Raw genomic sequence first — 55939 nt, forward strand, 5'->3', positions numbered from 1 at the left:
GTGGCGTCCTTCGCCGCGAGCAGGAGCTTCAACTCCTCGTTCGACGGCTCACTACCAGGCTCCACGGCCACAGCTTATCGATCTTGGGATGCTCTGGTCGAACGGGCTGTCAGCCCTGCTGAACAGCTACGTCGTGATCACCTTCTTGCCGCGGACGGCGCCGGTGATGCCGAGTTCGCGCATGAGGCGCTCGACGGTGCAGCGGGCTACCGTATGTCCCTGCCGGTTCAGCTCGCGCCAGATCTTCCTCGCCCCGTAGACACGGTAGTTGGACGTGTAGACCTCCTGGATGCGCTCTTTGAGTTCCTCATCGCGCATGGAACGGGCGGAGGGCGTTTCGAGGCGTTTCTTGTGGGCGTAGTACGTGGAAGGGGTGATCTTGCAGTCGTGCTCGGTGAGGGTTCTGCAGATCGGCTCGACGCCGCCGAAGCGGTCCCGGTGCTCGTCGATGAACGCTACGAGCGTGTGTGTGGCCGGTCGAGCTCGGCCGCGAAGAAACTTGCCGCGGCCTTCAGGATCTCGTTGGCCCGCCTGAGTTCGGCGTTCTCCTTCTTCAACGCCTTGAGCTGGGCGGACTCCTCCGTCGTCGTCCCCGGACTCGTCCCCGCGTCGATCTCGTACTGCTTGACCCAGTTCCGCAGCGTCTCGCGGGAGCCGATGTCGAGCTTCTCTGACACCGCCTGCAAAGCGGCCGTCTCGTTCGGGTAGTCGTCGCGCACTTCGGCGACCATGCGCACCGCACGACGGCGGAGCTCAAGCGGGTAACGGGAAGGTCGTGCCATGACTCGATCCTTTCATGAAATCGAGTCTCCATTCGAACCGGGGCGGTTCAGTACGGCTGGGGTGGCGGCGCTTGGGAGATGTTCAAGGATGCGATAGATCCATTTGGCTTCCATTACCTCACGGAACCGCAGCTGCAGCAGCCCCGACTAGGCCGTGATGGTGCTTCGCGATGGAACGGCAGGCACACCCGACTTGCTGAACCGGCTGGCCGCCTGCCCGACCCGCGTCGCCTGAGGGGCCGGCGCCATCGGCGCGCTCCGCGTGGCAGGGCAGAACAACATCGCCGAGGGCCTGCGCCATCACGGGCGGGACATGACCCGGCCGCCGGCGACCTTCGGGCGGCAGCTTGTGACGGAGCTCGAAGCGGGACTGCCGTTCTGGCGGGCAGGCGGCCGAGGTATCCGACGCAGACACCTTCCTCAGGTATCTGCGCTCCGTGGACCAGCACAACGGGGACGAGTACGTCCGTCGGATACGTGTGCTGCCGGGGCTTCAGGCGGGGAACCCGCCGCCCTCGACGGCCGAGACGAACGACGACCACGCTCCGGCCTCGAAGACGAGTGCGGGGCCGTCGGGGGCCTTGCTGTCACGGACGGGGACGACGGTGGGGAGGTTGTCGGCGACCTCGACGCACTGGCCGCCGTCCGGGTTGCTGTAGCTGCTCTTGCGCCACGTCACGTCGGTCAGGTCGATGGCTCGCACGGTACTTCCTCCAACATCCGCAGGATGAACTTCCGCGACTCGGCCGGGTTCAGAGCCTGGTCGCGCATCGCATCGTACGCACGTTGCAACTGCTCAACCGAGGCGTTTTCTTCAATCAGTTCGCCGCGGTGAGCGTTCTCCATGTACGCCACCGTACCGCCGTCAAGCAGCCGCAGGAACATCACGTCGGTGCTCACCAGCCCATGCAGGCCAGAGTTCGGCGGGAGTACTTGAAGCGTGATGTTCGAGCGCTCCGACGCATCCAGCAGGTACTCCAGCTGTTCCCGCCACGCCTCCGCGTCGCGCAGTGGAGTGCGCAGCACCACCTCGGCGAGAAGGGCGCGGAACGGTGGCGCGTCCTCCCCGTCCAGCAGCTTCCGCCGTCCTGTACGTGCTTCGACCTGCTGGTCCAGCTTCTTGCCCTTGTAACCGCCCAGCGCGAGCACTTCGTACGCGTACGCATCTGTCTGGAGCACACCGGGCAGGATGCTCACCCCGAAGTGCCACAGACTCACCGCCTCGCTCTCCAACACCATGTACCGCCGATACCGCTCCTTGAACTGCGTCGGATCCGCGACCGCCAGCTCCCACAACGCCAGCAACAACCCCGGCGTCCCGTAATGCTGGTCCAGCGCCTCGGCGACCTCGGGGCTGCCCAGCGTCGCCCCGCTCTCCAGCTTGCCGAACAGCGACGCGTCCCAGCCCACCACCTTGGCCAGGTCCCGCAGACTCTCGCCCCTGGACACCCGCAGGAGGCGAAGCTCCTCCGCGTACCGTCGCCGGGGCTCCTGGCTCCGTCCTGTGATCACCCTTCTCGGCGGCATCGCGCTCCTCCGTGGTCCGTGGAAGACGGCCGTGGCAGGTGCGGAAGTACGCCGTGGCGCGGCGAAGGACAGCTCGGCCACGGCGTTCCGGCCCTGCTCCCGGGCCATGCTTGTAGTGCCCGGAACACGCAGAGTAATCCAGGCAGTTCACCCGGCACAGGGAAACAAGGAAGCGGCGAAAGGAACGGAACCCATGACGACGGAACGCCAGACCAGGGCCGAGACGATCAGAGGCGCCGAAGAGGTCAGGGACGCCCTCGCGACCGCCCTCGAACGTGCCGGGCTCAGACTCCCGTCGCTGCGGCTGGACCCGAGCACCTACGCGGACGCGAATCCCCGCCCCCTCATCGAGCTGGGACGCTGCTCTCCGCCCCTCGCACGGGAGTTGGCGGCCCTCATCGACAGGGGAGCGGCGCGGTGACGCGGCGCGTGTTCCGCTACGTTCCGTTCACCATCGAGCAGGACCGGACCGCGGAGCCCGAGTACGAGGCCCGTTGCGTGTCCGGCGACGAGACCGAGTGCGGTGCGAAGTCCGGCACGTGCGGTCATCCCGGGCCGGTCGAGGAGTGGCAGCGCAGGCACACACAGGAGACGTGGCACCTGTGCTACCGGCGGAACTTCGGCGATTACGCGGTGATGCGGCCCCCGGAGGAACTGGCCGAGCTGCTGCGGGGGCACAGGGGCACGGCGTGACCGTCGTCCACCACAGCCCTGCCGACCGGGAAGATCGGGACGACGTGACGGCCGGGACCGAGGCGTGCGAGCACCGGCAGACTGAGAAGTGCAACGGCAAGACCCACTGCCGGGACTGCAAGCGACAGCTCTATCTGTGAGGTCTGTGAGGACTGAGATCTGCGACGACCTCGCGGACCGGTCCGTGCGCCTCACCGACTGGCTGGACAAGTAACAAGGAGTCGAGCGGCTGAGCCGTTCCGGGCGGCTCAGCCGACGCCTGAAGGAAGTGCGATGACTCCCGTGAACGCTCCTTGAGTCTGCTCCGTCACCTCCTGGCTGTAGCGCATGCTCCCGCCGCCGTACGGGATGAGGAAGGTGCACCGGAAGCGGTGGGACTTGATGCGGTACGTGGTGGGGTCGAGGACCAGTTCCTCCTCGGCCCGCTCCACGGTGAGCCCGTTCTCCGGAGCGGCGACTCCCGCTGTGTGCAACTGCTCAAGGGTCGGGGTCAGTTCGCGCAGGGCCTTCTCGACGACGCCCCGGCTCCGCACCGCGGGGAGTTTCGCCGAGGAGACGGTCACCTCCAGGGCGACCTGGCCGGTCGACTTCCGTACCGAGATCCCGTCGGCCGGCTCCTCTTGGCCGTAGCTCCGGAACGCGTCGAGTGCGGCGAGCGGGTCCTCCACCACGGTTGCGATGTCCGGGTCCGTCAGAGAGCCGCTCTTCCACTGCGCCCCCGGTCCGCCCTTCCTGACGTATCCCGTCGCGTCGACGACGTATACCTCTTCCGGCTTGGCGACGCCCTTGGCGTGGGTGGTCCCGGTGGAGTGGAGGGCCATGGGATCCTGCGTTCGGTTCACCGTGGCCGTGTACGTGGCGGTGCTCTCCTGGCCCTGCGACGTCAGCCCCTCGCTGCCCTTCACGGTGAACGTCCAGCCCTTCTGTCCGGACATCGCCTCCCTCGCCCGGGTCAGGAACTCCTCGGGTGTCTGTGGCTCGTCGGCGGCCTTGGAGGGCGATGCCACCGGCTTTCCGGAAGCCGTCGGCCCGCTTCCGGCGCCGTTGCCCTCGGCGCATCCGGCCAGGGAGAGGGAGAGGACCGCCAGTGCGGCGGGAACGCTGGAACGAGGTCTCACGCGCGTACTCCTTCAAGATCGGGAGCCCGGTTGTACCGGAGGCGGGACCTTCGACGCCAACGTGCGGACAAGTGAGACAAAGGCGGCCCTTGCTGCGTCGTCAGGACGAGGGCTCCATCACCGGCGTCGACAGGTCCGCACCCACGTCGAACAGGTCGTTCTGGACGCGGGTGAGGACCTTGACGATCTCCTCGTCCAGGCCGCCCAGGCCGCCGAGTGCGATCGCCGTGCCGATCGCCGCGTTGGCCGCGTTGGCCTCGTTGGCGTCGGCGTAGGCGGCGATCCGCAGGTCGGTCTTGGCGACCCGGCTCATGTCGCCGAGGGCGGTGGTGCCCCGGTCGCCGGTCCTGGTGCAGATGCGCGTCAGGTTGACCATGCACCCAGCGCAGTCACGCCCCGGCGGTACGGAACACGCGTGTGCCCACCGTCACGGCCAGCACCGCGAAGCCGGCGGCGACCAGCACGCCGTACAGCATGTGCGCGGTGGCGTAGGAGCCGACGTACGCGTCGCGCACCGCGTCCACCAGATAGCGGAACGGCATGAGGTGGGACAGCACGTCCAGCCACTGCGGCCCCAGGGTCATCGGGTTCATCAGGCCGGACAGCAGCATGGACGGCATGGTCAGCGCGTTGACCGCCGGGCCGAAAGCCTGCGGGGTGCTCAGCCGCATGCCCAGCGCGTACGACAGCGAGGCCAGCGAGAGGGTCAGCAGGGCGACGAACGCGAAGCCGATCAGGACGCCGGGCAGGGGTGCCCTCAGGCCCATGACCAGGGCCGCCAGCACCAGCAGCACCGCCTGGAACAGGAGGACCGTGGCGTCCCGCAGGACCCGGCCCAGCAGCAGGGCCAGCCGGCTCACGGGGGTGACCCGCATCCGCTCGACCACCCCCTGACTCTTCTCCATGGTGATCGTGAATCGCGCGCGGCCGGATCGGTGGCCAGGTCGCACCCGGCGACGGTGGCCGCGCCGCCGGTGGGCGCGAGGAGCGTGGTCAGCATGCGCAGCGTGGTCGTCTTGCCGGCGCCGTTGGGGCCCAGGAAGCCGAGGATCTCCCCCTCGCGGACGGTCAGGTCGATGACGGCGCGCCGCCCCTGCGCTCCCGCCTGTGGAGCATCCAGCAGGAGGTCCAGGAGAACCTGGAGGCGACCCTGCGCGAGGAGACCGGCGCCGCCGCCGACGACCCGCTGCCCACGCTGATCGCCGGTCAGATCAACTGGATCCACCAGACCGTCATGGGCACCATCGGGCGCGCGATGGTCGCCGGCCGTGACCGCAACGAGGTGTCGCGCGAGACGCTGGTGCTCCTGGATGAGATGAGGGCCTGTTGGGCGAGAAGGTGCTCAACTACGCCGTCCGGGGCGCGGAGTGAGCCGTGCCGGTGTGATGTCCGTCATGTGAGACGTGACGCGCATTACTTAGCGGCCACACAGCCCCTCACGAGCGCTAAGGTCCGCCGAAGAGGCAAACGTCAACAGCGTGTAAGCGCTCGTGCTGTTTCAAAGGGGAGTCGCACAGTGGCACGCAAGCTCGCCGTCATCGGGGCCGGCCTCATGGGTTCCGGCATCGCCCAGGTCTCCGCCCAGGCGGGCTGGGACGTCGTCCTGCGCGACGTCACCGGCGAGGCGCTCAGGCGCGGCACGGACGGCATCAAGGCCTCGTACGACAAGTTCGTGAGCAAGGGCAGGCTGGAGGCGCACGACGCCGACGCCGCCCTCGCCCGCATCACGGCGACCACCGACCTGGACGCCGCCGCGGACGCCGACGTCGTCGTCGAGGCCGTCTTCGAGAAGCTCGACATCAAGCACGAGATCTTCCGGACGCTCGACAAGCTCGTCAAGGACGACGCGATCCTCGCCTCCAACACCTCCGCCATCCCGATCACCAAGATCGCGGCCGTGACGGAGCGCCCGGAGCGGGTCGTGGGTACGCACTTCTTCTCGCCGGTGCCGATGATGCAGCTGTGCGAGCTCGTCCGGGGTTACAAGACGAGCGATCAGACGCTCGCCAGGGCCCGGGAGTTCGCGGAGTCGGTCGGCAAGACCTGCATCGTCGTCAACCGGGACGTCGCCGGTTTCGTGACCACCCGTCTCATCTGCGCCCTCGTCGTCGAGGCCGCCAAGCTGTACGAGTCGGGCGTCGCCACCGCCGAGGACATCGACCTGGCCTGCAAGCTGGGCTTCGGCCACGCCATGGGCCCGCTCGCCACGGCCGACCTCACCGGCGTCGACATCCTGCTGCACGCCACCAGCAACATCTACACCGAGTCCCAGGACGAGAAGTTCGCCGCTCCCGAGCTGATGCGCCGGATGGTTGATGCCGGTGACACCGGCCGTAAGAGCGGGCAGGGCTTCTACAAGCACTGACGCCCGGGGCCCAGCAACCGCGCGCACCCCGAAGGCATCACACCTCGGGGTGAATTCGGTATCGGTTCGCTTACAGACGGCAACCTCCGACCGTGTCGGGCAGTCAGAGGTTGCAACACCGGGCATCACACCGCGGAGCACGAGACGCACGCACAGGGGAGCGCATATGCACATCAGGGGCGACCACGTCGAGCTGGTCGTCGGGGGCCGCCTCGACGTCCGCAGCGCGGCGGACGCCCGTACGGTCCTGCACTCGGCCGTCGACGACGGAGTCGGTGACCTGGTGCTCGACCTGTCCGAGCTGGACTCCTGGGACGCCACCGGTCTGGGGGTGATCATGGGAGCCCACCGGCGGGCCGGCCGCTGCGGCCGGCGCCTGGTGCTGCGCGCTGTACCGCCGCAGATGCAGCGCCTGCTGGTGGCCACCCGGCTCCACCGGATCCTCGCGATCGAGGGCGGCATCGGGGTGGAGAGCCTGCCTCGCGTGTGACGCCCCCCAACGGGTGCGAACCCCGGCGACCCGGGACAGCGGACCGCAGTCAAGTGGAAGCCGTAGGTTCTCCGTTGAGGGTGGTGGGAGACGGGCGGGCGAAACGCGCGACACGAACAATCCTCACGAGACTGTGACGTCTCGGGCGGCGCGGTACCCCGGACGGTCGGACATACTGAGCGAAGGTTTAAGGTTCGGCTGCCCGCTGCCCAGCAACCCTCATGCGGGCCCGGACCAGAAGCGACAGCGCGATGTGCGGCAAGGCCGGGAGGGCCGGGACGTGGCACACGACGCTTTTGGGGGCTTGAACCTATGGACCCGAACCACCGGGGACCCGAGGAGCACGGCCAGGACGGCGGCGGCCAGACGCCGCGCCAGCGCCCGCCAAGGGACTCCCTCACACCCGACTTCGCGCAGCACGCGCCCGCACTCGCCCGCACGGTGCAGCTCGTCGCCGGCGACTTCCTGCTGACCGTCAACCCGGTCGACGGCAGCGAGATCGAGGCCTGCCCACCGGCCGAGCGGCCCGGCCGCCCCGCGAAGCTCACCACGGCCGAACGCGCCGGGACCGACCGCGCGGCCCGCCCGCCCGTCCCGCCGGGACCGGCGCAGCCCACGCTGCCGCTGCTGGCCCGCCAGGACGAGCGGGAGCGGCTGGTGCGGCTGCTCGCCCGGGGCCGCTCCGTGCGCCTGACCGGCCCCGCCGGCGCGGGCCGCACGCGCCTGCTCGACATCGTCGCCGAGGACTGCGTGGACCTCGCCCCCGACGGCGTGGTCCGCCTCAGCGGCTTCCACGGCACCGCCGACGACGCGCTGTACGACCTCTTCTACGCCGTCCACAACGCGCCCCTGCACCGGCCCGCACGGGACGAACTGCTCGGCAGCCTGCGGGAGATCGGCGCGGTCGTCGTCCTCGACGACGTCGAGTTCGGCGGCGCCGGCCTCGACGAGTTGCTGGCGGCCACCCCCGAGTGCGCCTTCCTGATCGGCGCGAGCCCAGAGACCCCCGCCCCGTCCGCGGACGCGGCCGTGGAGGAGGTCTTCCTCGGCGGCATCGACCAGGCGGCCGGCCGTGAACTGCTGGAGCAGGCCGTCGGCCGGGTCCTCACCGAGGACGAGGCCAACTGGGCCGGTGACCTGTGGTTCGAGTCCGAGGGCCTGCCGCTCAGGTTCGTGCAGGCCGGCGCCCTGCTGCGGCAGCGCGACCGGCTGCGGGCCGGCGCGGACGCCGTCGACGAGTTCGGCGTCTTCGAGGACGCCCGCCCGGACGACCCGCCCACCGCCCCGTCCCCGGCCGACGCCGACGGTGAAGAGGTACCTCTGCCCTCGCTCGGCGAGGCCGCCGCGCCCGCCGCGCTGCTCGCCGCCCGGCTGAGCGCCTCCGCGCGCGCCACGCTGAGCTTCGCCGTCGCCCTCGGCGGCGAGGTGCCGCACCAGGCACACCTGCCCGCCCTGGTCGGCGACACCCACGCCGACGCCGCGCTCGGCGAGCTGGCCGCGTGCGGCCTGGTCTCCCCGGTCGGCTCCCGCTACCGGCTCACCGCCGGGGTGCTGACCCAGCTGGAGGCCGCCGGATACGCCGACGACCGCACGGAGCGGGCCCTGACCGCCGCCCAGCACTACGCCTGGTGGGCCGGGCACCCCTCGGTCACTCCGGAACGTGTGTGCGCCGAGGCGGACGCCGTACTGGCCGCCCTCGCCGTGCTCGTGCCGGACACCACCCCGCCCGCCGAGGGAGAGTCGGCCACCGCCGTGCAGCTGGCGCGCACGGCGGCGCCCGCGTTCGCCGCCGGACTGCACTGGAGCGCCTGGGAGCGGACGCTGCGCTCCGGCGCCGAGGCCGCCCGGCTCGCCGGGGACATCGCCGAACAGGCCTACTTCCACCACGAGCTCGGCATCCTCGCGCTGTGCCGCGGCCGGCTCGACCAGGCCCGCGCCGAACTGGAGGCCTCCATCGGCCTGCGCGGCTCCCTCGCCGACAAGCGCGGCACCGTCGCGGGGCGCCGTGCCCTGGCCCTCGTGGCCGACCGTGACGGCACCACGCCGGGCACCGGAGTGGCGGCGCTCGGGCCGACGGCGGGGGAGGAGGTGCCCGACGCGCGGTACGACGAGTCCGCCTCGCCGCCCGGTGGCGTCCCGGCGCCCTTCCCGCCGCACCAGCCGTCCCCCGTGACCTCCGCGACCGTCGTCGCCCACCGCACCCCGCCCGCGTCCTCGCGCAAGGCCGGGGGCGGCCTCACGGGCCTGGCCCGGCGCAACCTCGTGGCGGTCGGGGCGGGCGCGCTGCTCGTCGCCGTGCTCGGCACGGTGGTGACGCTGGGCGCCACGTCGGACAAGGACCCCGGGCCGCCGTCCGGCCAGGTCGACGTCAACCCCTCGGCGAGCCAGGGCGTGGACGACGGCAGGCTCGGCGCGGACCAGCCGCCCCAGGACGGCGGCGGGAACGTCGGCGCGGCGACCAGCGAGCCGACCGACCCCGGCCCGGACGGCACGTTCGGCACGTCCGACGACCCGACACCGCCCGCCAGCAAATCGCCGACCCCGTCGGACGACCCGAGCGGAACCCGGGACCCCGGCGACGACCCCACGTCGCCGCCGAAGCCGCCGACGACCTCCAGGCCGCCGACGACGTCGAAGCCGCCCACCACGTCGAAGCCGCCGACGGCGAATCCTCCGACGTCCGAGCCGCCCACGTCACAGCCGCCGACCTCGGAGCCGCCGACGTCCGACCCGCCGCCCTCGCCGCCCGAGTCCAACACGGCGAGCGGCCCGGCGCCCAGCACCCCGGCGCAGACGAGCAGTTCGGGGGAGCAGGTCATCTGAGGGTGCGTCCATGACGGAGGGCCGGATCTCCCGTGCGGACCCGGCCCTCTCGACGGTCGTATGGATGGCCTTGGCGTTCAGAACAGCCGCAGCATGTCGTCCTCGATGCCGCGCAGGGCGTCGTAGTCCAGGACGTGGCAGCCGATGCCGCGGTCGGTGGCGAGGACCCGGGCCTGGGGCTTGATCTCCTGGGCGGCGAAGATGCCGCGGACCGGGGCGAGATGGGGGTCGCGGTTCAGCAGCTCCAGGTAGCGGGTGAGCTGCTCCACGCCGTCGATCTCGCCGCGCCGCTTGATCTCGACCGCGACCGTCTGCCCCTCGGCGTCCCGGCACAGGATGTCGACCGGGCCGATGGCCGTCATGTACTCGCGGCGGATGAGCGTGTAGCCCTCGCCGAGCGTGTCGATGCGGTCGGCGAGCAGTTCCTGCAGGTGTGCTTCCACGCCGTCCTTGATCAGGCCGGGATCCACGCCCAGTTCGTGCGAGGAGTCGTGCAGCACCTCCTCCATCGTGATGATGAGCTTCTCGCCCGCCTTGTTGACGACGGTCCAGACGCCGTCTTCCGCACCGGTGCCCTCCTTCAGCGTGCAGGGCGGCGACATCCAGTTCAGGGGCTTGTAGGCCCGGTCGTCGGCGTGTATCGAGACGCTGCCGTCCGCCTTCACCAGGATCAGGCGCGGGGCCGAGGGGAGATGGGCGGTGAGCCGCCCGGCGTAGTCGACGGAGCAGCGGGCAATGACGAGACGCATGGTCGGCAACGCTACTCGACGCCCGCCGCTTCTCGCGATTCGCCCTCCCGTCTCCCACCACCGCCCTCAACGCACAACCTGCGGTCCGCCCCTTCGACTGTGGACCGCCCTTTTCTCCCAGTACTCACCTGTTCGGTATTGGCCGATTGTGTTCCCAAGGGGAGCGCCCTAAACCGGCAATTTCCTGGTGCGGTCACCGTCCGTTGCCTACGGTATGGAACGGGAGGTCGCGAGTTGTGTACGCAGCGTGTTCTGTATCGCGAACTCCCTTACCTGTCCGGCAACCCCTGCTCTTCGGGGGTGCGAGAGGAGAACCCATGTCGCTCGACGTCTCACCGGCCCTACTCGAACAGGCCGAGCGAGGCGAGGTCGACGAAGCTGAATTCGTCGACTGCGTCCGGACCTCCCTGCCCTATGCGTGGGAGATGATCAGCTCCCTGGTGGCCCAGCTGAAGGTGGACGGCGGCCAGTTCGCCGACAACCAGACGCCCCCGCCGGACGAGCAGGCGCGCGGTCAGCTGCTGCGTGCGCTCGCGAGTGACGCGATACGCGGCGCGCTGCAACGGCACTTCGGTGTGCGGCTGGCCTTCCAGAACTGCCACCGGGTGGCGGTGTTCCCGTTGGACTCCTCGGTCGACGAGACGCTGACCCGTTTCACCTCGGTCCGCAGCCAGTTGCTGAACCAGTCGCCGGAGTTTCGGGACTGCTGACGCACAGCGCCGTTTGCTTGCCGTCCCGTACGCGGGAGGTGCGTCACGTACCGGGGCGGCAAGCTCCCTGCGCAATCCCGGCGGCCACCGCCGTCATCGCCCCTAGGGCCCTTCTGACGGATCTGGCTTCACCGCAGTTGGGACAGCACCTCGGCCCCGAGCCGCCGTACGTTCTCCTCGGTGGCCGCCAGGTCGCCGGATCCCTCGACCAGCAGGGCGAAGCGGGAGATGCCGGTCCGCTCGCTGGTCGCCGCGAGCCGGTCGGCGCACAGCCGGGGCGTGCCCACCGGGTGCAGCCCGCAGAGCAGTTCGGTGTAGGCCAGCGGGTCGCGCATCTGACGCGTCCGGCCGTCCACCGTGACATGCGCCTCCAGGCCTTGCTTCAGCCAGCCCGGCATCGCCTTCAGCACCGTCTCCACCGCGTCCGTGCGCCGGTCGGCGATCTGGCAGACGCCCGCCGAGACATGGGACGCGGCACGGATCTCGTCCGCCGGCCGCCCCGCCGCGCGCGCGTACTGCCCCCACAGGGCGACCATCTCGGCCTTCTCCTCGTCCCCGACGTGCATCCCGAGCAGCATCGGCAGCCCGCGCTCGGCGGCCAGCCGCACGCTCGCCGGGGAGGTGCACGCGAGGACGACCTCGGGCCCCGCGGTGTCCGTGAGGGACTCCGACGGCCGGGGTACGACGGGGACTTCGCGGAACCGGAAGCGGTCGCCGGAGGCGGCGACGGCCGGTTCGCGCAGCCAGCGCACCAGCAGATCGAGTGATTCCGGGAAGTGTTTCTCGTAGGCGTCGAGGCCCGTGCCGAACACCTCGAGGTCGACCCACGGGCCGCCGCGGCCCACGCCCAGCGTGAGGCGCCCGCCACTCGTCAGATGCAGCAGCGCGGCCTGCTCGCCGAGCGTCACGGGGTGGGTGGTGGGCAGCACGCTGACCGCCGTGCCGACGCGGATCCGGCGGGTGCGGCCGAGCAGTAAGGCGGCCAGGGTGACCGCGGACGGGCAGGTGCCGTACGGCACGAAATGGTGCTCGGCCAGCCAGACCGTGTCGAGCCCCGCCTCCTCCGCGACCTCGGCGGAGCGGACCGCGCGGTGCAGCGCCTCCCCCTCGCCCTGCCCGGGGAACTGGGCCCCCAACACGAAACTTCCAACGCGCATTGCTTTCCTGCTTCCTTGGCCCCGACACGGAGCTCCCCCACAGGGCATAACCGCCTGACACGTGCCGAGGACACGGTCGGCGGGGAGATTTGCCGATTGTCTGCAGAATGCGGGTCTCCGGAGAGAGATCCGTGCTGCCCTGGAGAGGGACTTGCGGTGATTGGTGCCGTACGCATACCCCTGTCCGCGCCGCGTACGCTGGACGTGGCCTGTGCTTCCTGTATACCCCTGTGAGGTGTCCTGTGTCCCCGCGTCGCAATCGACCCAAGGGCCTCAAAGGAGCCCTCTCGTCCGGCCGGAGCGCCGAGGACGACCGTCCCGGCCGTTACGGCGGCTGGCAGTCCACGGAGAGCTGGCAGGGCGAGGAGTGGAGCGTGCGGCACGTGGCGGGCGCGAGCGCGCAGGGCAAGTCGTACCGCTGCCCCGGCTGCGAGCAGCTGATCCCGGACGGGGTCCCGCACGTGGTGGCCTGGCCCGAGTACGCGGGCGTCGACGACCGGCGCCACTGGCACAAGGCATGCTGGAACGCGCGGGACCGCCGCACCACGCCGGTGCAGCGGTCCCGTAACGCCCCGAGGTTCTGACGGCCCCCTACACGTCCCGCTTCTCCAGCAGCGCGAAGGCGCCGGCGAAGGCAACGGCCGTCACGCCGAGGATGATCCACAGCGGGTCCCAGCCGGACGGGCCGGACCGGGTGAGGGAGTTGGCGTAGAAGACGCTGAGCTGGTTCGGGATGGAGTACTCGAACAGGGCCTGGCGCACGTCCTCCAGCGACGCCGAGAACATGAACAGCGCCAACACCAGCGGGGCGAGCAGGGCGCCGATCATGATGGTGATGGCGCCCGCCGAGTGCCGGATCATCGAGCCGACGGCGAGCGAGAGCAGGCCGAGCAGCGCGACGTAGAGGGCGATGCCGACGGTGCCCTTCAGCCATTCGCCGCCGCTGGGCTGCGCGACGCCGTTGCCCTCCAGCATGACCACGTGCAGGATGCCGACGACGGACGCGGAGACCAGCGTCACCACGAACGCCACCAGGAAGAACACCACGGCCTTCGCCGCGAGGACCCGAGCGCGGGAGGGGCACGCGACCATCGTGGTGCGGATCATGCCGGTGCCGTACTCCGAGGCCGTGGTCAGCACGCCCAGCGTGATGATGCACATGCTGCCCAGCAGCAGCCCGAAGAAGCCCATCGACAGCGCGTTCTCGCCGGACAGGTCCGCGTCGGAGGCTGCCACCACCGCGCCGGTGAGCAGGCCGACGCCGATGACCAGCAGGAGGAACACGCCCAGCGTCCATATCGTCGAGCGCACCGACTTGATCTTCGTCCACTCGGAGGCCAGGGCGTGCCCGAGGTGCGTGCGCACCACCGGGATCGGCGAGGTGTAGGTGGGATACGGCGATCCGGAGGCGGGGTGCGGCGAGCCGGAGGCGGGATACGCAGCTGTGGCCGCCTGCTGCCGGTCGGGCGCGGCCTGCGGCATCGGGGGCTGGGGCGTGCTCATCGGGCGTCCTCGGGCTTGGTCGGGGCGGCGGAGGCGGTCGGGGCCGGGGCGGCGGGCTGCGCGGGAGCAGCCTGCGGGGGCTGCGGCGGCGCGGACGGCTGGGCCGGGGGCCCGCTCTGCGGTGCCGGATGCGCCCGCGGCGCGGGCTGCGCGTACGGGTTGGGCGCACCGGCGCCCGGCATCCCCGGCACACCGGCGCCCGGCGCACCCTGCGTACCCGCACCCGGCATGCCAGGCGCGCCCGCACCCGGCACCCCCTGCGCGCCCGGAGCCCCGTACGGCCCTGCGGCCGGCTGAGCGCCCGGCAGGCCCTGGTGCGGGGCGAGGGGCGCGTCACCCTGCTGGGGCGGCGGCGGGGCGTACCAGTCGGGCTGGCCCTGGCCGGGGACCGGCATCGGCGGCTGGGCGCCCGGCGGCAGCGGCTGCTGGAGGCCGGACTTCTGGTCGTCGGTCGAGCGGTAGTCGACGACGCCCTGTGTCATCCGCATGTACGCCTCCTCCAGCGAGGCCTGATGCGGCGACAGCTCCCACAGCCGTACGCCGGTGTCGTGCGCGATGTCGCTGATGCGGGGCAGCGGCAGCCCCGTCACCCGCAGCGCGCCGTCCTGCTCGGGCAGCACGTGCCCGCCCGCCTCGGTGAGCGAGACGGTCAGCTTCTCGCGCAGCTGCGGCTCGGTGTCCGGCGTACGGACGCGCGCGAAGTCGGCGGAGTTCGCGGAGATGAAGTCCTTGATGCTCATGTCGGCGAGCAACTGCCCGCGCCCGATGACGATCAGGTGGTCGGCGGTCAGGGCCATCTCGCTCATGAGGTGGCTCGACACGAACACGGTCCGTCCCTCGGCCGCGAGGGATTTCATGAAGTTGCGCACCCAGTGGATGCCCTCGGGGTCGAGGCCGTTGACCGGCTCGTCGAACAGCAGCACCTGCGGGTCGCCGAGCAGCGCGGCGGCGATGCCGAGCCGCTGTCCCATGCCGAGCGAGAAGCCCTTGGAGCGCCGCCTGGCCACGTCCTGGAGGCCGACCACGCCGAGCACCTCGTCGACGCGCCGGGCCGGGATGCCGGACAACTGGGCCAGGCTCAGCAGGTGGTTGCGCGCGCTGCGGCCGCCGTGCACGGCCTTGGCGTCGAGCAGCGCGCCGACCTGGCGGGGCGCGTTGGGCAGCTTGCGGTAGGGATAGCCGCCGATCGTGACGTGCCCGGCGGTCGGGTTGTCCAGGCCGAGGATCATCCGCATCGTCGTCGACTTGCCCGAGCCGTTGGGCCCGAGGAAGCCGGTGACGGCGCCGGGCCGCACCTGGAAGGACAGGTTGTGCACAGCGGTCTTGTCGCCGTAGTGCTTGGTCAGGCCAACAGCCTCGATCATGCTCCGCACCCATCGAAGGTTTCTGGACAGCAGGGCGCACGCCCCCCGTAAGAGTTAGGAGGATATCCAGGCGCTGACGGTTCCGCCCAAGGGCGGGGCGGGACTTTCGTCCCGCGGCCGGGCTACGCGTCCCGTTTCTCCAGCAGGACGAAGCCGCCCACCAGCGCCGCGAGCACCCACAGCGCCATGATCCCGAGTCCGCCCCAGGGACCGTACGGCGTGTCGTCGCCGACCGGGGTGACCACCTGCATGATCTTGCTGCCGGCCTGGTCGGGCAGGAACCGGCCGATCTTCTCCGTCGCGCCGACGTTGCCGAGGATGCTGGAGATCAGGAAGAAGAACGGCATCAGGATGCCGAGCGAGAGCATCGGGGAGCGCAGCATCGCGGCGACGCCCATCGAGAACATCGCGATGAGCGCCATGTAGAGCCCGCCGCCGACGACCGCGCGCAGCACGCCGGTGTCGCCGAGGGACGCCCGGTGCTCGCCGAGCATCGCCTGCCCCAGGAAGAAGGAGGCGAAGCTGGTGACGAGGCCTACGGCCAGGGCGAGCCCGGAGGCGACCGCGATCTTGCTGAGCAGGAAGGTGCCGCGCTGCGGTACGGCGGCCAGCGAGGTGCGGATCATGCCGGTGCTGTACTCGTTCGACACGACGAGCACCCCGAACACGATCATCGCGAGCTGTCCGAGGCTCGTGCCGGCGAAGCTGATGAACGTCGGATCGAAGTCGGCCCGCTGGCGCGCGTTCATGGTGTCGAACTCGTTCTTCGACAGCGCCGAGATCAGCATGCCGAGGGCGATGGTGACCACCACGGCCAGGGAGAGCGTCCACACCGTGGACGCCACCGACCGGATCTTGGTCCATTCGGAGCGGATGACCTGGGTCGCCGCCATGCTCAGGCTCCCTTGTTCGGGGTGTTCCAGCCGTTGCCCCACTGCTGCGGGGGCGGTGCCTCGCTCACCGGGTCGGCGTGCGCGTGGTACTCCACCGACTCGGCGGTCAGCTGCATGAACGCCTCCTCCAGGGAGGCCTGTTGCGGACTCAGCTCGTGCAGCACGATCTGGTGCCGCGCCGCCAGCTCGCCGACCTGCTCCGGCTTGCCGCCGTCGACCTCCAGCACGCCGCCGCCAGCCTCGACGACCGTGAGCCCGGCCTGGTTCAGCGCGTCGAGCAGCTGCTCGCGCTGCGGGGTGCGGATCCGGACGTACGAGCGGGAGTTGCGGGCGATGAAGTCGGCCATGGACGTGTCGGCGAGCAGCCGGCCCTGCCCGATGACGACGAGGTGGTCGGCGGTCAGCGCCATCTCGCTCATCAGGTGGCTGGAGACGAACACCGTGCGCCCCTGCGCGGCCAGGGACTTCATGAGGTTGCGGATCCAGTGGATGCCCTCGGGGTCGAGGCCGTTGACCGGTTCGTCGAACATCAGGATCCGCGGGTCGCCGAGCAGCGCGGCGGCGATGCCGAGCCGCTGGCCCATGCCGAGCGAGAACCCCTTGGCCTTCTTGCGGGCGACCGCCGTGAGGCCGACGGTGTCGAGCACCTCGGCCACCCGCTTCTTCGGGATGCCGTTGCTCTGCGCGAGGCACAGCAGGTGGTTGTAGGCGCTGCGGCCGCCGTGCACGCCCTTGGCCTCCAGCAGGGCGCCGATGTACGTCAGCGGGTCCTTGAGCTCGTCGTAGTGCCTGCCGTCGATCCGGACGTCGCCGGAGGTGGGGTGGTCGAGCCCGAGGATCATCCGCATGGTGGTCGACTTGCCCGCGCCGTTGGGCCCGAGGAAGCCCGTGACGATGCCCGGCCTGACGGCGAAGGACAGGTTGTTGACCGCTGTTTTCTCGCCGTACCGCTTCGTCAGTCCCTCCAGCTCAATCATGCGGCCACGCTATGCCGTGCGTTGGGCCGTTGCCACCCCGGCTGGCAGACAAAGTCCGACGCCCGCGGCGACGACGGTGCAGACCGTGGTCCACAGGAAGGCGTGGGCCGGTTCGGCACCTCGGCCAGGCCCGGCTGCACGATCACGGCGAGGACGGCGGTGCGAAGGAGCTGGACGAGATCTTCCTGCCGCTCGTGCGCCGCGCAGACGGGCGGCGCTGGACCCCTAAGGGGCGGCGGGGCTGTGACATTGTGCGGCTCCGCCGCGTGGGCGCGCCCGGCCGCAACGAAGCCGCAGACAACGACAAAGGCCCGCACCCCCAAAGGAAGTGCGGGCCTCAGCCGTACTAACCCAAACCCTTACCGGGACTGCTGAGCCGGAACCCCCCGGGAGATCGGCTCCTCCTCGGCCGGCGTACCCGCGGCAGCGACCGCGGCACCGGTGAGCGTGGCAAGCATCTCGCGCACGTTGGTCAGCTGGGCGTTGATCGAGTCGCGGCGGTTGGTCAGCGCAGCGAGCTCGCGCTCGGATTCCGAACGGATCCGGTCGGCCTTGGCGTTGGCATCGGCCACGATGTCCTCGGCCTGACGCTGAGCCGTCTCCACCGTCTGGCGGGCACGGCGCTCGGCATCCGTACGCAGCTTCTCCGCCTCCAGGCGCAGCTGCTCCGCCCGGTGCTCGATCTCGGCGAGCCGCTTCTCGGCCTTGGCCTGACGGGAGGCCAGATCGCGCTCGGACTGCTCGCGGCGCTTGGCGAGGTTCGTCTCGAAGTCCGCCGCGGCCTGGGCGGCCTTGGCACGCGTCTCCTCGAAGAGGGCGTCGGCCTCCTCGCGCTTGGACTGCGCGTCCTTCTGCGCCTCGGCCCGCAGCTGCGAGGCGTCGCTCTTGGCCTTCTCGACGATCCGGACGCCCTCGTCCTCCGCCTTGGCCTTGCGTTCCGTGGAGTAGGCCTCGGCGTCGTTGCGCACCTGCTGGGCGGCCGACTCGGCGAGTTCGCGGTGCTGCTCGGCCGCGCGCCGCGCCTCCTCGCGCAGATCCTTCGCCTCTTCCTCGGCGAGACGGAGGATCTTCTCCACGCGCGCGCCGAGGCCCGCGTACGACGGCTCGGCGTCGTTGATCTGGGCCTGGGCGTTCTGCGTTTCGAGGTGGAGCTCCTCGATGCGCTTTTCCAGAGCGGTGATGCGGGCGAGAGCGCTGTCACGGTCGGAGACGAGCTTGGAGATACGTTCGTCCACCTGAGCGCGGTCGTACCCACGCCGCACAAGCTCGAAGCCGTAGGGGGAAGTGTCGCTCATGGGGTTCCTGTCGAATGAGACCGGTGAGGTGATAGGTGGAATCCTAGGGGCCGAAGCGGTGTGTCATCGAGCGGATGCGTGTTTGATCTGGAGAATGACACCCCTTTTGGGTGGCTGACCGCCGGACGGCTTGCCAAAGATTTGGTCAAAGGCCCCAGAAAACACCGGAACCGGTCCTCCCCGCTAGCTCTCTGACGACTTGCCACCCGAACGTGGGGCGCCGACCGTGGCGCCCGCCTTGACTCCGCCGTCCTTGTTCGGCGACGGGGCCTCAAAGGACTCCAACGCCTCCAGGACGTCCTGGACACGGGAGATCTCGGCGTTGATGTCCTCGCGGCGGCGGACCAGGACCTCCAGCTCGCGCCGGCCCTCCTCGACCGTGCGCTTGGCCTCGCGGACCGCCTCGGCCTTGAGCTCCTCGGCCTCCTTGACGAGCGCCGACTTCTTCTGCTCGGCCTCCTTCAGCAGGCCCTCCGCCTTCTTGACGGCGGCGATGCGCACCTTGCCGGCCTCGGAATTGGCCTCCGAGACGATCTCCTTGGCCTTCGCCTGGGCCTTGGCGAGCTGCTCCTCGGCGGCCTTGACGAGCGAGTCGCAGCGGTCGCCCGCCGACTTCATCGTCTCGGCGGCCTCGCGGCGGGCCCGCTCGTGCAGGTCCTCGATCTCGGTGGTGATGCGGTCGCGCAGCTCCTCGGCGCGCTCCCTGATCTGCGTGGCGTCCCGGCGGGCCCCGACCAGCAGCTCGTCCGCGTCCGTACGGGCCTTCTCCACCAGAGCGTTGCCCTCGACCGTCGCCTCGGAAACCAGCCGGTCGGCCTCCTTACGGGCCGCGCCCACCATCGTGTCGGCCTGCGACTCGGCCTCCGCGGTGGTCTTGTGCGCCTGCTGCTGCGCCTCGGTGAGCAGCTTGTCGGCCTCGGCCGTGGTCTCCGAGATGAGCTTGTCGACCTGCTCGGCCGCCTCCGAACGCCGCTTGTTGGCGTCCTTGCGGGCCTCGTCCAGCGTCCGGTCGGCCTCCTCGCGCGCGGAGGTCACCAGCCGCTCGGCCTCCTCGTCCGCCTCCGCCTTGACCCGCTCCGCATCGGAGCGCAGCCGCTCGGCGTGCTGCTGCGCGGAGCCGACCGTCTCGGCGGCCTCGGTCCGCATCCGCTCCGCGTCGCTGGTGGCGTCCCCGACGAGCTGCTCGGCCCGGGCGACCGAATCGGCCCGCACCCGCTCCGCCTCGTCGGCGGCCTCGGTCCTGACCCGCTCGGCCTCGGTGAGCGCCTCCGTACGGACCCGTTCGGCCTCCGCGGCCGTCTCCGACGTGAGCCGCTCCGCCTCGGCGGTCACCTCGGTGATGAGGGTGTCCGCCTGCGTCGCCGCGTCCGACCGGATGCGGTTGGCGTCCTCGCGAGCGTCCGCCCGGGTGCGTGAGGCGGCCTGGTCGGCCTCGGCGAGCTTGTCCGAGGCCTCCGTACGCACCCGCTGGGCGTGCTCGGAGACGTCCGCCCGGATCCGCTCGGCCTCCGCGACCGCCTCGGACACCGTGCGCTCCGCGAGCACCTCGGCGGCCTCGGCCTCCTCCCGCGCCTCACGCCGCAGGCGGCCCGCGTCCTCGCCGGCCCGCTCCCGCTCGGCGTAGGCGTCGGCGCGGACCCGGTCCGCCTCCTCCTGGGCCTCCTGCCGCATACGCTCCGCCGCGTGCTCGGCGGCCGAGCGCAGCCCGGTGATCTCCTCCTGGGCCTGCTCGTGCAGCCCGGCCACCGAGTCCCGCACCTGCTGGGCGTGCTGCTCGGCGGCGGACACCATCTCCGTGGCGCGCCGGTCGGCCTCCTCGACCAGCCGCACCGCCTCGGCCTGCGCCTCCTCCACGCGCGTGCGTGCGGCGGCCAGCAGCTCCTCGCTCTGCTCGCGGGCCCGGTCGCGCTCCTGGTCGGCCTCCTGCCGGGCGGCGCCGAGGACTTCCTCGGCCTCGCGGCGGCGCCGGGCGGCCTCCTCCTGGGCGGCGGCCAGCGTCTCCGAGGCCTCCGTGCCGAGCCGCTCGGCGGCAGCCTGCGCCTCCGCGCGCACCCGGTCCGCGCTGTCCTGCGCCTCCGCCTTCAGCCGCTCCGCCTCGGACGCGGCCTCCGAGCGCAGCCGTACGGCGTAGGCCTCGCCCTCCGCGCGGGAGGCGGACGCGTCCGACGCCGCCTCGTTGCGCAGCCGCTCGGCCTCCTCCTCGGCCTGCTGCTGGAGCGTACGGATCCGCTCGGCCGCCTCGTTGCGCAGCCGCTCGGCCTCCTCGGCGGCCTCGCGGCGGATCCGCGAGGCCTCCTCACGGGCGTCGGCGAGCGCCTGCTCGGCGGACGCGAGCCGCTCCTCGGCCTCCGTGTGCAGCCGGGTCAGCTCCTCGGCGGCCTTCGCCTGCCTGGCCTCGACCGCGCGCTCGGTCTCCTCGCGCAGCTCGCGCGCGGCCCGCTCGGCGTCGGCCACGAGGGCCTCGGCCTCCTCGGCGGCCTCCTCGCGGTGCCGCTCGGCCTCCGCGCGGGTGCGCTGGAGGGTCTCCTCGGCCTGCCGGCGCAGCGTCGTCGCGCGCTCGATGGCCTCGGTACGGACCTTCTCGCTGTCCGTCTGGGCGGTCGTGCGCAGCTCGTCCGCGTCCGCCTTCGCCTTGGCGAGCAGCTCCTCGGCGGACCCGGCCGCCTCCTCGATCTGCGCCACGGCCTCCTTGCGGGCCTCGGCGCGGATCTTCTCGCCCTCGGCGACCGCGTCGGCGCGCAGCTGCTCGGCCTCGCCGCGCAGCCGGCGGGCCTCCTCCTGCAGCTCGACCGTCTTGGCGCGGTACTCCTTGGTGTCATCCTTCGCCGCGCCCTTGAGCTGCTCGGCGATGTCGTGCGCCTCGGCGCGCAGCCGGTCCGCCTCGGCCTCGGCCTCCGTGCGGATCCGCTCCGCCTCCTCGGCCGCGGCCTTGGTGGTCTGCTTGGCTTTCTCCTGCGCCTTGTTGAGGACGTCCTCGGCGGTCTTGGCCGCCTTGGACAGGGCGGTCGCGCTCTCCTCGGCGGTGATCGTACGGGCCTTCTCCTCGGCCTCCGCGACGATCTTCTCGGCCTCGGCGCGGGCGTCCGCGACCAGCTGCTCGGCCTCGGACTTGGTGGACTCGGCGTCCTTGGTGGCCTCCTCGACCAGCCGGGCGACCTGCTCCTTCGCCGTACGCGTGCGCTGTTCGTTGGCCGACTCGGCGCTCGACAGGGCCTTGGCGGCGGACTCCTTGGCCTCGGCGACCAGCTTCTCGGCCTCCGACTGCGCCTTGCGCAGCGCCTCCTCGGCCTCCGTCATGCGCCGCTCGGCGGCCTTGCTCAGCTCCTGAGCCTCGCGGCGCGCGGACTCCGACTCGGTGGCCGTGGAGGTGCGCAGCTGCTCGGCGTGGTCGGTGGCCTCCTGCGCCTGCGTGGAGGCGGCGTTCAGCAGCCGCTCGGCGTCCGTGCGGGCCCGGCGCAGGATCTGCTCGGCCTCCGTACGTGCCGACTCGGCCTCGCTCTGCAGCCGCTGCCGGGCCTCCGCGGTCAGCCGCTCCGCCTCGGCGCGGGCGGTGGCCATCGCCTGCTCGGCCTCGGCGCGGGACTCCTCCAGCAGGCGGCGGGCCTGCTGCTCGGAGCGGGAGCGCAGCTGCTCCGCCCAGGCCACGTTCTCGTTGACGTGCGACTCGACGGTCTGCCGGCGCTCGGCCAGCTCCTGGTCGAGCTGCTGGCGGCGCGTCACCGCCTCCTGGTGCAGTTCCGACTGGAGCCGGGCCGCCTGCTCTGCGTGCTCCTGGAGGATGCGCTGGGTCTGGGCGCGGGCGTTGCTCAGTTCGCGCTCGGCGTCGGCGCGGATCTGGTCCGCCTGCATCTGCGCGTTGCGCAGCAACTGCTCGGTCTGGTAGCCGAGGTCGCCGCCGTCGAAGGCGGGCCGGGACATGATGGTGCGGCGCGCCTCGTGCAGCTTGGCGCGCAGCACCTCGACCTGGTAGCCGAGGTCCTCGGCATGCTGGATCGCCTTTTCCCGCTCGGTCTTCAGCCGCTTCATCTCGGCCTCGAACCGAGAGAGGTGGTCGACGTCAGCCGCCGGCTCTCGCTCCTGGCTCTCGTAGCCCCGCACTGCGCGGTCCCATCCGTCCCCTGGTCGCAAGTCTCTCCACACGAGCTCCGTCCATCCGCCGAACGGGGCCCCCGGGGAATGGTGTCAGATCAACGGCGGAGCATGGGCTGCTGCCCCGGCGCACGTCCCCCTAAACCGGACCCCGGACAGGTCCCGCCTTATCCGGGCAGGACCTCGGTCACCCTGGCTGAGCGGCGACCGAACCCAACCCTACCGGCCCTTATGTACGGCGGTCAGTGCTCAGGTGACTCAACAGGCGCAGAAGTGACCAGTTCTGTCAGTACGCCATGGCAGTCCTTCGGATGCAGGAATGTGATCCGTGACCCCATGGAACCGCGTCGCGGCTCCTCGTACAGCACGCGTACGCCCTTGTCCCTGATGCCGGCCGATTCGGCGTCGACGTCCGCCGTACCGAACGCGATGTGGTGCACGCCCTCGCCGTTCTTCGCGAGCCACTTGGCGACCGTGGAGTCCTCGCGGACCGGTTCCAGCAGCTGGAGGTACGACGAGCCGCCGTCCGACGTATCGTTGATCTTGAGCATGGCCTCGCGCACGCCCTGCTCCTCGTTGACCTCGGTGTGGAACACCTCGAAGCCGTAGGTGGCCCGGTAGAACTCGACGGTCGCGTCGAGGTCATGACAGGCGATTCCGATGTGGTCGATTCGCGTCAGCATGGAATCAGTGCAGCGCTGATGAGGTGGTTACGCAACGTGCGCGCGATCACACCGACAGCCCGGTGACGGCACGGAGTGCCACTCAGTACATTCGAAGTAAACCCTCGTTCACTCCTCGGCTGTGCAGGCCGGTAAGGGGATTGCAGCTCATGTCTTCAGGAACCTCTGGAACTTCCGGGACGAACGGCACGACGTCCGTGATCGTCGCGGGTGCCCGTACCCCGATGGGGCGGTTGCTCGGCTCGCTGAAGTCCTTCTCCGGAGCCGACCTCGGCGGCTTCGCGATCAAGGCCGCCCTCGACCGTGCGGGGGTCGGTGGCGACCAGGTGCAGTACGTGATCATGGGTCAGGTGCTGCAGGCCGGGGCAGGGCAGATCCCGGCGCGGCAGGCCGCGGTCAAGGCCGGGATCCCGATGAGCATCCCGGCGCTCACCGTCAACAAGGTGTGCCTGTCCGGTCTGGACGCGATCGCGCTGGCGGACCAGCTGATCCGGGCCGGCGAGTTCGACGTGATCGTCGCCGGTGGGCAGGAGTCGATGACGAACGCCCCGCATCTGCTTCCGAAGTCCCGCTCGGGATTCAAGTACGGCGCGGTCGAGATGCTCGACGCCATGGCGTACGACGGGCTGACCGACCCCTTCGAGAACATCGCCATGGGCGCGTCCACGGAGAAGCACAACACGCGGCTGGGGATCCGGCGCGAGGAGCAGGATGCCGTGGCCGCGCTGTCGCACCAGCGGGCGGCGGCGGCCCAGAAGAACGGGATCTTCGAGGCCGAGATCACGCCGGTGGAGATTCCGCAGCGAAAGGGTGACCCGGTACTGGTGAGCCAGGACGAGGGGATCCGCGGCGACACGACCGCGGAGTCCCTGGGCAGGCTGCGGCCGGCGTTCGCCGAGGACGGCACGATCACGGCCGGGTCCTCCTCGCAGATCTCGGACGGTGCGGCGGCCGTGGTCGTGATGAGCAAGGCCAAGGCGCAGGAGCTGGGCCTGGAGTGGATCGCGGAGATCGGCGCGCACGGGAACGTTGCGGGGCCGGACAACTCGCTGCACTCCCAGCCCTCGAACGCGATCCTGCACGCGCTGAAGAAGGAGGGGCTCGACGTCTCCGACCTCGACCTCGTCGAGATCAACGAGGCGTTCGCCGCGGTGGCCGTGCAGTCAATGAAGGACCTCGGCGTGTCCACAGAAAAGGTGAACGTCAACGGCGGTGCCATTGCTCTCGGTCACCCGATCGGGATGTCCGGGGCGCGGCTCGTACTGCATCTCGCGCTGGAGCTGAAGCGGCGCGGTGGCGGTGTCGGGGCGGCGGCGCTGTGCGGTGGCGGTGGCCAGGGTGACGCGCTGGTCGTGCGGGTACCCAAGGCGTAGCGGTTCGCCTGTCCGCGCTGGTCTCTTCTCGTGAACGGAGCTGTGATGCAGGACGTCTCCACGCTGGTGGCCCAGGCCAGGAAGGGGCGGCCGCGGGCCGTGGCCCGGCTGATCTCGCTGGTGGAGGGGGCGTCCCCGCAGCTGAGGGAGGTCATGGCGGCGCTGGCGCCGCTGACCGGCGGGGCGTACGTGGTGGGGCTGACCGGGTCGCCCGGGGTCGGCAAGTCGACGTCGACCTCGGCGCTGGTGACGGCGTACCGCAAGCAGGGCAGGCGGGTCGGGGTGCTGGCGGTGGATCCGTCGTCGCCGTTCTCCGGGGGCGCGCTGCTCGGTGACCGGGTCCGGATGTCGGAGCACGCGTCGGATCCCGGTGTCTACATCCGCTCCATGGCGACGCGAGGCCACCTCGGGGGTCTGGCCTGGGCCGCCCCGCAGGCCATCCGCGTGCTGGACGCGGCGGGCTGTGACGTGATCCTGGTCGAGACGGTGGGCGTGGGCCAGTCGGAGGTGGAGATCGCGTCGCAGGCGGACACGTCGGTGGTGCTGCTGGCGCCGGGGATGGGTGACGGGATCCAGGCGGCGAAGGCCGGGATCCTGGAGATCGGGGACGTCTACGTCGTCAACAAGGCCGACCGGGACGGCGCCGACGCGACGGCCCGCGAGCTGAACCACATGCTGGGCCTGGGCGAGTCCCGGGCGCCGGGTGACTGGCGTCCGCCGATCGTGAAGACGGTCGCTTCCCGGGGTGAGGGTGTCGACGAGGTGGTGGAGGCCCTGGAGAAGCACCGGGCCTGGATGGAGGAGCGGGGCGTCCTCACGGAACGCCGCCTGACCCGGGCCGCCCACGAGGTCGAAACCATCGCGGTCACCGCCCTTCGCGAACGCATCGGCGACCTCCACGGCGACCGCCGCCTCAGCGCCCTCGCGGAACGCATCGTCACCGGTGACCTGGACCCGTACCGTGCGGCGGACGAACTGGTTACCGGGTTGACGCGCGGCTGAGCTGCTCGGGGGTCGCCGGGTGCGGGTTGTGGGGTACGCCTGCGGCGGCCTGCGCCGGCTCCGGTGGGGGTGCGCGTGGCAGGCGCTTCTCGGCGCCGGTCGGCATCTCTCAGCCCGTCCGGCGTTCGAGGACGAGGCCGTTCAGGCCGAAGCGGGGTCTTGGGGGTGCAGCCCCCAGCACCACGCCCGCCCCCACCGAGCCGCGCCCGACAACGTCGCCCGGCGCCTGGCGATCCGCCGTTTCGTCAGTCGTCGTCGTCCGGGCGGTCCGCCGTGACCTTGCCGGAGTCCAGGTCGACGTTCCGGTCCTGGCCGGCCTTGCCGGGCGTGTGCGTCTCCACGTCCCACGCCATCGCGCCGCCGTCCTCGTCGAGGTCCACCGACGTCACCGTGCCCTTGCCGACCGCCGCCCGCGCGGCCTCCTCGGCCGTCACCGACGTACCCTTCAGCGCGGCCCGCACCTCGGCGGTGTCGTCCTCGCGCTCGCTGTGGGAGCCGAGGACCTTCCCGCCGGCGGGGTCGACACGAACGCTGTGCCAGGTGTCGTCACCGCCGAGGACGTCGACGTTCCACATGACCGGACCGTCGTCCTCGTCGTCCAGGTCTGCGGAGACGGCGGTCCCCGCGGTGTGCTTCAGCGCGGCGGCGATGGCCTCCGGCGCGGTCACGTCCACGGAGCCCGCACGCGCGGCCTCGGCATCGTCGCCCCGTATGCCGTCGTCGTCCCGGTCGTCCCGGTCGTCCTGGCCGTGCCGGTCGTGCCGGTCATCCGCGTCGTCCCGCGCCCCGTCGTCGTCCCGTACGCCGTCCGACAGCCGCACGTCCGTCTGATGCGCCGGACTGCCACCGTCGTCGCCCGTGACCGCGAGGGCCGTGGCCGTACCGCCTCCGATGAGGGCGGACGCCGTGACGGCGGCGATCACGATGTTGCGCTTCATGCGGGTTCCTCCCGAGTCGCTTCGTTTTCGGCGCCTTCAATCTGGCCGACCGACGCTGAGCGGAATGGGGAACTGAAGGTCGACACCGCTGCTCGGCGGGTTTTTCTCGGTGAGGAGGAAGTGACCCTCACCGCCAAGGAGTTCGCCGTTCTGGCGCACCTGGTGCTGCGGGCCGGTGAGGTGGTGTCCAAGTCCGACATCCTGGAGCATGTCTGGGACTTCGCCTATGAAGGCGATCCGAACATCGTCGAGGTGTACGTCAGTACCCTGCGGCGCAAGTTGCGCGCCGAGCTCATCCGGACCGTGCGCGGCGCCGGCTACCGGCTGGAGACGGGGAGATGAGGCGCCTGTTCGGCTCCGTCCGGGCCCGCGCGACGCTCGCCGCCACCCTCGTGGTCGCCGTGGCCCTCGTCGCGGCCGGGACGGCCGTGCTGTTGTCCCTGCGCTCCAACCTGATCGGGGAGGCCGGCACGCAGGCGGAACGCTCCGCGCGGGCCGTCGCCTCCGAGCTGTCCGCCGGGACGGCGTACGGCAAGCTCACGCTGGACGTCGAGGACCGGCCGGTCCAGGTCGTCACCGAGGACGGGCGGCTGCTCGCGGTCAGCGAGAACCTGGAGCGGATCAGCGGCACGCACACCACCGAGGTCCGGCCGGAGGCGTCGGCGCAACCCACCCCCCGGGAGACCGACGGCGACGATGACGACCGCGACGACTCGCACTCCGGGGACGGGGACGACTCGGATCAGTCCCTCCATCCCGGTCAGATCGCCGAGCGGGCCGTCCTGTCCACCGGTTCCGCGACGCTCGACGGGACACGGAGGACTACCGGTTCGCCGCCGTCGACGTGGAGGCCCCGGACAAGGGCCGCCTGACCGTGTACGCGGGCGCTCCGCTGTCCGCCGAGCACAGCGCCGTGAACACCGCGCTGAGCGTCATGCTGATCGGGTTCCCGCTGCTGCTGGGCGTGGTCGCGGCGGTGACCTGGCTGATCACCCGGCGTGCCCTGCGCCCGGTGGTCGATCCGGCGCGAGATGGCCGCGATCACCGCCTCCGAGGACCTCGCGCGCCGCGTCCCGCAGCCCGACACGCACGACGAGGTGGCCCGGCTCGCCCGCACCACGAACGAGACGCTCGCCGCCCTCGAGACCTCCGTGGAGCGTCAGCGGCGGTTCGTCGCCGACGCCTCGCACGAACTGCGCAGCCCGATCGCGTCCCTGCGCACCCAGCTCGAAGTGGCCGCCGCCCACCCCGAACTGCTGGACGTGCCGGGCGCCGTCGAGGACGCCGTGCGGCTTCAGGACCTCGCCGCCGACCTGCTGCTGCTCGCCCGTCTCGACGCGGGGGAGCGGCCCGCCGACGCGCGCGTGGACCTCGCCGCCCTGGCGCGGGAGGAGGCCGCCGGGCGGACGGGGTCAGCGTGTCCGGGGAGGCCGTGGAAGTGGCCGGATCGAAGGGGCAGTTGGGGCGAGTGCTCGCCAATCTGCTCGACAACGCGCAGCGGCATACCCGGTCGGTGGTCGAGGTGACCGTGCGACGGGAGGGCGACCGTGCCGTGGTCGGGGTCGCCGACGACGGGGACGGGGTGCCCGAGGCGGACCGGGAGCGGATGTTCGAGCGGTTCGTACGGCTGGACGCCGCTCGAAGCCGGGACGACGGCGGCGCCGGCCTGGGCCTCGCCATCGCCCGCGACGTCGCCGTACGCCACGGCGGCACACTCACCGTCCATGAGGGCCCGGCAGGCGGAGCCCTGTTCGTACTCCGCCTGCCGCTTGCGTAAGGCCTGGTCCGGGTCAGGGGCGGCCGCGCTGGCCCCGCAGGTGATCCGCGATGGGCTTGAGCGCCCTGTCGAGCTCCGCCAGGGCATCGGGGGGCAGCAGATCGATGAAGTGCCTCCGCACAGACGCCACATGGTGCGGCGCGACCTTCTTCATCGTCTCCATGCCGTGCTCGGTGAGCACCGCGTAGAGCCCGCGGCGGTCGGACTCGCAGTTCTCGCGCCGGACCAGATCTGTGTTCTCCATGCGGGTGATCTGGTGCGAGAGGCGGCTCTTGGACTGGAGGGTGGCGGACGCGAGGTCGCTCATCCGCATCCGTACGCCCTCCGACTCGGAGAGATTCACCAGGATCTCGTAGTCGTTCATTGTCAGGCCGAACGGCTGCAGGTCCTTCTCCAGCTGGTATGTCAACAGTCTGTTGACCTCCAGGTGGGTGCGCCAGGCGCACTGCTCCGCATCGGTCAGCCAGGGCGTGGCCGTCTCGGTCTCCATGAATGAAGTCTACCTAAGAAGTTGAAAGGCGAACTAGTGAGCGTTTTTTCTTCGTGCCGGCGTGCGCGCGTTCGACGTCACACTCCGCAGATTACCGCTCACAGCCCGAAGCGACGCTGGAGGCCGCCGAGCTGTCCGGGAAGACGCGGTATCCCGGCCTGCTGTCCCTGGGGACCGGACGCCCCGCCGCCACCGGGCACACCCGCCTGCTGCGGCACCGCTCCCGTGGCCTGCTCGGCCATCAGGGTCTCGGTCGACTGGAGCAGCACTGTGCCGACTCCCGCGAACTCGAACTGGTGCTCCTCCCCGGAGGCTCCGCCCAGTCCCGTCATCGCACGTAGGCCGCCCAGCAAGCCCTTCATGTAACCGTGGTCGTAGTGGTGGCACGGGGAGGGGCAGTCGGCCCAGCCGACGAGGGCCTGCGGGTCCACCCGGATCGGGGGCTCCATGAACACCACCGGGCCGTTGGAGGCGGCCACGAACTTTCCGGTTCCGATGAGCGTCAGAAAGCCCGGCACGATCGACTGCTTGAGGGCGAGACTTGGCTGAAATGCGAGCAGGTTGCCCGAGCGAATGGTCAGGTTGCCGTCCTCCAGGTCGAAGGAATTCACATCGAAGGCCCGGTCGGCGAGGAGCATCTTGCCCGAGCCCTGCGCCACCACCCAGTCGCTGGCGTGCAGAGGCGAATGAAAGGACGTCCGGACAAGCTGGTCCAGTCGGCCGTGCCCGACGCCGTTGAACTCCATCGAGCCGTAGTAGGCGATCATCTTCCCCTTCTGCAGGAACCACTGGCTCCCCTTGAGCTCCACGCAGAAGGTGTACGCGTCGACGTTGTCGTCGGACGGCAGCGTCAGCGGGTCGTACACCGTCGGGCCGCCTGCCACCCCGTGCATGCTCACAGCTTCTCCTCCGACGCCTGGACGTACACCGCACCGTTGCCGCTCAGCTCCAGCTGGAACGCCTCGCCGGAGCCGCGGCCCACCATGTCGCGCCAGCCCAGCGCGGTGGACAGCTTGTTGCGCACGTCGCCGTGGTGGGCGACGTAGGCCTGCGGGTCGACGTGCACCGGGCGCTGCGGGGTGATCGGCAGCTCGAAGACGCCGCCGTGGGCCATCACCGCGACGGCCCCGTGCCCCTTCAGGGTGGTCGTGAACAGCCCCTGCCCCGAGACCTGGCCGCGGACCATGCCCATGACGCCGCCCTGCGAGCCCAGGAACATCGTGCCCTGCTGGAGCGTGCCCTCGAACGCGAGCAGGCGGTCCGCCTCGACGCACAGCGTGTCCCCGGCGAGGTGGATCACCTGCACATGGTGGCCGCCGTGCCCGAAGAGGACCGTGCCGTTGCCCTCCACGCTCATCAGGGGCGTGTCCTCGTCCGCGACCCGGCGGCCGATCATCGACATGATCCCGCCCTGGCCGCCGGCCACGTTGGGCGTGAAGGACACCTCGCCCTTGTAGGCGAGCATGGCGCCGCGCTGGCTGAACAGCCGCTGGCCGGGCGCAACGGTCGCCTCGACCATCTTGTCGTTGATCTCCCTGAAGGTCATCTCACACGTCCCCCGCGATCGTGTTCCGCTCGCTCGGCTGGACGTAGACCAGGCCGTCGCCCTCGAAGCGGATCTGGAAGGCCTCGCCGCCGCCCTCTCCGAGGAGCGTGCGGAACGTCACACCGGACTGGAACGACTGCCGGACGTTCCCCTGGTGGGCGACATAGGCCCCCGGGTCGACGACCAGCGGGTACTGCGGGCTCACCCGCAGCACCACCGCGGGCCCGTCCGAGGTGATCGCCGCCTGCCCGTGCCCCTCGACGGTGGTCGTGAACAGCCCGGTGCCCTGCGAGGCGCCGCGCAGCCCCGTGAAGCTGGTGCCGGTTCGCAGGGCGCCGTCGGTCGCGAGCAGATTGCTCGACTCCACGTACAGCTTGTCCCCCTGGAGGCCGACCAGGTTGATCTCGGTGGCCCGGTCCGCGAACCAGCACGTCCCGTGCCCCTTCACCTCCATCACGGTCATCTGCTCACCGGTCAGCCGCCGGGTCACCATCCCCCGTACACCCTCGCCGCCCCCGCTCATCTTCTTGAAGGCCATCTGCCCGTCGTACGCCACCATCGAGCCGTTCTTCGCCTTCACGGCGTCCCCGCTCATGTCGACGGCGAGCACCTTGCTGCTCTGAAGTCGGAACATCGCCACGACTGTGAAGGTAGCCGCGGGTGGCCCGTACGGACAGGGCCCACGGGTGGAGACAGACCCTGAGCGCACCCCTAGGGGACGGGGCGTACGCGCCGTTTGCCACAATGGGGCGAACGCTTGTGGGTTCGTTCACAAACCGTGACGGCGTCAGGCCGCCGACGTAACTCCCATCAGACCGCCGACGTCTCTCCCACCGAAGGTGACCCGTGGACATCAAGACCGCCACCGCCCTCCGCCGCCTCCGCCTGGTCTCGGCCCCCGAGGCGATCTCCTTCCTGCTGCTGCTCGTCTGCTCGGTGCTGAAGCGGACCACGGACTTCAACGCCGTGCCGGTGATGGGCATGGTCCACGGCATCCTGTTCATCCTGTACGTGATCTTCTGGGCCGACGCCTGGAACCGCACCAAGTGGCCGCTGAAGACCGCCGCCCTCTACTTCGTCCTCTCCGTGCTGCCCACCGGCGGCTTCTTCGCCGAGCGCAAGGTGCGCCGCGAAGCCGAGAGCGCCGTGATCGCCGCCCGCGCCCGCAAGGAGAAGGAAGGGGTCGTCGGCGCATGATCGTCGCGTTCTCCGTGACGCCGCTCGGGGTCGGCGAGGACGTGGGGGAGTACGTCGCCGACGCCGTCCGCGTCGTCCGCGAGTCCGGGCTGCCGAACCGCACCGACGCCATGTTCACCTCCGTCGAGGGCGAGTGGGACGAGGTGATGGACGTCGTCAGGCGGGCGGTGGCCGCGGTCGAGCAGCGCGCCCCGCGCGTGTCCCTGGTCCTGAAGGCGGACATCCGCCCCGGGGTGACGGACGGCCTCACCTCGAAGGTGGAGACGGTCGAGCGGCACCTGGCCGAGTAGGCCGCGACGAAGAAAGCCCCGGCTCTCATGGGCCGGGGTTCTGGTCGTCCCCCTCCGCGCGTGTACCGGCGAACACTGCTTCCTGGGAGGAGGTGGTGGACGTGCGCGTACCCGAACTGATCGGCGCCACGGCCGAGGTGGCTCCGGGCGATCACACCGCTGTCCGAATGCCCGTGGTAGGCCGGGAGAGCCGCCTTGGGCGCCCTCGAACACCTCGCAGTCATGGACACCCGCGCCCGCCGCACGCCGCGCCGCTGACCGAAGGCACCCGCACACCCGCAACACCCGTTGCGCGAGCGGAACCGCGGCGCCCCGGCCGACGTCCCCGGCGGCACGATGCCCGGCGGGCAGCGCGCCTGCCAGGACTCCCGCTCGGCCCGCCGCGAGCACACACCGCACGCCGCAAGCTCCCGTCGGTTGAGCCTTCGAGGAGCTCCCGCAGCACCTCGACCTCGCCCGAACAGCGCGTCGGCACCCGCCCCTTCGGGCTGACCAGGGGCACGACGCGCACCGGACAGTTCCCTCAATTGGCCCCTGCGGCTCGCGGAGCCTGCTGCACCGACCCACGATGAAGGCTCAGGGCCGACCGTCGTTCGCGCAGCGGACACGGATGGCTGCCGCTTGTCCCGCGAAGGAAGGGCCTGCCGGATGACCTCATCGACCTACACATCCCAGTCGGCGTTCGACGGCTCGAGACTGCGAGTCATCCTGTTCGTCGATCTCCACGAAGGCGCACAGCAGGAGTTCCTCGACGCGTACGAGCACATGCGCAGCCGCGTCGCGTCGGTTCCCGGTCACCTCGGTGACCAGCTGTGCCAGTCCGCGGAGGACCCGTCCCAGTGGCTCATCACCAGTGAATGGGAAACGGCCCCGCCCTACCTCGCCTGGGTGCACAGTGAAGAGCACTTCGAGACGGTCAGGCCCCTGCAGGACTGCGTCCGCGAGCTCCGGTCGATGCGTTACCGGATCCTCCGGGAGACCGGCCGCGCTCTCCCGCTCCCCGACGGACTCCAGGTGCCCGTACGGGTGGGCGACGGGGTGACGCGCCACGCGCTGACGTTCACCGTCAAGCCCGGCTCCGAGTCGAAGGTCGAGGAGATCCTCGCCGGATACGCGCCGCCGGAGGCCCGCGTCGACGACTCCACGCGGCTGCTCCGCACCACGCTCTTCATACACGGCAACCGGGTCGTACGCACCGTCGAGGTGCAGGGCGACCTGACGGCGGCGCTGCGCCATGTGGCGCGGCAGCCGGAGGTACGGGCCGTGGAGGAAGCCCTCAACCCGTATCTGGAACAGAGCAGGGACCTGACCGACCCCGAGTCCGCACGGGCCTTCTTCCTCCGCGCGGCCATGCCGCCCGTCCACCATGTGGCACGTGGCGGCCCGGAACCGGCCGGTCTGCGGCGGCACGCGCTGTACTACCCGGCCCGGAAGGGCCGCGGGACGGCGCTGGCCCAGCTGCTCTCCCAGCAGGACGAGACCACCATGGACGACCCCGCGGGCCTGGTGCACCGCAGCACCGTCTTCCACCGGGGCGACATCGTCGTCCGGCTCATCGACGTGACCCGCGATCCCGAGACCGCTCCGGCCCTGGCGCTCGGCGTCAACGGCACCCGCAGGGCCGCCGTGCTGGAACGCCTGCTCGACGGTGCCGCACTCGGCATGGCAGGACCGCTCACGGGCGAACGGGACGCGACCCGCCTCCTGGCGCACGCCGGCATGACGCTGGTCACCGATCGCAGGGCTCCGCAGTCCTGACAACGGGACAACACCTCCCAACCGACCGACCTGGAGACGGACCATGGACAACACGCGCCCGCGCATCGTGGACCTGAGCGAGACCGAGCCCAACCGCAAGCGAGGCGGCGACCTGCGCACCATGCTCACCCCCATCACGGTGGGGTCCACGAGCGGGTTCATGGGCCTGGCCATCATGCAGCCGGGCGAGCGCATCAGCGAGCACTACCACCCGTACTCGGAGGAGTTCGTGTACGTCATCCAGGGCAGGCTGGAGGCCGACCTGAATGGTGAAACGTTTCCTCTCTCTGCCGAACAAGCCCTCATGATCCCCATCGACATGCGGCACCGGTTCCGCAATGTCGGTGACGAGGAAGTCCGGATGGTCTTCCACCTGGGCCCGCTGGCGCCGAAGCCGAGCCTCGGCCACGTCGACACGGAGGCCGTGGAGGAGAGCGAGGACCTCAAGGCCTACCCCCTCGTTCAGGAACCCGAACGTCATGGGGCCCCATCGTGAACCGGCGGGTGGCGGTCACCGGCATCGGCGTGGTCGCCCCCGGCGGGATCGGGGTGCGGGCCTTCTGGGACCTGCTCTCGGAAGGCCGTACGGCGACACGCGGCATCACCCTGTTCGACCCCGCGGGGCTGCGCTCCCGGATCGCCGCCGAGTGCGACTTCGACCCGCTCGCGCACGGACTCGAACCCGAGCTGGCCCAACACGCCGACCGGTACATCCAGTTCGCCGTGGTCGCGGCGGCGGAGGCGGTGGCCGACTGCGGCATCGAACTCGGCGGGGAAGACCCCTGGCGCGTGGCCGTCTCCCTCGGCAGCGCGGTGGGCGGCACAACCCGCCTGGAGCACGACTACGTCCTGGTCAGCGAGCGAGGACAGCGCTGGGACGTCGACCATCGCGCCGCCGGCCCGCAACTGCACCTGGCGTTCTCGCCGAGCACGCTGGCCTCCGTCGTGGCGGAGCGGTTCGGCGCCCAGGGGCCGGTGCAGACGGTCTCGACCGGCTGCACCTCCGGACTCGACGCGGTGGGCTACGCCTTCCACACCATCGAGGAAGGCCGCGCCGACATCTGCATAGCCGGGGCGTCGGACTCCCCGATCTCCCCGATCACCATGGCCTGCTTCGACGCCATCAAGGCGACGTCGCCGAACAACGACGACCCGGCGCACGCCTCGCGGCCCTTCGACGCCCATCGCGACGGGTTCGTCATGGGCGAGGGCGCCGCAGTGCTCGTACTGGAGGAGCTGGAGCACGCCCGGGCCCGCGGCGCGCACGTGTACTGCGAGGTCGGCGGCTACGCCACGTTCGGCAACGCCTACCACATGACCGGGCTGACCAGTGAGGGCCTGGAGATGGCCAAGGCCATCGACAGCGCGCTCGACCACGCCCGCGTGGACCCCTCGCACATCGACTACGTCAACGCGCACGGCTCGGGCACCCGCCAGAACGACCGCCATGAGACCGCCGCGGTCAAGAAGTCCCTGGGCGCCCACGCCTACGACACGCCGATGAGCTCGATCAAGTCCATGGTGGGCCACTCTCTGGGTGCGATCGGCGCGATCGAGGTCGTCGCCTGCGTGCTGGCCCTGACCCACCAGGTGGTACCGCCCACGGCCAACTATCAGACCCCGGACCCCGAGTGCGATCTGGACTACGTACCCCGCACCGCACGCCCCCGCAGGCTCGGCAACGTGCTCTCCGTGGGCAGCGGTTTCGGCGGGTTCCAGTCCGCAGTGCTCTTGACGAGGCCGGGCGGGAGGACAGCATGACTGGTCAGCGAACCCGGCACACCGCGATCACGGGGATCGGTGTGGTCGCGCCCAACGGACTCGGTACGGACACCTACTGGAAGTCCCTCAGGGAGGGCGTGAGCGTACTGGACCGGATCACCCGGGAGGGATGCGGACACCTGCCGCTGCGCGTCGCCGGCGAGGTCCGGGGATTCGACGCCTCGGCACTGATCGAGGAGACCTTCCTCGTCCAGACCGACCGGTTCACCCACTTCGCGCTGGCCGCCGCCGACGCCGCCCTGCAGGACGCGGGACTGAGCAGCGTCGCCGCCGAATCGCCCTACTCCGTCGGCGTGGTCACCGCCGCCGGCTCCGGCGGCGGCGAGTTCGGCCAGCGGGAACTGCAGAAGCTGTGGGGACAAGGGCCCCGTTTCGTCGGCCCCTACCAGTCCATCGCCTGGTTCTACGCGGCCAGCACCGGCCAGATATCCATCCGCAGCGGCTTCAAGGGCCCCTGCGGGGTCGTCGCCAGCGACGAGGCGGGCGGGCTGGACGCCGTCGCGCACGCCGCCCGCGTCGTGCGGCGGGGAACCGACGTCGTCGTGGCCGGCGCGGCCGAGGCGCCGCTCGCCCCGTACTCGATGGTCTGCCAGCTCGGATACCCCGAACTCAGCACCGTCGAGGACCCGGCGCGCGCCTACCGCCCCTTCACCTCGGCGGCCTGCGGGTTCGTGCCCGCGGAGGGCGGTGCCGTCCTGGTCGTCGAAGACGCGGACCGGGCGCACCGCCGCGACACGGCCGTCCGTGCCACCGTGGCGGGACATGCCGCCACGTTCACCGGCGCCTCGCGCTGGGACCGGTCCCGGGAGGGACTCGCCCACGCCATCCGCGGTGCCCTCGACGAGGCCGGCTGCGCACCGGAGGAGATCGACGTGGTCTTCGCCGACGCGATGGGCACACCGGAAGCGGACCGCGCCGAGGCTCTCGCCCTCGCCGACGCCCTCGGCCCGCACGCCACCCGCGTGCCGGTCACGGCCCCCAAGACCGGCATCGGGCGCTCCTACTGCGGGGCACCCCTGCTGGACATCGCGGCCGCGGTGATGGCCATGGAGCACGGGCAGATCCCGCCCACACCGGGCGTCTTCGACATCTGCCACGACATCGACCTGGTGATCTCCACGGCGCGCCCGGCCGAGCTCCGCACGGCCCTGGTCCTCAGCCGTGGACTCATGGGCTCCAACGCGGCGCTGATACTGCGCCGCGGCCCGGGGTCCGCCGACCGGCACACGCACCTGTACGACAAGGAGAACGCGCATGACCACTGAAGTGTCCGAAGTGACCGTCGAGGAACTGGCCGCGCTCATGAAGAAGGCCGCCGGAGTCACCGTCGACCCGCACGAACTCGCGAGCCGGATGGACGCCCGCTTCGCCGAGTTCGGCCTGGATTCCCTCGGCCTCCTCGGCATCGTGGGCGAACTGGAGAACCGGTACGGCCGGCCGCTCCCCACGGACGCCGAGCGGTGCAAGACCCCCGGCGACTTCCTCGCTCTCGTGAACACCACCCTGAGGACCGGAGTCTGACATGGCAGGACACACCGAGAACGAGATCACCATCGCCGCACCGGTCGCCCTCGTCTGGGACATGACCAACGACCTCGAAAGCTGGCCGCAGCTGTTCAGCGAGTACGCGGCCGTCGAGGTGCTGTCCCGGCAGGGCGACACGGTGACCTTCCGCCTGACCATGCACCCCGACGAGAACGGCAAGGTGTGGAGCTGGGTCTCGGAACGGATCACCGACCGCGACAGCCTCACCGTCCGGGCACGCCGGGTCGAACCCGGGCCGTTCGAGTACATGAACATTCGGTGGGAGTACGAGGAGACCCCCGACGGCACCCGGATGCGCTGGACCCAGGACTTCGCCATGAAGCCGGACGCCCCGGTCGACGACGCCGGGATGACGGACATCATCAACACCAACTCGCCCATCCAGATGGCCCTCATCCGCGACCGCATCGAGCAGGCCGCCGACGAGCGGCGGACCACACCCGTCACGTCCGCCTGAGCGGCGCCGTCGCGCAAGGAGACCTCATGCACCACGCCCTGATCGTCGCCCGGATGGCCCCGCAGTCGGCCCCGGAGATCGCCGAGGTCTTCGCGGCCTCCGACCGCGGCGAACTCCCGCACCTCGTCGGTGTGACCCAGCGATCCCTCTTCCATTTCGGCGACGTGTACATGCACTTCATCGAGGCCGAGCAGGAGCCGGGGCCCGCCATCGCGCGCGTGGCCGGACACCCGGAGTTCCGTTACATCAGCAGCCGACTCGCGGCGTACGTCAGCCCTTACGACCCGCAGACCTGGCGTGGTCCGAAGGACGCGATGGCCCAGTGCTTCTACCACTGGGAGCGGGACGCCGCCGCCCGGTGACGGAACGCGAAGGCCGCTGTCCGCGCCTCGTCTGCGCGGACAGCGGCCCTCTCGTGTGCTCAGCGGTCCAGTGCGGGCATCAGACGCACGGCGTTCTCGCGGTTGATCGCCTGGAGTTGCGCGTCGGAGATGGCCGGATCGTTGTCCAGAGCAGGTGCCACGATGTCGGTGACGACCTGCGCGGGGGTGGGCGGCCAGTCCGTGCCGAAGAGGATACGGCCCGGGTCCACGGTCGCCAGCAGCGTGGGCGTGGCCGAGGGAGACATGGGGCCCGCCGTGTCGAAGCAGAACCGGTGCAGGTAGTCCTGGACCCGGCCCGGCTCGATATCCGGCGTGAGGTGCCGGCCGAAGAGTTCGAGCCGGGTGGCGATGTACGGCAGAAACCCTCCTCCGTGCGGGAGGATGAAGGTGAGGTTCGGATAGCGGTCCAGGACGCCGTTCCTGATGAGGTTGACGGCGGCACGCGTGGTGTCCATGAGGAAGTCGCACACGAACGGCGGCATTCCGGGCAGCCCCGCACCCCCGCCGTTTCCCACCGGTACGTCCATGGGGTGGGTGCTGATGACCGCGGACCGGTCGTTCAGCTCCGCCAGGAGCCGGTCGTGCGCGTCGTCACCGAGATGGACACCGTCCATGCTCGTTCGCGTGCTCACCCCGACGGCACCGAGCTCGTCGAGGCCGTACCGGAGGCTCCACAGGGAGAGCTCCAGGTCGTCGAGGAACACGGGCGTGAAGAACCCGAAGCGCGCGGGATGGCTCTCGACGACGTCCGCCGCTGCCCGCAGGGCGACACGTGCGCTCTCCTGGCGCTCCGCCCGCTCACGCAGCCGCCCCAGCATCGCGACCGTCATGACGGAGGTGCTGATACCCGCCTTGTCCATGACCTCCAGGGCCGCGTTCCGGTCCCAGCGCGTCCACCAGGGCAGCTTCTCGCGGTTGATCGCGCCTCGTTCCTCCGCCCAGTCCAGCCAGTCCGGCGCGGTGAAGTGATGGTGGACGTCCACTCGGCCACTTGTCATAGCCAGGTCCTCTCCGGTGCTCAAGCACGGCACAGTACGGTCTGCAGCACATGCGTCAGGACGCGATCGGGCTCCGGCACGCCGGCGTCCGCCCGCCACGCGACGAAACCGTCCGGGCGTACCAGGACGGCACCGTCCTCGGCCGTGCCGTGCAGCTCCGCCCAGTCGGCGTCCGGTTCGGGAACGAGGTCGTGATCAGGTCCCCGGCCCACGAGATACACCTCGACCGGCACGCCCAGATGCGCGGAGGCCTTCTCGGCCGCATTCCGCCACGCCTGCCCTTCGGGCCCGGCGAGCAGAACAAAGGAGCGCTCGTACACATCCAGCGTGGAGATCCTGACGCCTTCCCTCGTGACCCACATATGGGGCGCTCGGCTCCCCGGCTCGCCGCCCAGCTGGAAGTCCTCGGGGACCACCGGCCGCGCCGCAGGGGCATCCACCACGGCGTGAGACGCATACCGGTAGCAGAGGGCCACGGTCATCAGGTCCGCCGGGTCGTCGTTGCGCCCCGCGGCAGGGCTGAATCCCGGGTGCTGTTCGTCGGCCGCCTGGACGCACGCCCGGGTGCCGGTCGCGAGGGCGACAGGCCGCCGTTCACGCTCGTAGGTGTCGAGCAAGGGCATGCCGGCCAATCCGCGGAGCACCGCGGCCAGTTTCCAGGCGAGATTATGGGCGTCCTGAATCCCGGTGTTGGAGCCGAACGCCCCGGTCGGCGGCATTTCGTGTGCGGAGTCGCCGGCCAGGAAGACCCGGCTCTCTCCGTAGCTGTCCGCGACCCGCTTCGAAGCGTGCCAGGGCGCCCTGCCCGTGATCTCGACATCGAGATCCGGAACGCCGACGGAAGCGCGGATGTGCGCCGCGCACCGCTCGTCGCTGAAGTCCTCCAGGACTTCGCCCCGGTCGGGATACCAGGGCACGTGGATCACCCATCGCTCCTCGTTGTCCACCGGCAGCAGGGCCCCTTCGCCCAGGGGGTCGGTGACATAACAGACAACGAATCGTTTCTCTCCGACGTATTCCTTGAGCGCCTTGCTGCGGAACGTGACGCTGACGTTGTGGAACAGCTCACCGGGCCCTGACTGGCCGATCCCCAGACACCTGCGAACGGGACTTCTGGGTCCGTCGGCGGCCACCAGGAAATCAGCGTTCACGCTGTACGTCTCACCGGTGTCCCGGCGCCTGACCTGGGCCTGTACGCCCTCTGCGTCCTGTGTGAAGGACAGCATCTCCGTGCCGAAGCGGATGTCGCCGCCCTGGGCGCGCGCGTAGTCCAGCAGTACCGGTTCGAGATCGTTCTGACTGCACAGGCACCAGTCCGAGGAGCTGACCCGGGAAACGTCCATGCCGCCGGAGATGTCCCCGACGATCCAGCGGCGCCGGCCCCCGGTGAGGGTGTCCACCTGAAGAACCCCGTCGTTTCCGGCGAGAACGCGGGCAGCCTCCCGGATGCGCGACTCCAGTCCGGCGGTCCGGTAGATCTCCATGGTGCGCACATTGTTCCCGCGGCCACGTGGGTGCGTCGATGTCGCGGCATGCCGCTCCACGACCATGTGCTCAATTCCATGGCGGCCCAGAAAAACGGAAGTGGAAAGACCCACCAGGGATCCGCCGACGACAAGAACTGGTACAGATTCCGCGCGTCCGCTCACGTCGACGATGTTTACCAAGCCGGGCTCCCACACACGCGTCGCAGGGCGAGCCGACCCATATGGCGCAGCGCCGTTTGCGGCACCGCACCGCCCGGGAAACGGTGGCTCTGATCGACGGAACCCACCTCAACCCTCCGGGACCAGTCATGACGCAAGCGTTCGCATCCGAGGAATCCGAGGAACTGTCAGCCCAGGAGGCCGCGGCCGCGGCCTCGGCATGCAGCCGGGAATTCCGGGCCAACCCGCACCCCGTCTACGCCACGCTCCGGGAGACCGCACCCGTATGTCCGCTGTCGCCGCCCCACGGGGTCGAGACGTACCTCATCACCCGGTACGACGACGCTCGCGCCGCCCTGGCCGACCCGCGGCTGAGCAAGGACATGTACGGCGCCATCGACGCCTACCACCGCATCTTCGGTGACTCGTCGATCGCACTGGACGACAACATGCTCTTCTCGGACCCGCCGAAGCACACCAGGCTCCGGCGGATCGTCGGCAATGTCTTCACCCCGAAAAGGGTGGAATCGCTGCGTCCGCGCGTTCAGCAGATCACCGACGACCTGCTGGACCGGTGCTCGGCGTCGGGGTCCGTGGACCTGCTTCCGGAGTTCTGTTTCCCGCTGCCGCTCCATGTGATCTGTGAGCTTCTGGGCGTCCCGGAAAACGAACGCAGGCAGGCTCAGGAGTGGTCCGCCACCGTCGCCAGGACCGGCTTCGGTCCGGAGGCGAGGAAGAAACTGGAGCTGGCCGAGGGAAACCTGCGCGACTATCTGGTGGACCTGATCGCACGGAAGCGCCAGGAGCCGGACGGGGCCCTGCTCAGCGCACTCGTCACGGCACAGGACGAGGACGGCGCGCTCACCGACCACGAACTCGTCTCGACGGCGTGGGTGCTGCTGTTCGCGGGCCACAAGTCGACGGCGTACCAGATCGGAAATGCCGTCTACCATCTGCTCGTCCACGAAGACCAGCGCCGACTGGCATTCCGGGACGCGGGCGCGACAGCCGCGGCCATCGAAGAGATCTTCCGGTTCGAGAGCTCCGTGGAGAATTCGACGTTCCGCCACGCGAAAGAGGACGTCGTGATCCGCGACACGATCATCCCGAAGGGTGCGCTCGTCCAGATCTCGATCACCGGAGCCAACCGGGACCCCGAGGCATTCGAGGATCCGGACCGGCTGGACGTCGAGCGCCCCAACGTCCAGGCGGCTCACCTCGCGTTCGGCCTCGGCCCGCACTACTGCATCGGCGCGCCGCTGGCCCGGCTGGAGATGCAGATCGCGCTCACTTCGCTCTTCGGACGGTACCCCCGCATGACTCTTGCCGGAGGGCCGGAAGACGCACGCTGGCTGACCGTACCGTTCCCCGCCTTCCGCGGGCTGGCAGAACTTCCGGTCACCCTCGACCCGTCATGACCGGCGCACGTGTGCGAGTCATCCGCATGCTCCGCGTGCGGGAAGGAAGGGAAGCGGATTTCGTGGCGGCCTATCAGGGCGTGCTCGAACGCGCCGTGCGATTCCCCGGCCACGTCGGTGAACAACTGTGCCGTTCCCTTGATGATCCCGGCCAGTGGTTGCTCACCAGCGAGTGGGAAAGTCTCGAAGCCGTCAGGCAGTGGCGCACCGATCCCGATCACGCCACCCTGGTCGAGCCGATGAACGCCTGCCTGCACGACGACCGGTGGACAGCCGCCTTCGAAGTCATGGCCATGGCTGCCGGCCAGGAAAACCGAACGGCGAGACGGGGGCTGACCAGCATGTGACCGGCCGGTAAGGTCTGGTTCGTGTCCAAGCCCCTCGGTCTCTCCTTCGACCCCATCGCCCGCGCCGACGAACTGTGGAAGCAGCGCTGGGGAAGCGTGCCGTCCATGGCCGCCATCACCTCGATCATGCGCGCGCACCAGATCCTGCTCGCGGAGGTCGACGCGGTGGTCAAGCCGTACGGACTGACGTTCGCGCGGTACGAGGCGCTGGTGCTGCTCACCTTCTCCAAGTCCGGCGAGTTGCCGATGTCCAAGATCGGCGAGCGGCTGATGGTGCACCCGACGTCGGTGACGAACACCGTGGACCGCCTGGTGAAGTCCGGCCTGGTGGCCAAGCGCCCCAACCCCAACGACGGCCGCGGCACGCTCGCCACCATCACCGACAAGGGCCGCGAGGTGGTCGAGGCCGCCACCCGCGACCTGATGGCGATGGACTTCGGGCTCGGCGTGTACGACGCCGACGAGTGCCTGGAGATCTTCGCGATGCTGCGCCCGCTGCGGATCGCGGCGCAGGACTTCGAGGCGGAGTGACCCCGGCCGAGATCGCCCGGAACGGGCGGTTACGCTCGACGGCATGAAGAAGAGCGTGCTGACCCGCTACCGCGTCATGGCCTACGTCACCGGCGTCCTGCTGGTCCTGCTGACCCTCGGCGTGATCGCCAAGTACGTGCTTGACCTCAACGGCGCGGACGGCTTCACACGTGTCGTCGGCATCGCGCACGGCTGGCTGTACGTCGTGTACCTGATCTTCGCCTTCGACCTGGGCTCCAAGGCGAAGTGGCCGGTCGCCAAGCAGCTGTGGGTGCTGCTGGCCGGGACGATCCCGACGGCCGCCTTCTTCGTGGAGCGCAAGGTCAGCCACGAGCTGGAGGCGAAGCTCGCGGAGCAGGCGCCCGCGACCGCCAAGGCGTAGCCCTTACCGCCGTACGGACGAACGTGCGGCGGTCAGCCATCGACATTTACTAGGACGTCCAAGTAAATTCGAGGGTATGGACGCTGACGCCATCGAGGAGGGCCGCCGTCGCTGGCAGGCCCGGTACGACGCCGCTCGCACGCGGGAGGCGGACTTCACGACGCTCTCCGGGGATCCCGTGGAGCCGGTGTACGGGCCCAGGCCCGGCGACAGGTACGAGGGCTTCGAGCGGATCGGCTGGCCGGGGGAGTATCCGTTCACCCGCGGCCTGTATCCGACCGGCTACCGGGGGCGTACGTGGACCATCCGGCAGTTCGCCGGGTTCGGGAACGCCGAGCAGACCAACGAGCGCTACAGGATGATCCTCCGCAACGGCGGGGGCGGGCTGTCCGTGGCCTTCGACATGCCGACGCTGATGGGGCGCGACTCCGACGATGCGCGGTCGCTGGGCGAGGTCGGGCACTGTGGTGTGGCGATCGACTCGGCGGCGGACATGGACGTGCTGTTCCGGGACATCCCGCTCGGGGACGTCACCACCTCCATGACCATCAGCGGGCCGGCCGTTCCGCTGTTCTGCATGTACCTCGTCGCCGCCGAGCGGCAGGGCGTGGATCCGTCCGTGCTGAACGGCACGCTGCAGACGGACATCTTCAAGGAGTACATCGCCCAGAAGGAGTGGCTCTTCCAGCCCGAGCCGCATCTGCGGTTGATCGGCGATCTGATGGAGTACTGCGCGTCGCGCATCCCCGCGTACAAGCCGCTGTCGGTCTCCGGCTACCACATCCGCGAGGCGGGCTCGACGGCCGCGCAGGAGCTGGCGTACACGCTGGCGGACGGGTTCGGGTACGTGGAGCTGGGCCTGTCGCGCGGGCTGGACGTCGACATGTTCGCGCCCGGGCTGTCCTTCTTCTTCGACGCGCATGTCGATTTCTTCGAGGAGATCGCCAAGTTCCGGGCGGCGCGGCGGATCTGGGCGCGGTGGATGCGGGACGTGTACGGGGCGAAGACCGAGAAGGCGCAGTGGCTGCGGTTCCACACGCAGACCGCGGGGGTCTCGCTGACGGCGCAGCAGCCGTACAACAACGTGGTGCGGACGGCTGTGGAGGCGCTGGCGGCGGTGCTGGGCGGGACGAACTCGCTGCACACGAACGCGCTCGACGAGACGCTGGCGTTGCCGAGTGAGCAGGCGGCGGAGATCGCGTTGCGGACGCAGCAGGTGCTCATGGAGGAGACCGGGGTCGCCAATGTGGCCGATCCGCTGGGGGGTTCGTGGTTCGTGGAGCAGTTGACGGACCGGATCGAGGCGGAGGCGGAGAAGATCTTCGAGCGGATCAAGGAGCGGGGACTGCGGGCGCATCCGGACGGGCGGCATCCGATCGGGCCGGTGACGTCGGGGATTCTGCGCGGGATCGAGGACGGGTGGTTCACCGGGGAGATCGCGGAGTCGGCGTTCCGGTATCAGCAGGCGCTGGAGAAGGGCGACAAGAAGGTCGTCGGGGTGAACGCGCACACCGGGTCCGTGTCCGGGGATCTGGAGATTCTGCGGGTCAGTCATGAGGTGGAGCGGGAGCAGGTGCGGGTGCTGGGGGCGCGGAGGAGTGGGCGCAATGACTCGGCCGTGCGCTCCGCGCTGGATGCGATGGTTGAGGCGGCGCGGTCCGATGCCAATCTGATCGAGCCGATGCTGGAGGCGGTGCGGGTGGAGGCGACGCTGGGGGAGATCTGCGGGGTGCTGCGGGACGAGTGGGGGGAGTACACGGAGCCGGCCGGTTTCTGAACAACCCCGGCTCCGGTGCCGGATCCGCGTGCCAGGATGGGCCGCGGAGGAGGGCACCGTGGGCTGGGATCCGTACGAACTGCTGGAGCCGTGGCTGGACGCGACCGTGTATCCCCCGCGTACGCGCGAGAACTACCGGGAACACGTCGGGCTCCGGCACTGCCGTGAGGCCGAGCTGCCCTGGGACCGGGTCGCCGCTCAGCACATCGCCCTGTGGGCCCATCGGCCCGGGGCGCCCCACAGCGCGACGGCCCGGCGCGTCTCCGCCGTCCGTTCCTTCTACGCGTAAGCCCTCCGGGGGGACGCCGTCGTGTACAACCCGGCGGCCCGCCGTTCCCGTCTCACGAATCCGGCCCAGTTGACGCCGGCGGGCCTCGATCCCTGGCAGATCGCCGTGCTCCTCGCCGCGTTCGACGAGCGGGGTCCGGCCGAGTCGCGCCACCCTCGCCAGGACCGCGCCTGCGGCTACCTGCAACTCGGCCTCGGGCTGCGCTCCGGCGCGGTGCTGGCCATCTGCCTCGACGACCTCAGCACCGAGCGGGAGGTCGGTCGTGGCGCCGACACACTGCGGCTGTCCGACCCGGGGGGAGGGCACCGCATGGTCCCCCTGCCGGCGCTGCTCGGTGAGGCCGTCAGCGCCTACCTTCCGCGCAGGCGTCCGCCCCGTGACAGCACGCGTGGCGGGCCGCTCTTCACCGCCCGTACGGGCATCAAGATGCCGAGCCGCTACCCGCATGACCTGCTGCGGGCGGTGGCTGGGGGGAGCGGTCTGCTTTCGCGGCTCGTATCAGATGGCCCAGGCGGGCGGGCGTGGTCACGATGACCTTGTGCGGGGCGTCGCTCTCGCTGGCGGAGGGTTCCGTCGGGGGCGGCGGCGAGGTAGAGGGAGCCTGGTACTGCCTGCGCTTCGGGTGTGGTCGACGCGGCTGACGCCCGAGTATGTCCGTGTACTGGCGGTCCAGTCGGAAGGCTACGGCACCCTCGGTTGTGGCGTGTCGTGGCTGCTCATCGTCGAAGAGGTTGCGGATCTTCATGAGTGAGGGAGGAGACCACCGCCGTCACCCCGCCGACCAGCAGCGTGGTGAGGCGGCCGATCCACTCGGCGTCGGCGGGTTCCGCGCTCACCAGCGTACGGTGCACCACTGCGCCCGCCACCACGTCGAAGATGAGGTCCGCGGTGCGGGCGGCCGCCGCGGGGTCGTCCTCCGGCGGCAGCTCGCCGCGTTTCTGCGCACGTGCCCGGCCCTCGAACACCAGACGTTTCTGGCGGTCGACGATCGACGTGCGGATGTGTTCCCGCAACGCGTCGTCCCGTGTCGACTCCGCGACCACCGCCATCAGCCCGCTCTTCGCCTCGGGGCGGGTGAGGATCGATGCGAACTGGAGCACCACGCCCTCGATGTCCGCGGCCAGGCTGCCGCGGTCGGGGAGTTCGAGTTCGTCGAAGAGTTCCGCGACCGCGTCGACGACCAGTTCGTTCTTGCCCGCCCAGCGGCGGTAGAGGGTCGTCTTCGCCACCCCCGCCCGCGTCGCCACGTCTCCCAGGGTGAGCTTCGACCAGCCCAGTTCGACCAGCGCCGCCCGCGTCGCGGACAGGATCGCGGCGTCCGCGGCGGTGCTGCGCGGCCGGCCGGTGCGGCTGGCGGGCGCGCGGCTCGCTGGGGTGCGGCTCTGCATGCCATGACCATAGACCGGTGGGTGTTGTGTGGCCGTGAGGGAGATCACCGGGGGGTGGTGTTCCGCGAGTGCTGCCGGGTATTACGCTACGGGGCGTAGCGAAAGTTGGTGCGACGACCACCTGGCGCCGGTGGGGACCCGGCGCCGAACAACACACCGGCGGACCGGCCTTCACGCCGCTTTTCACATGTGCGCGCAGAACGGGGGAGGATAGACGCATGCAGCCACGGAACATGTCCATGAGCGGAGTCGTCGACCTCTCCGCGGTGAAGGCGGCCCAGGAGGCCAAGGAGAAGGCGGAGCAGGCGCGGGCCCAGGCCGCCCGGCAGGGCGGGGGAGGGGCCGTATCGCCCGCCGATCTCGTCATCGACGTCGACGAGGCGGGGTTCGAGAGCGACGTCCTGCAGCGGTCCACCGAGGTGCCCGTCGTCATCGACTTCTGGGCCGAGTGGTGCGAGCCCTGCAAACAGCTGAGCCCGGTCCTCGAACGTCTCGCCGTCGAGTACAACGGGCGGTTCGTGCTCGCCAAGATCGACGTCGACGCCAACCAGATGCTGATGCAGCAGTTCGGGATCCAGGGGATCCCGGCGGTGTTCGCCGTCGTCGCGGGCCAGGCGCTGCCGCTGTTCCAGGGTGCCGCCGGTGAGGCGCAGATCCGGCAGACCCTCGACCAGTTGGTGACCGTCGCCGAGCAGCGCTTCGGGCTGACCGGCCTGACCGTCGCCCCGGACGCCGAGCCGGGCGACGCGTCCGAGGAGGCGCCCAGCCGGCCGGCGGGGCCGTACGACGCCGTGCTGGAGGCTGCCGTACAGGCGCTGGACTCGGGAGATCTGGCCGGGGCCGTCCAGGCGTACAAGAACGTGCTGAACGAGGACCCGGGCAACTCGGAGGCCAAACTCGGGCTCGCCCAGGCCGAGTTGCTCCAGCGGGTGCAGGGCGTCGACCCGCAGCAGGTGCGCAAGGACGCGGCCGACCGGCCCGGTGACCCGCAGGCGCAGATCGCCGCGGCGGATCTGGATCTCGTCGGCGGCCATGTCGAGGACGCGTTCGGCCGGCTCATCGAGACCGTGGGGCGCACGGCCGGTGACGACCGGGACACCGTGCGGATGCGCCTGCTGGAGCTGTTCGAGGTGGTCGGCGCCGAGGATCCGCGGGTGATCGCGGCCCGCCGGGCCCTGGCGCGCGCCCTGTTCTGAGTGGGGCGCACACCCGGGTGCTGACCAGTTGCTAAACACTGGGGCATGTGATGCCCGAGTGAAAAAATTGCCGACAGAGTGTCACTGCGGCCGCGCTTTACCAAAACTTGGTAATCGCGGCCGCTGTTACTGCGAGTAAGTCGCTGACGTTGATCTGTCGGGTTCTGTCCAGCGATCAACGGGTTTGCCCACAGGATGGACGACACCCTCTGTGGCCGAGTGGGACCGCGGGGTCGTTGTTCGGTCATCCGGCCGTTACTAGTGAGTAACGAACCCCCTTGTGCCGACGGCGAGAATGGACCACGATCGGCCACGCTCGGTCCATTCCCGTACCCCGGCAGCCGGTTGGGGCGACGGGACTTCCTGGGTCCCCACCGGGCAGAGCCGGCGGCAGTGGCGCCGGCTCTTGGACAGGGGGGTCTTCGCCTCTCGGCGAAGCCTGTCCAGCAAGGTTGTGCGTGATGCGTGTCAGGCGCGACCAGTGGTTGTCGCTCGGGGGTGATCGCCAGTGATTCGGGCGCGTTCCAGCGCCACCGAGCGCGGGCGCTCTCCTTTCCGAGGACGTAGCACTTCTCCCATCCCTGCCCGGCCGAGCCGCCGACTGGGGGCCCGACACAGGGCAGGCGATGTACGTCCGAGAAGGAGGAAAAATGGAGTCCCAGGTGCGTGGCGGGACCAGATGGAAGCGGTTCGCTGTGGTGATGGTGCCCAGCGTCGCCGCCGCGGCATGTGTGGGTGTCGGACTCGCGCAGGGTGCGCTGGCCGCGTCGTTCAGCGTGTCCGGCCAGCAGTTCAAGGTGACGGCCAGTCACCTGCACGGTGACGGGTTCGCCCAGTACGGCGGTCTCGACAACGTCTACACCTCGCCCGAGGGCAAGGACAAGAAGCGGGTCCCGGTCGCGATCTCGTCGTTCACCGACGCGACGATCAAGAACATGTGTCAGTCCGTGGCCACGCCGATCCCCCTCATAGGCAAGACGGTCTACCTCCGTCTTGAGGCGGGCAACAGCAAGCCGGTCGAGGCTCACAACCTCTACATCGACGTCGCTCAGCTCGACGCCGATGCCGAGTTCAAGAACATCGACATCGGCGTTGCGGTCCAGGACAAGACGCGTGGTCCCGAGGTCAAGGACAAGTCCGTGCTGCCGGGTGGCTTCGCCCAGCAGGCGGAGTCGGCCGACCTCTACGGCGTCAAGCAGACGGCGTGGGCGACCACGGCCGGTACGTTCAAGCTCAGCGGCCTGTCGATGCGTCTCGGCATGGACAAGAACATGGAGTGCTACTGACGGCCTCCGTCACACGGGCACCCCGGGGCGGCTGAGCTCCCCCAGGGGCGGGGAAGCTGTCGCTTCTCCGCCCCGAGGGCCCGGCCCGGCCGTGTACCGGGCACCTACACAGACTCAGATCTTCCGGCTTCTCCACGCCTACGGCCGAGCCGGTACGTACTTTCACCGGACCGAGGGAGCTGTTTTCCATGAGTGCCGAGACTCCGGTCCAGAGCGCCGGGACCTTCACCCGGTTGCGTCGGCGATTCCGCGCCTGGCGGGGCAACCGGCCGTTCTGGGCAGGACTGTTCACCATCCTCGGCGGGGTGCCGATCGCCTACTTCCCCTACGCCACGTTCAAGCTGGGCACCATGTCGCTCACCATGGCGACCACCGCGGGGGCCGGCTCCCTCATCATCGGGGTTCTCCTGATCACGCTGGGCCTGACCATGTGGTATCAGCAGGCGACGCGCATCTTCGCCGGTATCGCGGCGATCATCCTCGCCCTGGTGTCCCTGGTGGTCTCCAACATCGGCGGCTTCATCATCGGATTCCTGCTGGCGATGGTCGGCGGCGCGCTCGCCGTCTCCTGGGCGCCGGGCGACGCGGCGTCCTCGGACGCCGGGCAGAAGGAGGCCGACCGGGGGCCGACGGGAGAGGGCGCCCCCGGATCCGCTCCGGAGGGCACCGCGGGTGAACCGGGTGAGCCGCACTATCCGTACGGGCCTGGCGACGGCGGACCGGCGGGCGGCATCCGGGCAGAGGAGCGCAACGGGGGGTACCGTGTCGGCTGACGAGGCCCGCGACCAGAACCCTGCGGCCCCGGCACGGGTGAGAACGGGGCCGCGTCACGCGGCCCCCAGGAAGCCGCTGTTCACCCGGTTCCAGATGCCGGCCGGCAAGGCGATAGCCATGGCGGCGATGCCCACGGCGGTCCTCATGGGCATGGGGTTCACGCCGACGCTCGCCCTCGCCGACAGCAACACGTCGACGACGCCGCCGTCGAACAGCCTGACGGCCGACGAGTACAAGGACTGTGTGGCGGCCCTGGACGCCGAGAAGGGCAAGGACGCCACGCCCGCGCCTTCTCCCTCGGCGAGCGACGACGCGGCCGCCGGCAAGGACAAGGGCACGTCGGCTTCGGGTGCCGACGACAAGGGCGACAAGGCCGAGCCCGCGCCGGAGCCGTCGGCGCCCCAGTCCGGCTCGGACGCCGGGCACGCCGGGGACAAGTCCACGCCGTCCCCGTCCCCGTCCGAGAGCGGGGGCAACCTGCTGGAGGACATCGGCGACGCGCTCGGCGGGATCTTCACCGGCGGCAAGTCGGCGCAGACCCCGACGCCGACGCCGACGCCGACGCCGTCGACGTCTTCCTCGCCCGAGAAGCCCGAGGACGCCGCCAAGGACGCCTCCGGCACCGTCAAGGACACCGCCGAGAAGGCCACCGGCACGGTGAAGGACACGGCCGAGAAGGCCACCGGCGCCGCGAAGGACACCGCCGAGAAGGCGGCGGAGGGCGCGGCCGGCAAGGACGGCGACGCCGCCGCCTCGCCGAGCCCGTCGGGCTCGCCCGCCGACCCGGAGGACTGCCCGGCCGCCACGGACGACAAGGGCGGGATCGACAACAAGATCCTCGTGCCCGACGACCCGTGGTACCTGCAGGCCAGCTCGCTGACCCTGAAGGGCGCCGACTACCAGGGCGTCGTCGAGGTGAAGACGGCCAACGGCTCCACCAAGAAGGTGCTCAAGTACGTCATCTCCGACGGCACCGACATCGGCGACCTGCACCAGCTCGTCAAGGACAAGAGGTCCGGCAAGACCTACCACGTGCAGGCGGCCAAGGGCTCGACATCCACGATCCGGGACGGCAAGACGGTGATGTACACGGAGAGCATCTCGGGCAACCTGCTCGGGCTCATCCCGGTCACCTTCGACCCGGAGCACCCGCCGCCGCTGAACATCCCGTTCATCTACTTCACCAACGTGAAGGTCACCCAGGCCGGCCAGTTCGGCGGCACGCTGACCGTTCCCGGGATGCAGCAGTACGTGACCTGACCGGCCGGCCGTACAGGCCCGCCGCAAGCCTCTCCGGGAGCCGCGAAGGACTGTGCCCCCGCCGGGTTCCGACCCGGCGGGGGCACAGTCCGCTGTGAGGGACGGCTGGTGTCGCCGTCGGGCCTCCACGGCCGCCGTCGCCTTGGGGCCTCGCCGAGGAAGAGACCGAAAAGCGAGGGCGACCCCTACTTACCGGCGGGAGGGCGCCCTCGCTGTCGTAGAGCTGTTTCTGCGGCGTCAGCCGCGGCCCTCGCCCAGGTGGTGGATGCGGACCATGTTGGTGGTGCCGGGGACGCCGGGCGGGGAGCCGGCGGTGATGATCACGATGTCGCCCTCGTGGAACTGGTCCATCTTGATCATCTCCTGCTCGACCAGGTCGACCATCTCGTCGGTGCTGTTGACGAACGGCACGACGTACGGGTCCACGCCCCAACTGAGCGTCATCTGGTTGCGGGTGGACTCGTCCGTGGTGAACGCGACGATCGGCTGGGCGGCGCGGTAGCGGCACAGGCGGCGGGCGGTGTCGCCGGACTGCGTGAAGGCCACCAGGCCCTTGCCGCCGAGGAAGTCGGCGATCTCGCAGGCCGCGCGGGCGACCGAACCGCCCTGCGTGCGCGGCTTCTTGCCGGGCACGAGCGGCTGGAGCCCCTTCGACAGCAGTTCCTGCTCGGCCGCCTGGACGATCTTCGACATCGTCTTGACGGTCTCGATCGGGAACGCGCCGACGCTCGACTCGGCGGACAGCATGACCGCGTCCGCGCCGTCCAGGATCGCGTTGGCCACGTCGGAGGCCTCGGCGCGGGTCGGGCGCGAGTTGGTGATCATGGACTCCATCATCTGGGTCGCCACGATCACCGGCTTGGCGTTGCGCCGGCACAGCTCGATCAGGCGCTTCTGCACCATGGGGACCTTCTCGAGCGGGTACTCGACGGCCAGGTCGCCGCGCGCGACCATCACGCCGTCGAACGCCATCACGACGTCCTCCATGTTCTCCACCGCCTGCGGCTTCTCCACCTTGGCGATGACCGGGACGCGGCGGCCCTCCTCGTCCATGACGCGGTGCACGTCCTCGACGTCCTTGGCGCCCCGGACGAAGGACAGCGCGACCAGGTCGCAGCCCATGCGGAGGGCGAAGCGCAGGTCCTCGACGTCCTTCTCGGACAGCGCCGGGACGTTGACGGCCGCGCCGGGCAGGTTGATGCCCTTGTGGTCGGAGATGACGCCGCCCTCGATGACGATCGTCCTCACGCGCGGGCCGTCGACCTCGGTGACCTTCAGCTCGACGTTGCCGTCGTTGATGAGTACCTGGTCGCCCTTGGCGACGTCGCCCGGCAGGCCCTTGTAGGTCGTCCCGCAGATCGTCTTGTCGCCCGGGACGTCCTCGGTGGTGACGGTGAACTCGTCACCGCGCACCAGCTCCACCGGGCCCTCGGCGAAGGTCTCCAGACGGATCTTCGGGCCCTGCAGGTCGGCGAGGACCCCGATGGGCCGGCCGGTCTCCTTGGCGGCGGCCCGGACCCGGTCGTACCGGCCCTGGTGCTCGGCGTGCGTGCCGTGGCTGAAGTTGAAGCGGGCCACGTTCATGCCGGCTTCGATCAGCGCGACAAGCTGCTCGTGGGAGTCGACCGCGGGGCCGAGAGTACAGACAATTTTCGAACGGCGCATGGAGCGATCCTATCGGTTTGTTTCGCTACCGAATATTCCGGCTGGCGGAAATGACAAATGAGGAAGTCGGCGCTCAGCTGTTCTTTCCGACCAGTGCGTACGTCTGGGTGGCGATCTCCAATTCCTCGTCCGTCGGCACCACGGCGACCGCGACCCGCGCGGAGGCGGGGGAGACCAGCCGCGGCTCGTCGCTCCGTACGGCGTTCAGCTCGCCGTCGACGGCCAGGCCCAGTCCCTCCAGGCCCGCCACGGCGGCCTCCCGCACCGGTGCCGCGTTCTCGCCGACCCCGGCGGTGAAGGCGACCGCGTCCACCCGGCCGAGGACGGCGTAATAGGCGCCGATGTACTTCTTCAGGCGGTGAATGTAGATGTCGAAGGCCAGCTGCGCCTGCTCGTCGCCCGCGTCGACGCGGCGGCGGATCTCCCTCATGTCGTTGTCGCCGCACAGACCGATCAGGCCGCTCTTCTTGTTGAGAAGAGTGTCGATCTCGTCGGCGGACATTCCACCAACGCGCATCAAATGGAAGATGACGGCCGGATCCATGTCTCCGGAGCGCGTACCCATCACGAGTCCCTCCAAAGGCGTCAGCCCCATGGAGGTGTCCACGCACCGGCCGCCCTCGACGGCCGACGCCGAGGCGCCGTTGCCGAGGTGCAGCACGATCACGTTCACCTCTTCCGGCGCCTTGCCGAGCAGCCGCGCGGTCTCCCTGGAGACGTACGCGTGCGAGGTGCCGTGGAAGCCGTAGCGCCGGATCCGGTGCTCGTCGGCGGTCCGCACGTCGATCGCGTAGCGGGCGGCCGGCTCCGGCATCGTGGTGTGGAAGGCGGTGTCGAAGACGGCGACCTGGGGCAGGTCGGGGCGCAGCGCCTGGGCCGTGCGGATGCCGGTGAGGTTGGCCGGGTTGTGCAGCGGGGCCACCGGTATCAGCCGCTCGATCTCGGCGAGCACGTCGACGTCGACGACGGTCGGCTCGGTGAAGTGCTTCCCGCCGTGCACCACGCGGTGGCCGATCGCGGCCAGCTCGGGCGAGTCCAGCCCCAGTCCGTCCTTGGCCAGTTCGGCGGACACGGCCTTCAGCGCGGCCTCGTGGTCGGGTATCGCCCCGGTCCACTCCCGGGTGTCCGCACCGGCGGGGGTGTGCTTGAGCCGGGAGCTCTCCTCGCCGATCCGCTCGACGAGGCCCACGGCCAGGCGGCTGCTGTCGCGCATGTCGAGCAGCTGGTACTTCACGGACGAGGAGCCGGAGTTGATGACGAGGACGCGCGAAGCGAAGGGGGCCGAGCGAAGCTCGTCGGACAGGGCGGTGGTGGGTGACGGGTGGGCGGTCACTGCTGGGAAGCCTTCTCGATCGGGGACTGTGCCTGGATCGCCGTGATGGCGACGGTGTTGACGATGTCCTGGACGAGGGCGCCCCGGGACAGGTCGTTGACCGGCTTGCGCAGACCCTGCAGCACCGGTCCGACGGCGATCGCGCCGGCCGAGCGCTGCACGGCCTTGTAGGTGTTGTTACCTGTGTTGAGGTCCGGGAAGATCAGCACCGTCGCCTGCCCGGCGACCTCGGACTCCGGCAGCTTGGTCGCCGCGACCGACGGCTCCACGGCGGCGTCGTACTGGATGGGCCCCTCGATCCTCAGGTCGGGCCGCCGCGCGCGCACCAGCTCGGTCGCCTCGCGCACCTTGTCGACGTCGGCGCCGAAGCCGGACGTGCCGGTCGAGTACGACAGCATTGCGATCCGCGGCTCCACCCCGAACTGGGCGGCGGTGGCCGCCGACTGGACCGCGATGTCGGCGAGCTGCTCGGCGTTCGGGTCGGGGTTGACCGCGCAGTCGCCGTAGACCAGGACCTTGTCGGCCAGGCACATGAAGAACACCGAGGAGACGATCGAGGCGCCCGGCTTCGTCTTGATGATCTCGAAGCCGGGGCGGATCGTGGCCGCCGTGGAGTGCACCGTGCCCGACACCATGCCGTCGGCCAGGCCCTCCTGCACCATCAGCGTGCCGAAGTAGTTCACGTCGGAGACGACGTCGTACGCCAGCTCCACCGTGACGCCCTTGTGGGCGCGCAACCCCGCGTACAGCTCGGCGAAGGAGTCCCGCAGCTCGGCGGCGGACGGGTCGATCAGCTGGGAGTCGCCGAGGTCGATGCCGAGGTCGGCGGCCTTCTTGCGGATCTGGTCGACCGGGCCGAGCAGGGTGAGGTCGCAGACGCCGCGGCGCAGCAGCACCTCGGCGGCGTGCAGGACGCGCTCCTCGGTGCCCTCGGGCAGAACGACCCTGCGCCGGTCCGAGCGGGCCTGCTCCAGGAGCTTGTGCTCGAACATCATGGGCGTCACGCGGTCGCTGCTGGGCGCCGAGACGCGGCCGGCGAGCGCGCCGGTGTCGGCGTACCGCTCGAACAGGCCGAGCGCGGTCTCCGCCTTGCGCGGGGTGGCCGCGTTCAGCTTGCCCTCCAGGGAGAACAGCTGCTCCGCGGTCGGGAAGCTGGTGCCGGACACCGAGAGCACGGGGGTGCCGGGTGCGAGGCGGGCGGCGAGGGTGAGGACGTCGTCGCCGGGCACCTCGCCGAGGGTGAGCAGCACGCCGGCGATCGGCGGGGTGCCGGCGCTGTGCGCGGCGAGGGTGCCGACGACCAGGTCGGCGCGGTCGCCCGGGGTGACGACCAGGCAGCCGGGGGTCAGGGCGGGCAGGAAGTTCGGCAGCATGGCGCCGCCGAAGACGAAGCCGAGCACGTCCCGGGCCATGCCGGAGTCGTCGCCGATGACCACCTCGGCGCCCAGGGTGTGGGCGATCTGGAAGACCGTCGGGGCGGACAGGGCCGGCTCGTCGGGCAGGACGTAGCAGGGGACGGGGAGCCGGCCGGCGAGCTGCCCGGCGATCTCGTCCCGGTCCTCGCGGGCGACCCGGTTGGTCACCATGGCGAGGACGTCGCAGCCCAGGGTGTCGTAGGCGCGGAAGGCGTTGCGGGTCTCGGCGAGCACCGACTCGGTGGTGTGCTTGCGGCCGCCCACGACGGGGATCACGGAGGCGCCGAACTCGTTCGCCAGCCGGGCGTTGAGGGACAGCTCGTCGGGGAGCTGGGTGTCGGCGAAGTCGGTGCCGAGGACGAGGACGACGTCGTAGTCACGGGCGACCAGGTGGAAGCGGTCGACCAGGGTGGACACCAGCTCGTCGGTGCCGAACTCGGCCTGGAGGGCGGACGCCTCGTGGTAGTCCATGCCGTAC

The 55939-nt window shown here is 70.4% G+C and carries 55 protein-coding genes and 5 pseudogenes (1 of these 60 cut by a window edge); 32 read left to right on the forward strand and 28 right to left on the reverse strand.

Annotated features, from left to right (window positions below):
• Positions 1-126: 126 nt before the first annotated feature.
• The 4 genes from H8R17_RS21555 to H8R17_RS21570 all read right to left on the reverse strand — a co-directional run bounded on the left by H8R17_RS21555 (position 127) and on the right by H8R17_RS21570 (position 2309).
• Positions 127-318 carry an IS3 family transposase gene (locus H8R17_RS21555; protein WP_187824855.1) on the reverse strand — a complete coding sequence of 64 codons (192 nt, stop codon included), beginning with the start codon at positions 316-318 and terminating at the stop codon, positions 127-129.
• A gap of 137 nt (positions 319-455) precedes the next feature.
• The gene (locus H8R17_RS21560; RefSeq protein WP_187824856.1) at positions 456-782 is read right to left on the reverse strand and encodes a transposase; all 327 of its coding nucleotides are present in this window, start codon (positions 780-782) and stop codon (positions 456-458) included.
• A 493-nt stretch (positions 783-1275) separates the two neighbouring features.
• A complete protein-coding gene (locus H8R17_RS21565) occupies positions 1276-1485 on the reverse strand; it encodes a DUF397 domain-containing protein (protein WP_187824857.1) in 210 nt (69 codons plus the stop codon).
• On the reverse strand, positions 1467-2309 hold the full coding sequence (locus H8R17_RS21570) for a helix-turn-helix transcriptional regulator (protein WP_187824858.1): 843 nt from the start codon (positions 2307-2309) through the stop codon (positions 1467-1469). Before H8R17_RS21570 ends, H8R17_RS21565 begins: the two co-directional genes overlap by 19 nt.
• Before the next feature lie 193 nt (positions 2310-2502).
• Between H8R17_RS21570 and H8R17_RS21575 the strand changes: the two genes are divergently transcribed.
• The 3 genes from H8R17_RS21575 to H8R17_RS21585 are packed head-to-tail and all read left to right on the forward strand — an operon-like array spanning position 2503 to position 3142.
• Entirely contained in the window at positions 2503-2730 is a 228-nt protein-coding gene (locus H8R17_RS21575; protein WP_187824859.1) for a hypothetical protein, read from the forward strand.
• The gene (locus tag H8R17_RS21580) at positions 2727-3002 is read left to right on the forward strand and encodes a hypothetical protein (RefSeq protein WP_187824860.1); all 276 of its coding nucleotides are present in this window, start codon (positions 2727-2729) and stop codon (positions 3000-3002) included. The genes H8R17_RS21575 and H8R17_RS21580 overlap by 4 nt, the downstream gene beginning before the upstream one ends.
• Complete coding sequence (locus H8R17_RS21585; protein ID WP_187824926.1) at positions 2999-3142, forward strand: hypothetical protein; 144 nt, start codon at positions 2999-3001, stop codon at positions 3140-3142. The genes H8R17_RS21580 and H8R17_RS21585 overlap by 4 nt, the downstream gene beginning before the upstream one ends.
• A gap of 108 nt (positions 3143-3250) precedes the next feature.
• Here H8R17_RS21585 and H8R17_RS21590 read toward each other — a convergent pair whose 3' ends face one another.
• From H8R17_RS21590 to H8R17_RS21605, 4 genes and pseudogenes are all read right to left on the reverse strand, one after another.
• Positions 3251-4120 (reverse strand): hypothetical protein, encoded by an 870-nt coding sequence (locus H8R17_RS21590; RefSeq protein WP_187824861.1) that lies wholly within the window; start codon positions 4118-4120, stop codon positions 3251-3253.
• 112 nt (positions 4121-4232) lie between these two features.
• Positions 4233-4496 (reverse strand): annotated as a pseudogene (locus H8R17_RS21595) (ATP:cob(I)alamin adenosyltransferase); the annotation flags it as partial.
• Positions 4497-4509: 13 nt separating this feature from the next.
• Positions 4510-5022: pseudogene (locus H8R17_RS21600) on the reverse strand (ABC transporter permease); the annotation flags it as partial.
• A gap of 23 nt (positions 5023-5045) precedes the next feature.
• A pseudogene (locus H8R17_RS21605) lies at positions 5046-5252 on the reverse strand (ATP-binding cassette domain-containing protein); the annotation flags it as partial.
• A 384-nt stretch (positions 5253-5636) separates the two neighbouring features.
• Between H8R17_RS21605 and H8R17_RS21610 the strand changes: the two are divergent.
• The 3 genes from H8R17_RS21610 to H8R17_RS21620 all read left to right on the forward strand — a co-directional run bounded on the left by H8R17_RS21610 (position 5637) and on the right by H8R17_RS21620 (position 9798).
• Entirely contained in the window at positions 5637-6485 is an 849-nt protein-coding gene (locus H8R17_RS21610) for a 3-hydroxyacyl-CoA dehydrogenase family protein (protein WP_187824862.1), read from the forward strand.
• Between the two features lie 166 nt (positions 6486-6651).
• A complete protein-coding gene (locus H8R17_RS21615; protein WP_187824863.1) occupies positions 6652-6975 on the forward strand; it encodes an STAS domain-containing protein in 324 nt (107 codons plus the stop codon).
• 312 nt (positions 6976-7287) lie between these two features.
• Positions 7288-9798, forward strand: coding sequence for an ATP-binding protein (locus H8R17_RS21620; protein WP_187824864.1), 2511 nt, complete (start codon positions 7288-7290; stop codon positions 9796-9798).
• Between the two features lie 77 nt (positions 9799-9875).
• Here H8R17_RS21620 and nucS read toward each other — a convergent pair whose 3' ends face one another.
• The gene (gene nucS, locus H8R17_RS21625) at positions 9876-10547 is read right to left on the reverse strand and encodes an endonuclease NucS (protein ID WP_187824865.1); all 672 of its coding nucleotides are present in this window, start codon (positions 10545-10547) and stop codon (positions 9876-9878) included.
• Between the two features lie 317 nt (positions 10548-10864).
• On the opposite strand from nucS, the gene H8R17_RS21630 reads away from it, so the two are divergent.
• Entirely contained in the window at positions 10865-11257 is a 393-nt protein-coding gene (locus H8R17_RS21630) for an SCO5389 family protein (protein WP_187824866.1), read from the forward strand.
• 128 nt (positions 11258-11385) lie between these two features.
• On the opposite strand, the gene H8R17_RS21635 is transcribed toward H8R17_RS21630, so the two are convergent.
• Entirely contained in the window at positions 11386-12414 is a 1029-nt protein-coding gene (locus tag H8R17_RS21635; protein WP_187824867.1) for an LLM class flavin-dependent oxidoreductase, read from the reverse strand.
• 242 nt (positions 12415-12656) lie between these two features.
• Between H8R17_RS21635 and H8R17_RS21640 the strand changes: the two genes are divergently transcribed.
• Complete coding sequence (locus tag H8R17_RS21640; protein WP_187824868.1) at positions 12657-12998, forward strand: ATP/GTP-binding protein; 342 nt, start codon at positions 12657-12659, stop codon at positions 12996-12998.
• Positions 12999-13005: 7 nt separating this feature from the next.
• Here H8R17_RS21640 and H8R17_RS21645 read toward each other — a convergent pair whose 3' ends face one another.
• From H8R17_RS21645 to mce, 7 genes are all read right to left on the reverse strand, one after another.
• Positions 13006-13917 carry an ABC transporter permease subunit gene (locus H8R17_RS21645; RefSeq protein ID WP_187824869.1) on the reverse strand — a complete coding sequence of 304 codons (912 nt, stop codon included), beginning with the start codon at positions 13915-13917 and terminating at the stop codon, positions 13006-13008.
• Complete coding sequence (locus H8R17_RS21650; protein WP_187824870.1) at positions 13914-15281, reverse strand: ABC transporter ATP-binding protein; 1368 nt, start codon at positions 15279-15281, stop codon at positions 13914-13916. The genes H8R17_RS21645 and H8R17_RS21650 overlap by 4 nt, the downstream gene beginning before the upstream one ends.
• A 122-nt stretch (positions 15282-15403) precedes the next feature.
• Positions 15404-16180 (reverse strand): ABC transporter permease, encoded by a 777-nt coding sequence (locus H8R17_RS21655; protein ID WP_187824921.1) that lies wholly within the window; start codon positions 16178-16180, stop codon positions 15404-15406.
• Positions 16177-17151, reverse strand: a complete 975-nt coding sequence (locus H8R17_RS21660) for an ABC transporter ATP-binding protein (RefSeq protein WP_187824871.1) — start codon at positions 17149-17151, stop codon at positions 16177-16179. The genes H8R17_RS21655 and H8R17_RS21660 overlap by 4 nt, the downstream gene beginning before the upstream one ends.
• 359 nt (positions 17152-17510) lie before the next feature.
• Positions 17511-18446, reverse strand: a complete 936-nt coding sequence (locus H8R17_RS21665) for a cellulose-binding protein (protein ID WP_187824872.1) — start codon at positions 18444-18446, stop codon at positions 17511-17513.
• A gap of 183 nt (positions 18447-18629) precedes the next feature.
• Positions 18630-22544, reverse strand: a complete 3915-nt coding sequence (gene scy, locus H8R17_RS21670) for a polarized growth protein Scy (protein ID WP_187824873.1) — start codon at positions 22542-22544, stop codon at positions 18630-18632.
• 233 nt (positions 22545-22777) lie between these two features.
• Entirely contained in the window at positions 22778-23218 is a 441-nt protein-coding gene (gene mce / locus H8R17_RS21675; protein WP_187824874.1) for a methylmalonyl-CoA epimerase, read from the reverse strand.
• Between the two features lie 149 nt (positions 23219-23367).
• On the opposite strand from mce, the gene H8R17_RS21680 reads away from it, so the two are divergent.
• A complete protein-coding gene (locus tag H8R17_RS21680) occupies positions 23368-24591 on the forward strand; it encodes an acetyl-CoA C-acetyltransferase (protein WP_187824875.1) in 1224 nt (407 codons plus the stop codon).
• Between the two features lie 45 nt (positions 24592-24636).
• Complete coding sequence (meaB, locus tag H8R17_RS21685; RefSeq protein ID WP_187824876.1) at positions 24637-25593, forward strand: methylmalonyl Co-A mutase-associated GTPase MeaB; 957 nt, start codon at positions 24637-24639, stop codon at positions 25591-25593.
• Between the two features lie 245 nt (positions 25594-25838).
• On the opposite strand, the gene H8R17_RS21690 is transcribed toward meaB, so the two are convergent.
• Positions 25839-26531: a PepSY domain-containing protein gene (locus tag H8R17_RS21690; RefSeq protein ID WP_187824877.1), complete on the reverse strand. Its 693-nt coding sequence runs from the start codon at positions 26529-26531 to the stop codon at positions 25839-25841.
• A 63-nt stretch (positions 26532-26594) separates the two neighbouring features.
• Here H8R17_RS21690 and H8R17_RS21695 point away from each other — a divergent pair.
• Positions 26595-26873, forward strand: a pseudogene (locus H8R17_RS21695) (winged helix-turn-helix domain-containing protein); the annotation flags it as partial.
• Positions 26870-28308: pseudogene (locus H8R17_RS21700) on the forward strand (sensor histidine kinase). The pseudogenes H8R17_RS21695 and H8R17_RS21700, both read left to right, overlap by 4 nt.
• 13 nt (positions 28309-28321) lie before the next feature.
• Here H8R17_RS21700 and H8R17_RS21705 read toward each other — a convergent pair.
• The 4 genes from H8R17_RS21705 to H8R17_RS21720 form a co-directional block, all read right to left on the reverse strand.
• On the reverse strand, positions 28322-28798 hold the full coding sequence (locus H8R17_RS21705) for a MarR family winged helix-turn-helix transcriptional regulator (protein ID WP_187824878.1): 477 nt from the start codon (positions 28796-28798) through the stop codon (positions 28322-28324).
• Between the two features lie 98 nt (positions 28799-28896).
• Positions 28897-29691, reverse strand: coding sequence for an AIM24 family protein (locus tag H8R17_RS21710; protein ID WP_187824922.1), 795 nt, complete (start codon positions 29689-29691; stop codon positions 28897-28899).
• Positions 29692-29693: 2 nt separating this feature from the next.
• Positions 29694-30344, reverse strand: a complete 651-nt coding sequence (locus tag H8R17_RS21715; protein WP_187824879.1) for an AIM24 family protein — start codon at positions 30342-30344, stop codon at positions 29694-29696.
• Position 30345: 1 nt separating this feature from the next.
• Positions 30346-30978, reverse strand: a complete 633-nt coding sequence (locus tag H8R17_RS21720; RefSeq protein ID WP_187824880.1) for an AIM24 family protein — start codon at positions 30976-30978, stop codon at positions 30346-30348.
• A 212-nt stretch (positions 30979-31190) separates the two neighbouring features.
• Here H8R17_RS21720 and H8R17_RS21725 point away from each other — a divergent pair, with 212 nt between their 5' ends.
• The 9 genes from H8R17_RS21725 (at position 31191) to H8R17_RS21765 (ending at position 37735) form a co-directional block, all read left to right on the forward strand.
• On the forward strand, positions 31191-31541 hold the full coding sequence (locus tag H8R17_RS21725) for a DUF3817 domain-containing protein (protein ID WP_187824881.1): 351 nt from the start codon (positions 31191-31193) through the stop codon (positions 31539-31541).
• Complete coding sequence (locus tag H8R17_RS21730) at positions 31538-31831, forward strand: MTH1187 family thiamine-binding protein (RefSeq protein ID WP_033312953.1); 294 nt, start codon at positions 31538-31540, stop codon at positions 31829-31831. Before H8R17_RS21725 ends, H8R17_RS21730 begins: the two co-directional genes overlap by 4 nt.
• Before the next feature lie 648 nt (positions 31832-32479).
• Entirely contained in the window at positions 32480-33589 is a 1110-nt protein-coding gene (locus H8R17_RS21735; RefSeq protein ID WP_187824882.1) for a SchA/CurD-like domain-containing protein, read from the forward strand.
• Positions 33590-33632: 43 nt separating this feature from the next.
• Complete coding sequence (locus H8R17_RS21740; protein WP_187824883.1) at positions 33633-34085, forward strand: cupin domain-containing protein; 453 nt, start codon at positions 33633-33635, stop codon at positions 34083-34085.
• A complete protein-coding gene (locus H8R17_RS21745) occupies positions 34082-35350 on the forward strand; it encodes a beta-ketoacyl synthase (protein WP_187824884.1) in 1269 nt (422 codons plus the stop codon). The genes H8R17_RS21740 and H8R17_RS21745 overlap by 4 nt, the downstream gene beginning before the upstream one ends.
• Positions 35347-36636, forward strand: coding sequence for a ketosynthase chain-length factor (locus H8R17_RS21750; RefSeq protein WP_187824885.1), 1290 nt, complete (start codon positions 35347-35349; stop codon positions 36634-36636). The genes H8R17_RS21745 and H8R17_RS21750 overlap by 4 nt, the downstream gene beginning before the upstream one ends.
• The gene (locus H8R17_RS21755) at positions 36626-36892 is read left to right on the forward strand and encodes an acyl carrier protein (protein ID WP_187824886.1); all 267 of its coding nucleotides are present in this window, start codon (positions 36626-36628) and stop codon (positions 36890-36892) included. Before H8R17_RS21750 ends, H8R17_RS21755 begins: the two co-directional genes overlap by 11 nt.
• 1 nt (position 36893) lies before the next feature.
• The gene (locus H8R17_RS21760) at positions 36894-37373 is read left to right on the forward strand and encodes an SRPBCC family protein (protein ID WP_187824887.1); all 480 of its coding nucleotides are present in this window, start codon (positions 36894-36896) and stop codon (positions 37371-37373) included.
• Between the two features lie 26 nt (positions 37374-37399).
• A complete protein-coding gene (locus tag H8R17_RS21765; RefSeq protein WP_187824888.1) occupies positions 37400-37735 on the forward strand; it encodes a TcmI family type II polyketide cyclase in 336 nt (111 codons plus the stop codon).
• Between the two features lie 59 nt (positions 37736-37794).
• Here the strand turns inward: H8R17_RS21765 and H8R17_RS21770 are convergent, their stop codons facing one another.
• Both H8R17_RS21770 and H8R17_RS21775 read right to left on the reverse strand, forming a co-directional pair.
• The gene (locus tag H8R17_RS21770) at positions 37795-38754 is read right to left on the reverse strand and encodes an amidohydrolase family protein (RefSeq protein ID WP_187824889.1); all 960 of its coding nucleotides are present in this window, start codon (positions 38752-38754) and stop codon (positions 37795-37797) included.
• A 20-nt stretch (positions 38755-38774) separates the two neighbouring features.
• Positions 38775-40403 carry an FAD-dependent monooxygenase gene (locus tag H8R17_RS21775; RefSeq protein ID WP_187824890.1) on the reverse strand — a complete coding sequence of 543 codons (1629 nt, stop codon included), beginning with the start codon at positions 40401-40403 and terminating at the stop codon, positions 38775-38777.
• 146 nt (positions 40404-40549) lie between these two features.
• Here H8R17_RS21775 and H8R17_RS21780 point away from each other — a divergent pair, with 146 nt between their 5' ends.
• From H8R17_RS21780 to H8R17_RS21810, 7 genes are all read left to right on the forward strand, one after another.
• Complete coding sequence (locus H8R17_RS21780; RefSeq protein WP_187824891.1) at positions 40550-41818, forward strand: cytochrome P450; 1269 nt, start codon at positions 40550-40552, stop codon at positions 41816-41818.
• On the forward strand, positions 41815-42165 hold the full coding sequence (locus H8R17_RS21785; RefSeq protein ID WP_187824892.1) for an antibiotic biosynthesis monooxygenase: 351 nt from the start codon (positions 41815-41817) through the stop codon (positions 42163-42165). The genes H8R17_RS21780 and H8R17_RS21785 overlap by 4 nt, the downstream gene beginning before the upstream one ends.
• A 21-nt stretch (positions 42166-42186) precedes the next feature.
• Positions 42187-42696 carry a MarR family winged helix-turn-helix transcriptional regulator gene (locus tag H8R17_RS21790; protein WP_187824893.1) on the forward strand — a complete coding sequence of 170 codons (510 nt, stop codon included), beginning with the start codon at positions 42187-42189 and terminating at the stop codon, positions 42694-42696.
• Positions 42697-42739: 43 nt separating this feature from the next.
• Positions 42740-43078, forward strand: a complete 339-nt coding sequence (locus H8R17_RS21795; protein ID WP_187824894.1) for a DUF3817 domain-containing protein — start codon at positions 42740-42742, stop codon at positions 43076-43078.
• Positions 43079-43154: 76 nt separating this feature from the next.
• Complete coding sequence (locus tag H8R17_RS21800; protein WP_187824895.1) at positions 43155-44855, forward strand: methylmalonyl-CoA mutase; 1701 nt, start codon at positions 43155-43157, stop codon at positions 44853-44855.
• A 58-nt stretch (positions 44856-44913) separates the two neighbouring features.
• Positions 44914-45144, forward strand: coding sequence for a site-specific integrase (locus H8R17_RS21805; RefSeq protein ID WP_187824896.1), 231 nt, complete (start codon positions 44914-44916; stop codon positions 45142-45144).
• Between the two features lie 21 nt (positions 45145-45165).
• Entirely contained in the window at positions 45166-45678 is a 513-nt protein-coding gene (locus tag H8R17_RS21810) for a hypothetical protein (protein ID WP_187824897.1), read from the forward strand.
• Between the two features lie 182 nt (positions 45679-45860).
• On the opposite strand, the gene H8R17_RS21815 is transcribed toward H8R17_RS21810, so the two are convergent.
• Positions 45861-46532 (reverse strand): TetR/AcrR family transcriptional regulator, encoded by a 672-nt coding sequence (locus H8R17_RS21815; RefSeq protein ID WP_187824898.1) that lies wholly within the window; start codon positions 46530-46532, stop codon positions 45861-45863.
• Between the two features lie 218 nt (positions 46533-46750).
• Between H8R17_RS21815 and H8R17_RS21820 the strand changes: the two genes are divergently transcribed.
• The 4 genes from H8R17_RS21820 to H8R17_RS21835 all read left to right on the forward strand — a co-directional run bounded on the left by H8R17_RS21820 (position 46751) and on the right by H8R17_RS21835 (position 51048).
• Positions 46751-47728, forward strand: a complete 978-nt coding sequence (locus H8R17_RS21820; RefSeq protein WP_187824899.1) for a tetratricopeptide repeat protein — start codon at positions 46751-46753, stop codon at positions 47726-47728.
• A 650-nt stretch (positions 47729-48378) separates the two neighbouring features.
• Positions 48379-49014, forward strand: a complete 636-nt coding sequence (locus H8R17_RS21825) for a DUF6230 family protein (RefSeq protein WP_187824900.1) — start codon at positions 48379-48381, stop codon at positions 49012-49014.
• Between the two features lie 188 nt (positions 49015-49202).
• Entirely contained in the window at positions 49203-49787 is a 585-nt protein-coding gene (locus tag H8R17_RS21830) for a DUF6114 domain-containing protein (RefSeq protein WP_187824901.1), read from the forward strand.
• On the forward strand, positions 49777-51048 hold the full coding sequence (locus tag H8R17_RS21835) for a hypothetical protein (protein WP_399477072.1): 1272 nt from the start codon (positions 49777-49779) through the stop codon (positions 51046-51048). Before H8R17_RS21830 ends, H8R17_RS21835 begins: the two co-directional genes overlap by 11 nt.
• Positions 51049-51285: 237 nt before the next feature.
• Here H8R17_RS21835 and pyk read toward each other — a convergent pair whose 3' ends face one another.
• The 3 genes from pyk to pta all read right to left on the reverse strand — a co-directional run.
• Entirely contained in the window at positions 51286-52713 is a 1428-nt protein-coding gene (gene pyk, locus H8R17_RS21840) for a pyruvate kinase (protein ID WP_187824902.1), read from the reverse strand.
• A 73-nt stretch (positions 52714-52786) separates the two neighbouring features.
• On the reverse strand, positions 52787-54016 hold the full coding sequence (locus H8R17_RS21845; RefSeq protein ID WP_187824924.1) for an acetate kinase: 1230 nt from the start codon (positions 54014-54016) through the stop codon (positions 52787-52789).
• A gap of 26 nt (positions 54017-54042) precedes the next feature.
• Positions 54043-55939, reverse strand: the 3' portion of a protein-coding gene (gene pta, locus H8R17_RS21850; protein ID WP_187824903.1) for a phosphate acetyltransferase. It continues 194 nt past the right edge of the window; the window shows 1897 of its 2091 coding nt (coding positions 195-2091); its start codon lies beyond the right edge, outside the window; the stop codon is at positions 54043-54045.

It is taken from the genome of Streptomyces sp. TRM68367 (assembly GCF_014495685.1).
In the GTDB taxonomy this organism is placed as follows: domain Bacteria; phylum Actinomycetota; class Actinomycetes; order Streptomycetales; family Streptomycetaceae; genus Streptomyces.

Coding starts and splice junctions, on each gene's coding strand:
- H8R17_RS21645 (WP_187824869.1), bottom strand. CDS start 13,917: ATGAGCACGCCCCAGCCCCCGATGCCGCAGGCCGCGCCCGACCGGCAG.
- H8R17_RS21795 (WP_187824894.1), top strand. CDS start 42,740: ATGAAGAAGAGCGTGCTGACCCGCTACCGCGTCATGGCCTACGTCACC.
- H8R17_RS21825 (WP_187824900.1), top strand. CDS start 48,379: ATGGAGTCCCAGGTGCGTGGCGGGACCAGATGGAAGCGGTTCGCTGTG.
- H8R17_RS21780 (WP_187824891.1), top strand. CDS start 40,550: ATGACGCAAGCGTTCGCATCCGAGGAATCCGAGGAACTGTCAGCCCAG.
- H8R17_RS21765 (WP_187824888.1), top strand. CDS start 37,400: ATGCACCACGCCCTGATCGTCGCCCGGATGGCCCCGCAGTCGGCCCCG.
- H8R17_RS21555 (WP_187824855.1), bottom strand. CDS start 318: ATGCGCGATGAGGAACTCAAAGAGCGCATCCAGGAGGTCTACACGTCC.
- meaB (WP_187824876.1), top strand. CDS start 24,637: ATGCAGGACGTCTCCACGCTGGTGGCCCAGGCCAGGAAGGGGCGGCCG.
- H8R17_RS21665 (WP_187824872.1), bottom strand. CDS start 18,446: ATGAGCGACACTTCCCCCTACGGCTTCGAGCTTGTGCGGCGTGGGTAC.
- H8R17_RS21620 (WP_187824864.1), top strand. CDS start 7,288: ATGGACCCGAACCACCGGGGACCCGAGGAGCACGGCCAGGACGGCGGC.
- mce (WP_187824874.1), bottom strand. CDS start 23,218: ATGCTGACGCGAATCGACCACATCGGAATCGCCTGTCATGACCTCGAC.
- H8R17_RS21690 (WP_187824877.1), bottom strand. CDS start 26,531: ATGAAGCGCAACATCGTGATCGCCGCCGTCACGGCGTCCGCCCTCATC.
- H8R17_RS21755 (WP_187824886.1), top strand. CDS start 36,626: ATGACCACTGAAGTGTCCGAAGTGACCGTCGAGGAACTGGCCGCGCTC.
- H8R17_RS21770 (WP_187824889.1), bottom strand. CDS start 38,754: ATGACAAGTGGCCGAGTGGACGTCCACCATCACTTCACCGCGCCGGAC.
- H8R17_RS21560 (WP_187824856.1), bottom strand. CDS start 782: ATGGCACGACCTTCCCGTTACCCGCTTGAGCTCCGCCGTCGTGCGGTG.
- H8R17_RS21785 (WP_187824892.1), top strand. CDS start 41,815: ATGACCGGCGCACGTGTGCGAGTCATCCGCATGCTCCGCGTGCGGGAA.
- H8R17_RS21730 (WP_033312953.1), top strand. CDS start 31,538: ATGATCGTCGCGTTCTCCGTGACGCCGCTCGGGGTCGGCGAGGACGTG.
- H8R17_RS21815 (WP_187824898.1), bottom strand. CDS start 46,532: ATGCAGAGCCGCACCCCAGCGAGCCGCGCGCCCGCCAGCCGCACCGGC.
- H8R17_RS21750 (WP_187824885.1), top strand. CDS start 35,347: ATGACTGGTCAGCGAACCCGGCACACCGCGATCACGGGGATCGGTGTG.
- H8R17_RS21735 (WP_187824882.1), top strand. CDS start 32,480: ATGACCTCATCGACCTACACATCCCAGTCGGCGTTCGACGGCTCGAGA.
- H8R17_RS21705 (WP_187824878.1), bottom strand. CDS start 28,798: ATGGAGACCGAGACGGCCACGCCCTGGCTGACCGATGCGGAGCAGTGC.
- H8R17_RS21660 (WP_187824871.1), bottom strand. CDS start 17,151: ATGATTGAGCTGGAGGGACTGACGAAGCGGTACGGCGAGAAAACAGCG.
- H8R17_RS21720 (WP_187824880.1), bottom strand. CDS start 30,978: ATGTTCCGACTTCAGAGCAGCAAGGTGCTCGCCGTCGACATGAGCGGG.
- H8R17_RS21650 (WP_187824870.1), bottom strand. CDS start 15,281: ATGATCGAGGCTGTTGGCCTGACCAAGCACTACGGCGACAAGACCGCT.
- H8R17_RS21830 (WP_187824901.1), top strand. CDS start 49,203: ATGAGTGCCGAGACTCCGGTCCAGAGCGCCGGGACCTTCACCCGGTTG.
- H8R17_RS21715 (WP_187824879.1), bottom strand. CDS start 30,344: ATGACCTTCAGGGAGATCAACGACAAGATGGTCGAGGCGACCGTTGCG.
- H8R17_RS21760 (WP_187824887.1), top strand. CDS start 36,894: ATGGCAGGACACACCGAGAACGAGATCACCATCGCCGCACCGGTCGCC.
- H8R17_RS21575 (WP_187824859.1), top strand. CDS start 2,503: ATGACGACGGAACGCCAGACCAGGGCCGAGACGATCAGAGGCGCCGAA.
- H8R17_RS21680 (WP_187824875.1), top strand. CDS start 23,368: ATGTCTTCAGGAACCTCTGGAACTTCCGGGACGAACGGCACGACGTCC.
- H8R17_RS21615 (WP_187824863.1), top strand. CDS start 6,652: ATGCACATCAGGGGCGACCACGTCGAGCTGGTCGTCGGGGGCCGCCTC.
- H8R17_RS21800 (WP_187824895.1), top strand. CDS start 43,155: ATGGACGCTGACGCCATCGAGGAGGGCCGCCGTCGCTGGCAGGCCCGG.
- pyk (WP_187824902.1), bottom strand. CDS start 52,713: ATGCGCCGTTCGAAAATTGTCTGTACTCTCGGCCCCGCGGTCGACTCC.
- H8R17_RS21570 (WP_187824858.1), bottom strand. CDS start 2,309: ATGCCGCCGAGAAGGGTGATCACAGGACGGAGCCAGGAGCCCCGGCGA.
- H8R17_RS21820 (WP_187824899.1), top strand. CDS start 46,751: ATGCAGCCACGGAACATGTCCATGAGCGGAGTCGTCGACCTCTCCGCG.
- nucS (WP_187824865.1), bottom strand. CDS start 10,547: ATGCGTCTCGTCATTGCCCGCTGCTCCGTCGACTACGCCGGGCGGCTC.
- H8R17_RS21630 (WP_187824866.1), top strand. CDS start 10,865: ATGTCGCTCGACGTCTCACCGGCCCTACTCGAACAGGCCGAGCGAGGC.
- H8R17_RS21635 (WP_187824867.1), bottom strand. CDS start 12,414: ATGCGCGTTGGAAGTTTCGTGTTGGGGGCCCAGTTCCCCGGGCAGGGC.
- H8R17_RS21710 (WP_187824922.1), bottom strand. CDS start 29,691: ATGCACGGGGTGGCAGGCGGCCCGACGGTGTACGACCCGCTGACGCTG.
- H8R17_RS21740 (WP_187824883.1), top strand. CDS start 33,633: ATGGACAACACGCGCCCGCGCATCGTGGACCTGAGCGAGACCGAGCCC.